Source organism: Kribbella albertanoniae, from assembly GCF_004348455.1.
Classification (GTDB): domain Bacteria; phylum Actinomycetota; class Actinomycetes; order Propionibacteriales; family Kribbellaceae; genus Kribbella; species Kribbella albertanoniae.
Genome location: NZ_SMKA01000042.1, coordinates 1 through 41,718 on the forward strand (window position 1 = coordinate 1; position 41,718 = coordinate 41,718).

Annotated in this window: 32 protein-coding genes and 2 pseudogenes; 21 read left to right on the plus strand and 13 right to left on the minus strand. The window is 67.8% G+C overall.

From position 1 onward, the window contains the following. From E1261_RS12695 to E1261_RS12710, 4 genes and pseudogenes are all read right to left on the minus strand, one after another. A pseudogene (locus E1261_RS12695) lies at positions 1 to 506 on the minus strand (hypothetical protein); the annotation flags it as partial. Next, a complete protein-coding gene (locus tag E1261_RS12700) occupies positions 499 to 1,320 on the minus strand; it encodes a hypothetical protein (RefSeq protein ID WP_132406116.1) in 822 nt (273 codons plus the stop codon). The gene E1261_RS12700 and the pseudogene E1261_RS12695, both read right to left, overlap by 8 nt. After that, complete coding sequence (locus E1261_RS12705) at positions 1,320 to 3,614, minus strand: glycosyltransferase family 2 protein (RefSeq protein WP_165952476.1); 2,295 nt, start codon at positions 3,612 to 3,614, stop codon at positions 1,320 to 1,322. The genes E1261_RS12700 and E1261_RS12705 overlap by 1 nt, the downstream gene beginning before the upstream one ends. A 212-nt stretch (positions 3,615 to 3,826) precedes the next feature. Then, positions 3,827 to 4,579 (minus strand): N-acetyltransferase, encoded by a 753-nt coding sequence (locus tag E1261_RS12710; RefSeq protein WP_132406120.1) that lies wholly within the window; start codon positions 4,577 to 4,579, stop codon positions 3,827 to 3,829. A gap of 105 nt (positions 4,580 to 4,684) precedes the next feature. Between E1261_RS12710 and E1261_RS12715 the strand changes: the two genes are divergently transcribed. Then, positions 4,685 to 6,919 (plus strand): hypothetical protein, encoded by a 2,235-nt coding sequence (locus E1261_RS12715; protein ID WP_238176171.1) that lies wholly within the window; start codon positions 4,685 to 4,687, stop codon positions 6,917 to 6,919. A gap of 38 nt (positions 6,920 to 6,957) precedes the next feature. After that, complete coding sequence (locus E1261_RS12720; protein WP_132406122.1) at positions 6,958 to 9,144, plus strand: hypothetical protein; 2,187 nt, start codon at positions 6,958 to 6,960, stop codon at positions 9,142 to 9,144. Here the strand turns inward: E1261_RS12720 and E1261_RS12725 are convergent. Further along, positions 9,129 to 10,136: a PseG/SpsG family protein gene (locus E1261_RS12725; RefSeq protein WP_238176172.1), complete on the minus strand. Its 1,008-nt coding sequence runs from the start codon at positions 10,134 to 10,136 to the stop codon at positions 9,129 to 9,131. The two genes, E1261_RS12720 and E1261_RS12725, sit on opposite strands and share 16 nt — an antisense overlap. Positions 10,137 to 10,235: 99 nt before the next feature. On the opposite strand from E1261_RS12725, the gene pseB reads away from it, so the two are divergent. The 6 genes from pseB to E1261_RS12755 are packed head-to-tail and all read left to right on the plus strand — an operon-like array spanning position 10,236 to position 16,100. After that, positions 10,236 to 11,216 (plus strand): UDP-N-acetylglucosamine 4,6-dehydratase (inverting), encoded by a 981-nt coding sequence (gene pseB, locus E1261_RS12730; RefSeq protein WP_132406124.1) that lies wholly within the window; start codon positions 10,236 to 10,238, stop codon positions 11,214 to 11,216. Next, complete coding sequence (locus E1261_RS12735) at positions 11,216 to 12,340, plus strand: DegT/DnrJ/EryC1/StrS family aminotransferase (RefSeq protein ID WP_132406126.1); 1,125 nt, start codon at positions 11,216 to 11,218, stop codon at positions 12,338 to 12,340. The genes pseB and E1261_RS12735 overlap by 1 nt, the downstream gene beginning before the upstream one ends. A 19-nt stretch (positions 12,341 to 12,359) precedes the next feature. After that, positions 12,360 to 13,706, plus strand: a complete 1,347-nt coding sequence (locus E1261_RS12740) for a hypothetical protein (RefSeq protein ID WP_238176173.1) — start codon at positions 12,360 to 12,362, stop codon at positions 13,704 to 13,706. Beyond that, a complete protein-coding gene (locus E1261_RS12745; protein ID WP_132406128.1) occupies positions 13,706 to 14,521 on the plus strand; it encodes a hypothetical protein in 816 nt (271 codons plus the stop codon). Before E1261_RS12740 ends, E1261_RS12745 begins: the two co-directional genes overlap by 1 nt. Next, on the plus strand, positions 14,509 to 15,246 hold the full coding sequence (locus E1261_RS12750) for a cytidylyltransferase domain-containing protein (protein ID WP_238176174.1): 738 nt from the start codon (positions 14,509 to 14,511) through the stop codon (positions 15,244 to 15,246). Before E1261_RS12745 ends, E1261_RS12750 begins: the two co-directional genes overlap by 13 nt. A 38-nt stretch (positions 15,247 to 15,284) precedes the next feature. Then, positions 15,285 to 16,100 carry a class I SAM-dependent methyltransferase gene (locus E1261_RS12755; protein WP_132406130.1) on the plus strand — a complete coding sequence of 272 codons (816 nt, stop codon included), beginning with the start codon at positions 15,285 to 15,287 and terminating at the stop codon, positions 16,098 to 16,100. A gap of 15 nt (positions 16,101 to 16,115) precedes the next feature. Here E1261_RS12755 and E1261_RS12760 read toward each other — a convergent pair whose 3' ends face one another. The 6 genes from E1261_RS12760 to E1261_RS12785 are packed head-to-tail and all read right to left on the minus strand — an operon-like array spanning position 16,116 to position 25,289. Beyond that, entirely contained in the window at positions 16,116 to 17,393 is a 1,278-nt protein-coding gene (locus tag E1261_RS12760) for an MFS transporter (RefSeq protein ID WP_132406132.1), read from the minus strand. After that, positions 17,394 to 18,665 carry an ATP-grasp domain-containing protein gene (locus E1261_RS12765; RefSeq protein WP_132406134.1) on the minus strand — a complete coding sequence of 424 codons (1,272 nt, stop codon included), beginning with the start codon at positions 18,663 to 18,665 and terminating at the stop codon, positions 17,394 to 17,396. Beyond that, complete coding sequence (locus E1261_RS12770) at positions 18,662 to 19,462, minus strand: hypothetical protein (protein ID WP_132406136.1); 801 nt, start codon at positions 19,460 to 19,462, stop codon at positions 18,662 to 18,664. Before E1261_RS12770 ends, E1261_RS12765 begins: the two co-directional genes overlap by 4 nt. A 2-nt stretch (positions 19,463 to 19,464) precedes the next feature. Further along, entirely contained in the window at positions 19,465 to 22,431 is a 2,967-nt protein-coding gene (locus E1261_RS12775) for a type I polyketide synthase (protein ID WP_132406138.1), read from the minus strand. Then, positions 22,428 to 24,320 (minus strand): amino acid adenylation domain-containing protein, encoded by a 1,893-nt coding sequence (locus tag E1261_RS12780; protein WP_132406140.1) that lies wholly within the window; start codon positions 24,318 to 24,320, stop codon positions 22,428 to 22,430. Before E1261_RS12780 ends, E1261_RS12775 begins: the two co-directional genes overlap by 4 nt. A 33-nt stretch (positions 24,321 to 24,353) precedes the next feature. Beyond that, a complete protein-coding gene (locus E1261_RS12785; RefSeq protein WP_132406142.1) occupies positions 24,354 to 25,289 on the minus strand; it encodes a thioesterase II family protein in 936 nt (311 codons plus the stop codon). A gap of 98 nt (positions 25,290 to 25,387) precedes the next feature. Here E1261_RS12785 and E1261_RS12790 point away from each other — a divergent pair, with 98 nt between their 5' ends. The 8 genes from E1261_RS12790 to E1261_RS12825 are packed head-to-tail and all read left to right on the plus strand — an operon-like array spanning position 25,388 to position 32,779. Further along, positions 25,388 to 26,395, plus strand: a complete 1,008-nt coding sequence (locus E1261_RS12790) for an NAD-dependent epimerase/dehydratase family protein (RefSeq protein ID WP_165952478.1) — start codon at positions 25,388 to 25,390, stop codon at positions 26,393 to 26,395. Continuing rightward, positions 26,392 to 27,627 carry an aminotransferase class III-fold pyridoxal phosphate-dependent enzyme gene (locus E1261_RS12795; protein ID WP_132406146.1) on the plus strand — a complete coding sequence of 412 codons (1,236 nt, stop codon included), beginning with the start codon at positions 26,392 to 26,394 and terminating at the stop codon, positions 27,625 to 27,627. Before E1261_RS12790 ends, E1261_RS12795 begins: the two co-directional genes overlap by 4 nt. After that, entirely contained in the window at positions 27,624 to 28,385 is a 762-nt protein-coding gene (locus E1261_RS12800; RefSeq protein ID WP_132406148.1) for an MBL fold metallo-hydrolase, read from the plus strand. The genes E1261_RS12795 and E1261_RS12800 overlap by 4 nt, the downstream gene beginning before the upstream one ends. Then, a complete protein-coding gene (locus E1261_RS12805; protein ID WP_132406150.1) occupies positions 28,372 to 29,256 on the plus strand; it encodes an ROK family protein in 885 nt (294 codons plus the stop codon). Before E1261_RS12800 ends, E1261_RS12805 begins: the two co-directional genes overlap by 14 nt. Beyond that, on the plus strand, positions 29,253 to 29,777 hold the full coding sequence (locus E1261_RS12810) for a flavin reductase family protein (protein ID WP_132406152.1): 525 nt from the start codon (positions 29,253 to 29,255) through the stop codon (positions 29,775 to 29,777). Before E1261_RS12805 ends, E1261_RS12810 begins: the two co-directional genes overlap by 4 nt. Beyond that, positions 29,777 to 30,961 (plus strand): acyl-CoA dehydrogenase family protein, encoded by a 1,185-nt coding sequence (locus E1261_RS12815; RefSeq protein WP_132406154.1) that lies wholly within the window; start codon positions 29,777 to 29,779, stop codon positions 30,959 to 30,961. The genes E1261_RS12810 and E1261_RS12815 overlap by 1 nt, the downstream gene beginning before the upstream one ends. After that, positions 30,951 to 31,766: an inositol monophosphatase family protein gene (locus E1261_RS12820; RefSeq protein WP_132406156.1), complete on the plus strand. Its 816-nt coding sequence runs from the start codon at positions 30,951 to 30,953 to the stop codon at positions 31,764 to 31,766. Before E1261_RS12815 ends, E1261_RS12820 begins: the two co-directional genes overlap by 11 nt. Next, complete coding sequence (locus tag E1261_RS12825; RefSeq protein ID WP_132406158.1) at positions 31,745 to 32,779, plus strand: nucleotidyltransferase family protein; 1,035 nt, start codon at positions 31,745 to 31,747, stop codon at positions 32,777 to 32,779. Before E1261_RS12820 ends, E1261_RS12825 begins: the two co-directional genes overlap by 22 nt. A 20-nt stretch (positions 32,780 to 32,799) precedes the next feature. On the opposite strand, the gene E1261_RS12830 is transcribed toward E1261_RS12825, so the two are convergent. After that, positions 32,800 to 33,381 (minus strand): NUDIX domain-containing protein, encoded by a 582-nt coding sequence (locus tag E1261_RS12830; RefSeq protein WP_202874653.1) that lies wholly within the window; start codon positions 33,379 to 33,381, stop codon positions 32,800 to 32,802. A gap of 95 nt (positions 33,382 to 33,476) precedes the next feature. Here E1261_RS12830 and E1261_RS12835 point away from each other — a divergent pair, with 95 nt between their 5' ends. From E1261_RS12835 to E1261_RS12855, 5 genes are all read left to right on the plus strand, one after another. Further along, a complete protein-coding gene (locus E1261_RS12835) occupies positions 33,477 to 34,919 on the plus strand; it encodes a condensation domain-containing protein (RefSeq protein WP_132406160.1) in 1,443 nt (480 codons plus the stop codon). Further along, positions 34,919 to 35,596 carry a hypothetical protein gene (locus E1261_RS12840; RefSeq protein WP_132406162.1) on the plus strand — a complete coding sequence of 226 codons (678 nt, stop codon included), beginning with the start codon at positions 34,919 to 34,921 and terminating at the stop codon, positions 35,594 to 35,596. Before E1261_RS12835 ends, E1261_RS12840 begins: the two co-directional genes overlap by 1 nt. 78 nt (positions 35,597 to 35,674) lie before the next feature. Then, positions 35,675 to 36,016 carry a DUF485 domain-containing protein gene (locus E1261_RS12845; protein WP_132406164.1) on the plus strand — a complete coding sequence of 114 codons (342 nt, stop codon included), beginning with the start codon at positions 35,675 to 35,677 and terminating at the stop codon, positions 36,014 to 36,016. A 17-nt stretch (positions 36,017 to 36,033) separates the two neighbouring features. After that, positions 36,034 to 37,674, plus strand: coding sequence for a solute symporter family protein (locus tag E1261_RS12850; RefSeq protein ID WP_132406178.1), 1,641 nt, complete (start codon positions 36,034 to 36,036; stop codon positions 37,672 to 37,674). A gap of 190 nt (positions 37,675 to 37,864) precedes the next feature. Then, positions 37,865 to 41,440: a discoidin domain-containing protein gene (locus E1261_RS12855; RefSeq protein ID WP_132406166.1), complete on the plus strand. Its 3,576-nt coding sequence runs from the start codon at positions 37,865 to 37,867 to the stop codon at positions 41,438 to 41,440. A 52-nt stretch (positions 41,441 to 41,492) separates the two neighbouring features. Here E1261_RS12855 and E1261_RS12860 read toward each other — a convergent pair. Next, positions 41,493 to 41,718, minus strand: a pseudogene (locus E1261_RS12860) (ArsR family transcriptional regulator); the annotation flags it as partial.

The following is a 41,718-nucleotide window of genomic DNA, read 5'->3' on the forward strand; positions in this document are numbered from 1 at the left end:
GGTGGGCGGCGGTCCAGGAGGTTCAGCAGGCCGAACTCGTTGCGTAGGCCCAGTACGACGACGGCGTCCGGTGCTGTGAGTGCGTGCAGCGCAGCCAGGCGCTCGGTCCAGTTCAGGTGCTCGCTGTCGTAGCCGAGGACGCGGTCCAAGCCGTCTGCCGCGATCACTACCTCAAAAGGCGCCACACCGTCAGTCGCTACCTCGAACAGAGTGGGCTGGGCAGCAGCGACAGTCCGCAGACCGTCCAGCGCACCGGCGACCACATGCAGGCAAGGGCCGAACGTTTCGGTCAGTTGCTCAGCGTCGGAGACGGAGCGGACCAGAATGGTGACGTCGGCCGAGTGGGCGAGCACGGACTCGATCAGCAGTGGAGAGTGCGGCCCGAGAATCAGCGTCCGGCGGTTGGCCGGGATCACGTCGGTCAGGAGCGCAGCGAGCACCGGCTGACGCGTCGTGTGATCGGTCCAGGGCTGCATCTCACCACGGACCACCAGAACCTCAGACACGCTCTCTCCAATCGAACAGCATCCGCAGTTCCGCGGCCGGCATCATCCAGTCCTTGCCGAGCTCCAGGTCGGTGGTCGCTCGGGCCGCCTCCAGGTCGATCGACGTACCGAGCATCTCCGGCCACAGTCGCTCGATCCGGCTCTGCCCACCGAACAGTGGGTTCTCACCGTCCATCTCCATCGGGTCGCCGTACACGGCTGGTTCGCAGCCGGCGGCGACGCCGTAGAAGATGGCGGTGGAGAGCCGGTTGGCCGCAACGCGCTTGTGTTTGCGCAGCTCGGCCAGCTGCTTGTAGAGGAACTGCTTGTCGGTGCCCTCGTAGGAGAACCCACGCCGCCCGAACGACACCACCCGGAAGCCGGCGTCCTCGTAGTACTGGCGTACTTCGGGCCGCTCGTACTCCGTGTAGTACAGGCTGAACGTCACCGGACCGGGCTCGGTCTCGCGGATCTCGTCGATCAGCCGCTGGTGGTCGCCGTGGATCTTGCCGCCCTCCCAGCCATGGAAGAGGAACCACAGCGTGCCCTCACGCTCGACCTCAACAGGAGGAGGCACCAGGTCGAGCAGGTACAGGAACGGCGCACCAATGCTGTGGTAGTTCCGCCGGCCGAGCGCATGGCCGCGCCGCCGCGGCGCATCGCTCCAGGTGAACCGCCACGCGCCGTCGTAGAACTCGTGCACCGGATTCCAGCCACAGCCGATGTTCCAGCCGTGCTGCAGGTATCCACGCAGCCGCGGCGGCTGGTCGTACTCCAGGCCGGCATAGCGCGCCAGGATGTGCGCCTGCCCGTAGTAGTGGTTGTGGTGATGCATCAGCGCACCTCCACGTGCAGAGTGCCCGCATGCGGCCGTACGGCGAGCGAGTGCGTGCCACTGCGGACCACCAGCGGCAGCCGGCTGCACAGGAAGGGCTCGCACTGTACGGCGTGGGCCGAGCCGTCATGTGTAACCGCGAACAGGATCCAGTCGGCCAGCGAGGCAGTCGGGTCGACCGACACTCGTCGCTCAACCGTCGGGTCGACAACCGGGACCAGCGCGTCCAGATCGACCACGGCCGACCAGCCGTCGTCCGAGAAACTCCGCCGCGCCGGCACTTCCACATAGTCGTCGCTGCCCGGCAGGAAGCGCCGCCAGGCGAACGACACCTCGCCCCAGTCCGGTCCTCGCGCGACCAACATGTTGCCCGCAGCAACTACAGCCGTCGCGGCGAAGCGGATCGGTGACTCGTGCAGGTTGACGTACCCGCCGGTCGAGCGGGTCATCGTGACGACCCGACCGCGCTCGGCGTGCGACATCGCGCGCTCGCCGGCCGTCCACAGCAGCAGCTTCTCCTCACCGGCCGGACCGCGAAGCCGGAAGGCGCGCGTGGTCCGCTGGCTGAACGGATCGTCCGGATTGGTCTCCGCCAGGATCGGTCCGATCGGCAGCCAGGCAGTGAAGTCGCGCCCGTCCACCTTGATCGGTACCTGCTCCTCACCACCCGACACCGGTCGGGTGACGAACAACGAGGGCTCATCGAACGACGACCGCCCGTGCAGCACGAGCGCGTCCGGCGTGTGCTCGATCGACGTCAACCGGCAGGGGTCGGACAGCCGCCGTACGGCGAAGCACCCGTCCTTGCCGGGACCGGGCTGAACCCAGCTGGTCGGGGAGATCCACGCACCGGGCGGCCAGCCCGGACTGCCCGCAGCCTGGCCGCGGAGCTTGTCCCGGCGCCGCAACCGCCCCAACTTCAGCTGTACGTCGAAATGCGCCGGACCGGCCGTGCATCGGGCCAGCAGGTCCTCATCGAGCACCACCTCGAACCCGACCCGACTGGTATCCCCGTGCAGGTCAGTGGCGTCGTACCGGCGGACCTGCAGCGGATACGGCAGTCCCGCGATCACCAGGTCGATGCGCAGGCTGGACGACTCGCAGATCGCCAGATGCTTGATCTCAGCAGTGCCCTTGACGGATAGCTTGCCGTTGACCCAGCTGACCTCGCGGACGCTCGTTGCCAGCGTCAGGTCCTGCTCGGCCACCCGGTACAGCTCGGGCGACACGGCGCCGTCGTACAGGCCTGGGTAGTTGTAGACGTACTGCTTGCGCTTCCGCGGGCGCGGGAGGACGCGGGCACCGCCGCGCAGTCCGCCCTCTTCGCGGAAGATGGCGAGCCGCCGGAGCAGGTCGACGTCTCCGGCGCGCAGTGCGGCGTGCTGGATCCGGTCGTAACGGTGTGCACGCTCCAGCGCGGCCGGGTCCAGCCGACCGAGCAGACTACCGGCCAGGTCGACCAGGGCCTGCTCCTCGCCTTCCGGAACTGCACCGAACGCCATCATCAGCGTCAGCAGGTCGATCTGGGTGAAGTGTGCGTGCAGCTTGCTCCGGATCGCCGGCAGTGCGTTGTCGGCCAGGTCCATCACCAGTCCGGCCGAGGTGACCCGGTCCTGGAGGTTGCCGAGCTGGAACTTCTGCTGGGTGATCGACTCACCGGACTCCCGCTCGCGCCAGTAGTAGACCGGTGCGGCGATGGTGTCGACGGTGACGGCGTCCAGGTGCGCCTGCAGGGTGACCGGGTAGTCCTCGTACCGGATGGCGGGGAACTCGTAGCCGTGCTCGTCCCAGAAGGACCGTCGGTAGACCTTGTTCCAGACCATCCGGTCCAGGACCAGGTCGGGCACCTCGGAGACGTGGGTGGCGAACCGGTCCCGCATGAACGGCTGGCGGTGCAGCCAGGACGGCCGGACGCCGGAGCTGTTGTTGAACCGCCGCGCGTTACCGCCGGCGAAGTCGGAGCCGGTCCGGTCGAGCGCGCGGACGAGCTTCTGGAAGCCGTGCCGGGTGACCAGGTCGTCGCTGTCGACGAAGGTCAGATACTCCCCCTGCGCGTGCCGGACGCCGGTGTTCCGCGCCGGTCCGAGACCCGCGTTGTCCTGCTGCACGATCCGGAACCGCGAGTCCCGGGTGCAGAAGTCCTTCGCGATCACCGCACTGTCGTCGGGAGACCCGTCGTCGACCAGGATCGCCTCGAAATCGGTCCAGGTCTGCCGGGCGATCGAGTCCAGACAGTCGCCGATGTACTCCCCGACGTTGTAGAAGGGCACCACCACGCTCAGCCGAGGCGTCACGAGTGGCCTGCAAGGAATGTAGGTCGAACGATAGCGGTGTCCAGGTGCGTGCATCGTGATGCTTGGTCAGTGGCCTCGATGCGGAGCATCGTGGGCGCTGGGCAAGTGGCGCGAGGTGCGTGCCTGGGCGCCGATAGCGTCGAGCTACATTCCTTGCAGGCCACTGGTGGCAGTACTCCCCTCGCCCGAGGGGTGCGCCCTGGCCGCGCACCCTACGTAGCGGCAACGAGGTGGACTGTGAGGAGGTTATGCACTGGTTCGAAGCCGTAACGTGCCCAGATGCGCTGGATTCCGGTCTGGTGCGCTTGGGTGGAGACCACCAGGCGGCGCGTCGTGGCCGCATCCTCGATGGCTGACAGCAGGTGCCCGTACCGGCCGCGGCCCTGCTCAGCCGGTACGACGCCGGCCAGCTGGATCTCGGTCCAGGAGCGCTGCTCGTCGATGGAAGCCAGCGCGAGCACTCGCCGGTCCGGACCGCGCAGGATGACCGCCCCGGCCTCCCTGATCCGCCGCCGCGCCCACTCCTGCCGCCCGGCCAGTGCGACCGCCCGGTCGAACATCGGGTTCGCGCAGTAGTGGTTCCCGGAGTCACCGAAGATGTCGGCGACCACGTCATCGACCAGTACGTCGTCCGCCGCCGGCTCGAGTTTGGCCGTGAAACCGGCCAGTGGCGCCGGCCGTCGACCCTTGCCGGCCGGGAGCGACCAGTACACGACAGTGTCGGCCAGCAGCGCGTCCCGCGGCCCGTCGGACAGTGCGGCGAACCACGTGGTCTCCCGCGCCGGATACCGCAGTACGACGACATCGGCCGTCGACCGCTCGACGGCAGCAAGCACCTCGGCGAGTGGCGTCCCGGCCGAGGCAGACACCGACATGCGGTCGATCGAAACACCGAACCGCTTGGCCGCGTCCACCGATGGGCGGATGCTCAGCTCACCGGACTCGAGCGCTTCGTACCAACTCATAGGAGTTGGCAGCTTAGCGAATGAGTGCCTAGGGTGGCGCGCGTGCCGACCCTCACAGTGGGCACGTCGGCACGTCCGACCGCCCGCCCCGGTAGGCGGACCGCCGTGAACCAACTCGCAAAAGCATCAGCCGGTGCCGCTCTGGCCGTGCTGGTGATCTGGCTGATGGCCGGAGCCACTTCCGCCGACAGCGTCTTCGCCATGGTGCGTTTCTGGCTGCTCGGAATCACCCTGCCCGGTCTGGTGCTGTGGCGGCTCGGGAGTCCGTTCCGGCACAACCTGGTCGAGGACCTGGCGGCCGGCTCGCTGGTCGGTGTCTCCGCACTGCTGCTCATCTACATGGCTGTCTCACCACTCGGTCTGCAGCGGTGGGCCTGGCTGTGGGCACTCCCGGTCGTGGTGGCAGCGTTCGCCGTACCGGGTTGGCGCCGTCGGGTGCTGAGTCGGGTCGAGCGCCCAGTGAGCCCGCTGACTGCCTGGTTGCTCGCCACCGCCTGCGCGCTACCGGTGTACGCGATCGCACGGCCGCGGAACGTCGCACCAGCGCCGTACACGGATCCGGCGTACAACAACCCGGACATGGCGTACCAGCAGGCTCTGGCGGCCAGTGCGAAGTACGACTTCCCACTGCAGGCGTCGTACGTGCACGGCGAGCAGATGGACTACCACTACTTCTTCCACCAGTTCACTGCAGCCGTGAACTGGGCTACCGGCGTCGACCTGACCGATCTGATCTACACGATCGGCTGGATCCCTCTGACGCTCGCAGCGTGCGCACTGGTCTTCGTACTGACCGACCGCTTCGCACCGGGCTCACGCTGGGCCGGTCCGCTCGCCGTCGCGGTCGCCGCGATCGGTGGCACCGTGAACGTGTACCCCGGCTTCACCCTGCCGCAGGAGAGCCTGACCGCCTACCTCTGGGGCAGTCCGACGCAGAACCTCGGTAGTGGGCTGACCGTGCTGCTGGCGATCGTGATCGTCGACATCCTGCGCGGCCGCAACAGCCGCGGTACCTGGTTGATCGGTCTGCTCGTCGCAGCGGCCGCCTCCGGCTCCAAGGCGACGATCCTGCCGCTGGTCCTCTGCGGTCTCGGGCTGGTCGTGGCCGTCCGCCTCTGCCAGCGCCGGATCGCTCGGCGTGCGGTGGTGATGGCGGTAGCGGTGACCAGCGTGATCCTGACCGCGATCGTGGTGGTCTTCGGCAACCACTCGACCGGACTGTCACTCCGGCCGTGGGTCACCTTCGCCAAGATCGGCGTCTACCCGTTCATCGCCTGGCAGCGCGAGTGGGACACCGGCGACTACGACCACAGCTCGATGTGGATCAGTGCGATCGTCACCTGCCTGGCCTGGCTGCTCGGTAGCGCCGGACTGGTCGTTCTGGCCGGTACGGCGAAGCGCTGGCTGCGTGACGCCGGGATGATCTTCCTGATCGGGATATCGGTCGCGGGCTTCTGCGGAATGGCTCTGACCGACCAGTCCGGTTCCAGCCAGATGTACTTCCACCGAACCGCCGTACCGATCATCGCCGTGCTTGCTGCGGTCGGTGCGCACATGCTGGTGTTCACTGTCCGCCGAGCCAGGTGGCTGGTGCTCGGGTCAGTCCTGGGTGGCATGGCGGCGGCTGTGGTCGCACGGCGGATCGTCCGGGCACTACCGAGTGACGCGGTGCTGTTCCGCCGCGAGGACGGCACACTGACCGGACTGGTCTTGCCATGGGTCCTGACGATCGCACTGCTCGCACTGGTCGGCGTCGCCGCTGCGCTCTGGCAGCGGACTGCTCGAGTGGCGCTGGCAGGGTTCGTGCTGGCGGCTATGGGTGCAGGTCTTTACTTACCACTGCGCGCGCTGCCCAGCATGGACAACCCGAAGCCGCTGGCAGCAGTTGCCGAGGACACGCTGTTGGGACCGTCGGCCACCCAACTGGCCGCAGCGCGGTGGCTACGCGACCACACCACCCCCGACGAATTGATTGCCACCAACGCTCATTGCGCCCGCAAGAGCGCGCTGGGCTGTGACGCCCGGCACTTCTGGATCGCCGGACTCAGCGAACGGCACGTCCTGGTCGAAGGCTGGGCCTACACGAACACCATCAACGACCAGGTCGTCAGCACTGCCCTGAACCCGAACATCCTCCCGTTCTGGGACCAGGACAAGCTCGCCGAGAACGACCGTGTCTTCGTCGCACCGACCCGCGACAACCTGCAGGAACTGCGCACCAAGTACGGCGTCCGCTGGCTGTACGCCGACCCTGCGCAGACCGCCGTGTCACCGGAGCTGGAGGCCCTGGCAACGGTCCGGTACCAGGCTCCGGATGCGGTTGTCTACGAACTCGGATGACCCTGTGTAAACGCGCCGTTTCACTCTAGGGTGTGCCCATGCGCGCACGGGCACGGCGGCGGGGGCCGCGAACGGCGGGGCCGTCCCTGACGGGATTGCTGGCAGGTGTTGCTGTCGGCATCCTCGGGATCGGGTTGTTGCTGCAGCACTCCACTTTCTTCGAGGTCGGCCGGTTCGTCCTGTTCACCTCGCTCGGCGTCGCACTGCCCGGCTTCGCGCTGTGGCGGCTGGTCGGCAACTACAGCCGCAACCTGGTCGAGGACCTGGCCGGCGGCTTCGCAGTCGGCACTGCGGGACAGATCGTGGTCTATCTGGCCGCTGCGTCGATCGGACTGCAGGCGTGGTCCTGGGTGTGGGGCCCGATCGTGCTAGTGCTCTCGTTCATCGACAGTGACGTCCGGGCGCGGGTCTGGCGCCGGGTTGCGCAACCACTCCGGCCGTTGCAGGCGTGGCTGTTCGCACTGTCGACCACCGTCGTCGTTCTGATCGTCTACCGGCGCGGTCCGGGCCAGTTCCTGCCTGCCTATACCGATCCGCTCCGCTCGTACCCCGATCTGGCGTTCCAGCAGGCCGTGGCCGCCAGCGCGAAGTACGACGTACCGGTGTCGACGCTGTGGCTTGGCGGCGAGCCGATGAAGTACCACTCCTTCTACCACCAGTCGACGGCTGCGACTGCGTGGGCGACGCGGATCGACCTGACCGACCTCATCCACTCCCTCACTTGGTTGCCGTTGTTCCTGGCCGGGTGCGGGCTGGTCTTTGCACTGACAAGCCGGTTTGCACGGACGGCCGAGACCGGCGCCACGTGGGCCGGGCCGCTGGCCGTACTGATCGCCGGACTGGGCGGTGCGATGCAGCCGCTTGCGCATGCTGGTTTCGGTGGCGTGTCCACGGCAGTGGCGGCCTACCTGAGTCCCACCCAGAACCTGGGCGTCATGATCGCTCTGGCGCTCTGTGTGGTGGCGGTCGATCTGCTGCGGGCTGAGCCACCGCGGAGTCGGTGGGTATTGCTGGTCCTGCTCGTGTTGGTTGCTTCAGGCTCGAAGTCGACCATCCTGCCGCTGGCAGGGCTGGGGTTCGCGTTCGCGTTCGTGCAGGCAGGGATGGCGCGGAAGAGCAATCGGACCGCACTGCTCGGTGGTCTGCTGTCGTTCGTCGTGTTCCTCGCTGCGGTGTTGACCATCTTCGGCGGGACCACCTGGGGCACAGAGATCAAACCGTTCAAAGTCTTCAGCCAGCTGTCGTCATCACCACTCGCGACTCTGACGAGTTGGGGGCTTGCGGTGTGTGGGATGTGGTTCCTCGGGCGGAAGTGGCGTGATGCCGGTACTGCGTTCCTGATGGGGTTTGCGGTGGCTGGACTGATCGGCACGCTGATGACCGCGCAGTCCGGGATCAGCCAGCTCTACTTCCTCCGTACGGCGTTCCCGGCGATCGCGGTGCTTGCCTGTGTCGGACTGGCCAATCTGGTGAGCCAACTGGGTGACCGGCGTGGTGTGGCGCTGGTGGGGGTCGCTGGGGCGCTCAGCCTGGCCGGGCTCGCGGTTGCGCGTTCCAAGGCCGCCGGTATGGCAGGTGTCAAAGGTCCGTGGCTGTGGACGCTGGCTGTGCTTCTGATCGTCGGAGTGGTCGTCGGGCTTGGCTGGAAGGTGTTCCGGCGACCGGGGAACGTGGGAGTCGCAATCGTGGCCGCTTCGGTGGCTGCGTGCATGATCGGCGCAGTGCTGGTGCCACTGCAGGCGTTTGTCTCGGACAGCGCGTCGAACCTGGTCTACGCCAAGGTCTCGCGTGGTGGAGCGACAGCGGCCGAGGCAGGAGCTGCACGCTGGTTGCGGCGGAACACCCAGCCAGGCGAGCTGATCGCGACCAACGCGCACTGCATCATCCAGCGCGGCAACGTGTGCGACAGCCGGCATTTCTGGCTCGCCGCCCTGTCCGAGCGACCGGTCCTGGTCGAAGGCTGGTCGTATTCGAACCAGGCGAACCGGATCGCTCTCGAGACCAACTCGAACCCGAGCCTGATCCCGTACTGGGACAGCGGCAAGCTGGCCACCAACGACACCGCGTTCAAGTCACCGTCGGCCGACGTCATCCAGCGGCTGCGCAACGCCGGGGTGCGTTACCTGTTCGCCGACCGCCGGGCCGGTGCGGTGTCACCGAAGCTCGGGGAGTTTGTCAGCATCCGGCACGCGACCCTCGATGTGACGATCTACGAGATCAAGTGAAGCAGTGCGTCGGCCACTCGGACGCGCCCCTGACCGTCGACCATTCGCCATCCCGCGGCCGCTAGTCGCGCTCGCTCGGCCGCATCGGTCAGGAGCCGCTTCAGTACGGCGGACGCGGCGGTCGGGTCGGCCCTCAGCTCTGAGAGCACTCCGACACCAGCCGCCGTACCGGTGCCGATCGCTCGCTCGTAGCCCATCACCTGGTTGTCCACGACACACACCAAGCCTGCGGTCGCGCCAAGGCACAGCAGCTCCCAGGTCGACGTACCAGACGCACTGATGGTCACGTCCGCTTCCCGCACCGCTTTGGCGAGCTGATCGGTCGGACCGATCACCTTCACCCGCTCTGACACCGCAGCGATCTGTGCGGCGAGTTCAGGCGTCGGAGCAACCACAGTGGCGTCAAAAGGTACGCCGGTCGCGACCAGTGCTCGGGTCACCGCCGGCCCAGCACCAAAAGCATCCGTCCCACCGAAGAACGCAAACACCTTCGGTACGGCGACCTCCCGCGGCGCAGGTGGTTCGGACGGGCGCAGCGCGCGGATCTCGTCCCGGATCAGCACGTAGTCGAGTCCCGCGAGCCGCACCGTCCCTGGCGGCAACACAGGCCGGTCCAACTCGGCCGCCAGGTTCTGGTCAACCAGCACGTCCGCCACAGCACCCCGGAAGTCCCCGTCGACGATCGCCAGCGTCGGCACCCCAGCAGCCCGCACCGCCGGATAGACGTCCACCGCCAGGTCATACGAGTCGAACACCACAGCGTCGTACCGGCTGAGCACCTCCACATGCTCCGCAGCAGTCCACACCGCCGGCCGCACAGCGATCCCTCGAGCCGCGATCTGTGCAGCCGCCCACGGCACCGTGTGAACGTCACAGACAAACTCCACGGTGAGCCCGCGGCGCTGCAGCTCTTCGGCAAGAGCGAGGCAGCGCATCACGTGACCGACACCCCGGGCCGGTCCCACATCACACCGCACTCCGACATGTCTCACGTACAGACCGTATCCAAGTGGATTGAAAGGGTTCTTAACCGGGCAGCTATTGTTTCGGAGCGGCAACCGCTACCGTCCGTCAGAAGGAGCCTGCTCGACGTGTCCATCCTCACCGGCTCCGACATTCTCGTCACCGGCGGCACCGGGTCGTTCGGCCGGGCGTTCGTGCAGCACGCGCTGGACCGGTTGAATCCGCGCCGGATCATCGTTTTCAGCCGCGACGAGCTGAAGCAGTGGGAGGTCCGCCAGCTGTTCGGCGACGACTCGCGGCTGCGGTTCTTCCTCGGTGACGTTCGCGACCGGGCGCGGCTACTGCGGGCGATGCACCGGGTCGACTACGTCGTGCATGCGGCTGCGCTGAAGCAGGTGGACAGCGGTGAGTACAACCCGTGGGAGTTCGTCCAGACGAACGTGATCGGCTCACAGAACGTGATCGAGGCGTCGATCGACTCCGGGGTCAAGCGGGTCGTGGCGCTGTCCACCGACAAGGCGTCCAGCCCGATCAACCTGTACGGCGCGACCAAGCTGACCGCGGACAAGCTGTTCATCAACGGCAACCACTACGCGGCGGCGTACGACACCAGGTTCGCGGTGGTGCGGTACGGGAACGTGATGGGCAGCCGCGGGTCGATCATCCCGAAGTTCCGTGCGCTGCACGCGGCCGGGCAGTCGCTGCCGATCACCGATCTGCGGTGTACGCGGTTCCTGATCACGCTGCCGCAGGCGGTCGAGTTCGTGGTCGACTCGTTCGAGCTGATGACCGGTGGCGAGCTGTACGTGCCGCGGATCCCGTCGATGAAGGTCACCGACCTGGCCGAGGCGATCGCGCCCGGAGCCAAGATGCACGACGTCGGGCTGCGGCCGGGCGAGAAGCTGCACGAGGAAATGATCAGCCCGGAGGAGGGCCGGCGGGCGCTGACGGTCGGCAACCGCTTCGTGCTGCAGCCCGACCTGGCGACCTGGGGCTACCTCGCGCCCGAGGGCGGCGTACCGGTCTCGGAGGGTTTCCACTACTCGTCGAACACCAACGACCAGTGGTATTCCATCGAGGAGATCCAGAAGATTCTCGAGGTTGACTAGTGCTCCCGTACGGACGGCAGTCGATCTCGGCCGAGGACATCGCGGCAGTGACTGCCGTGCTGCAAGGGGACTGGTTGACGACCGGGCCCGCGGTCGGTGCGTTCGAGGAGGCGGTGTCGCAGCTGTCCGGTGGGCATCGGGCAGTCAGCTGTACGTCGGGGACCGCGGCACTGCACATCGCGTACGCCGCGCTCGGAGTCGGGCCTGGTGATGAGGTGGTGACGACTCCGATGACGTTCGTCGCGACTGCGTCCTGCGCGGCTCTCCTGGGTGCTCGCGTTGTTTTCGCAGACGTGGACCCAGACACCGCGCTCATTGATCCGGCAGCGGTTGAGGCGGTGACGACTGAGCGGACCAAGGCGATCGCTGCGGTCGACTACGCCGGCCAGGCTGCGGACTATGCCGCGCTGCAGCCGCTGGCTGACGCGGTCGGTGCGCGGACGGTGGCGGACGCGGCGCACTCGATCGGCGGGAGCGCCGGTGGGCGGCCGGTCGGCGATCTCGCTGACGTGACGACGATGTCGTTCTTCCCGACCAAGAATCTGACCACCGGTGAGGGTGGCGCGGTGGTCTGCAAGGACCCGGCGGTGGGTCAGCGGGCGCACGAGTTCCACTTCATCGGGCTGGTCCGGGATCCGTCGCGGTTCGAGATGGTCGACGAGGGTCCGTGGCACCAGGAGGTGCACGAGTACGGCGTGAACTACCGGCTGACCGACCTCGGCGCGGCGCTGGGGCTCTCTCAGCTCTCAAGATTGACCGCCTTCAAACAGAGGCGGGCGGAGATCACTGCGCGCTACAACGAGGCGCTCGGCGGCGTGGACGGACTGCGTACGCCGGTGCAGCGAGCGGGGGTCGATCCCGCCTGGCACCTGTACCCGGTGCGGGTGCTGGACGGGCGCCGGCGCGAGATCTTCGAGGGAATGCGGGCCGCCGGCATCGGTGTCCAGGTGAACTACATCCCCGTCTACTGGCATCCTGTCTTTGCACGGCAGGGATATTCCCGCGGCCTGTGCCCGAACGCGGAGGCCTTCTACGCCGAGGAGCTCTCCCTCCCGCTCTACCCGGACCTCACCGACAACGACGTCGACCGGGTGATCGAGACCCTCACAGGACTGGTTGGCTAGGGGCCCTAAAGTGACTGAAGTGACCCGATCGAATCTGGTCGGTGGAGAGATGCTCAACTGGTCGGATCTCCATCCGGCCGACAGCCGTCCCGCTGTCTCCGGACCGGCTGCCAGCACCCTGCTCGCCGCCGCCCTCAGACCCGGCGACACCGTGCTGATCGCCGGCCCGCACAGCCACAGCCTGTACGCCGACGTCGCAGCGCAGGCCGAGTCGATCGACATCCTGGTCCGATCGGCACCCGATGCCGAGGAGCTCGCCGAATCGCTCACCCACGCGAAGACCCAGGTCTACTGCGGTTCGCTGGACCGGTTCTCGACGGATGAGACCTACGACCTGATCGTCGCCCTGGACGGGTTGGAGCGCTTGGTCGGCCCGGACACTGCATCACTGCCGTGGACGGAGGGCCTGAACAAACTCGTCGCCCGGCTCGCTCCCAACGGGCGGCTGTTGCTTGGCGCAACCAATAGCTTCAGCGTCAACCGAATGATCCAGCCCGACATCACGGCGGCGCTCCCCCGAGACGAAGACTGGGGACGCGCAGTGGGCGACACCGCACCGGCAGGATTGAAGGCACTCCGGGCGGAGTTCCAGAACGTACAGACTTTCGGCGTGTATCCGTCGTTGGTTGCGGCCGAGGTTTTGGTTGCTGACGACCACCAGTTGACTGCGGCAACAGCAGCGAGAGTCGTTGCTGAGTGCAACAGTGGGCCTACGTTGATGGATCCGTATCGGGTGGTGATGGATGCGGCGCGGGCCAGGCTGCTGGTGGAGTTGGCGCCCGCTTGGTATGTCGTGGCGGGGGATGTGGAGGTGCCGGTCGCGACCAACTCCGGGGAGTTGGTGGAGGAGCGGTTGCTGGCGGCCCTGCGGGTGGATGACCAGCTGGCGTTGCGGCGGGAGGTCGCGGCTTACGTCGAGTGGTTGCGGACGGCAACCGAGTCGGGTGCTGCGGATAACGTGATCGTGGACGGGACGTCGTACCGGCTGTTTGGCAAGGCGGATGGCGGGACGGTTGAGGAGTACATGGCGCGGTTTGCTCGGCGGGCGTTGGAAAGTGGCTCGCGGCAACCTTGGCCTGCTGGAGGTAGTGCCCACGACCTGACCGCGAGGCTGGCTTCGATGGTTGGGATCACGCTGGCACCAACGACCAGTCCGGAGATGATCAGGCCGCTGGGGAGTGCTGAGCAGCTCGTCACGGTTGCGCGGTTGGCGGATGAGTTGGCGCATGCGAGTGCGCGGGCGGTCCTGTTCGAGGGGACCGTGAGTGGGATCCGGCGGTCGGTGCCGTATCGGCTCGGGCACGCGATGCTGAATCCGGCGCGGGTGGTCCGGCGCCGATTGAAGCGCCTAGTGCGGAGGCGCTGATGCATCACGCGAACCACTTCTACGGGCACGCCGACGTGATGGCGACATACGCCGGTCTGCGCAAACCGCCGCGGATCTGGGGCTACCTGCAGCACGGGTGGAACATCCTGGACGGCTTCGCCCACGGCACCAACTTCGCGCCGGGGATGCCGAAGTTTGTCTGGACCGACAGCGTGAGAAGGCGCGGTCAGTCGATGGGACTGCGCAACTACTCCGTGATCGGCTCGGTCTGGCTTTACCTGCTCAAAAACCATCCGAACCTCGCGACCCCAGCCAAGAAGGCAAAGGGCACACTCTTCTACCCCTTCCACGGCTGGGAAGGCCAGAACGTGCTCGGCGACCACGGCCGGATCGTTGCCTCGATCAACGAGCACGAGACCGGCCCGGTGACCGTCTGCCTGTACTGGAACGAATACCAGCAGCCCGCCATCCGCAAGGTCTACGCCGACGCCGGCTTCCGCGTCATCACCCACGGCTACCGCGGTCTGCACTGGCGCAAGACCGACGCCGACTTCCTGCTCAAACAACTGCGCGAGCTCCGCGGCCACACCCGCGTCGCCTCCAACCGGCTCAGCTCCGCCGTCCTGTACGGCGCTTCGATCGGCCTGCAGCCCGGCGTGTACGGCGACCCGATGGTGCTGGAGAACGAGCACCCGTCGTTCGGCGGGCAGGCGCGAATCAAACGCCTCTGGCCCGAACTCGACCAGCCGTTCGTCCCGGCGGCGGTCGCCAAGGAGTTCACCGACACCGAACTGGGCGTCGACCATGTCGTCTGCCCAGCGGAGATCCGGGAGCTGTTCCGATGGAACGACTGAAGATCGGCATCGTCACCCAGGTTCGCGTGACGAGCTCGCGACTGCCGGCCAAGGTGCTGCTCACCGCCGGTGGGCAGTCCTTCCTCGAGCATCACCTGGATCGGCTGGGTCAGACCGGTCTCCCGGTGGTCGTGGCCACGACCACGAACTACCACGACGACGTCATCCTCGAGGTGGCCAAGCACGCGGGCGTTCCGGTCTACCGGGGCTCGGAGGACGACGTACTGAGCCGGTTCGCCGGTGCGGCCCGCGAGCATGAGCTGGACGGGTTGGTCCGGGTCACGTCCGACTGCCCCCTGATCGACCCGGCGATCATCTCCGCCGCCGTCGACCGCTGGCGGTCCGAGAAGGACCTCGACCTCTATATCTCGAACTGCCTGGAGCGCACCTACCCGCGTGGCATGGACTACGAGGTCTTCTCCGCGAAACGCCTGTACGACGCGGAGGCCCACGCGACTCTGCCCGCCGACCGCGAGCACGTCACCCCGTACCTGCACCAGAACCGCTCCGGCGAGATCCGGCTGCTGAACCTCCCGTGGGCCGGCGGCGGAGCGTCGTACCGGCTCTGCTTGGACACCCCGGACGACTGGAAGTTGCTCGACGCCCTCTTCGAGGAACACGACGCGACCAGCCTGAACTGTGCCGAACTGGTCGAGATTCTGGACACCCACCCCGAGCTGGCCACGCTCAACGCCCACATCGAGCAGAAGAAGCTCGGCGAGTAGCCGCGTGCAATTGGTCGGCTACGGCATGATTTACCGTGATGAGCACCGATGATCCAGCACCCGGCCCCTCCGACGCGGCACGCGCCACGTCGTTCGGGGCCGTCGCGGCCGCGTACGACGCGGGCCGGCCGACCTTTCCGGTCGACGCGCTGACCTGGGTCCTCGGCCCGGGACGCGGGCTGCAGGTGCTCGACCTCGGCGCCGGCACCGGGAAGCTGGCCGCGGTCGCGGCCTCACTCGGGCACGATGTGGTCGCCGTCGACCCCTCCGAGGAGATGCTGTCGGTCTGCCGGAAGCGGCCCGGGATCGACACCATGGTCGGGGCGGCCGAGTCCATCCCGCTCGCGCATGCCTCGGTGGACGCGGTCATCGTCGGGCAGGCCTTCCACTGGTTCGACCACGCGCGGGCGCTGCCGGAGATCGCTCGGATCCTGCGACCGAACGGCGTACTGGGTCTGCTCTGGAACAACGCGGACGTCGTGGTTCCGTGGGTGCGCCGGATGATGCAGGCGATCCAGGGGCCGGACAGCCACGGGACCGACAAGTTCGACCCGGTGCCGACCCTGCTGCAGTCGGACATGTTCGACGGGGTGGAAACCGCCCGGTTCCGGCACTGGCAGGATCTGGATCGACACAACCTGAAGCAGCTTGCGGAGTCGCACTCCCGGATCGCGATGCTGACCGGCTCCCGCCGCGAGACGGTGCTGGAGCAGGTCGACGCGATCTACGACGCCAGCGCGCGACCGCCCGAGCCGCTCCGGATGCCGTACTTCACCGAGTGCTACCGGACCCGGCCGAGCGACCTGGCCAACTACCGCCGGACCCTCGACGCGCCGGTCGCCCCACATCTGTAGGGCGCGGGGCTCACCTCACGCGGCATCCGGCGCTCCGTCGGGCAGCAGATCATCGGTGTCCCGGTCCGGCACCGGCAGCCGGGTCAGACGGCGGGTGGCCGGGTCGAGCAGGCTGACAAAGGTGGCGACCACGATCACCGCCGCGCTGACGATCAGGGTGACCTCGGTCCCCGCAGCGGCCGCTATCGCCGCTGCCAGCGCCAAGCCGACCGGACGCAGGACCAGAGAACCGGTGAAGTCGAAGGACGAAACCCTCGACAGCGACTCCTCCGGCACCTGCTCCTGCAGCGCCGTGTCCCACAAGGTGTCCGGGAAACTGATCGCGATCCCGGCCAGGGCACTGGCGACCACCAGCAGGATCAGGCTGGAGTCCGCGGCCAGCAGCAAGAGCACCGGGCAGGCGAGCAGCAGCACGAACCGGCCGATCAGAAGCAGTTTCGCCGGCCTTAGCCACACCGTCAGTGCGTTGCCCATGACCTGACCGACGCTCAGGCCGGCGATGATCGCTCCCCAGCGCAGCCCGCCGTCGTGCTGATCGACCAGAGCCGCGGGACCGAGCACCTGGAAGGCCGAGAACATCAGGTTGAAGACCATGAAGTAGAGGATCGACGTCCAGATCCAGCTACGGCGCGTCACCTCGTGCCAGCCTGCTCGGAGTTCCTTCCAGAACCCGACCTGCGCGGCCGCGGTCCGGACGCGTTCCGGCAGCACCAAGCGAGCCAGGAAGATCATGCTGACCACGAAGGTCAGGCCGTCGATCACCAGGGCCCACCCCGCGCCACTGGTGATCACCAGTGTGCCGGCCACCATCGGTCCGACGGTGCCAATCAGGTTACGGGTCAACGAGATCAGCCCGTTCGCTTCCTGGACCAGACCGGGCGGAGCGGTGAGCGCGACCAGGCCGACGGACGCCGGCAGGAAGAACGCGGTGGCCGCGCCACACACCAACTGGAGCAGGATCATCAACGGAACCGTGGCCTCGCCGGTCAGCAGCAGGACACCGAAGCCCACCTGCGTGATCACGCGCAGGCCGTCAGCCAGCATCATCAGCCGCTGCCTCGGCACCCGGTCGGCCCAGACCCCGCCGATCAGCATGAAGACGACCTGCGACACCGAATAGGCGGTCAGGACATAGCCGAGGTCGGCCACGGAACCGGTGGCCTCGAGCACACCGAAGGTGAGCGCCACCGGCGTGATCGCGCTGCCGATCATGGAGGTCGAGCTGGCCAGATACTGGTTCCTGAACGGCGCATGCCGCAGCAGCCTCAGGGAGGAGTCCCAGTGCACCCGCATTCAGTGATCACCTTCTCGTGTGAGCATTTCGGCAGCGTTGAGCCAGACATCTCCGGCCGGAGTGGCGAACGAGCAGCGCAGCGGCAGCAAGGCGGAGGACGGGATCGACGACAGCTCGGAATGCTGACCGACCTCTCCGCAGATCAGATCGAGATCGAACGAGCGGCTGTCGGCAGGTAGCCGCGATCCCGGCCGCACGAGCTGACGGCGGCCCGAGATCCCGGCCTGCCGCAGCACGTCTCGCGCGCCCTCCACCGCCAGCAGCCTCGTCGCCGTCAGCGGTGGTTGGCAGTAGAACTGGAAGTACACCCGCTCCGCGACGGTCGGCGCGACCACCACGGCCTCTCCGAGGGCGACCCGGGCCGCGAGCTCGACCATGTCCAGCGCACTCGCACGGCGGTACAACTCGTTGAGATGACCGCCGAGCCGGCCGTTGACCTCGATGATCCGTGGGCCGTCGGCCGTCAGCTTGACCTCAGTGTGGGTGATCCCGTCCCGAACCCCCAGCGCGTCCAGAGCCCGACCGACCAGGTCGACGATCTCGGCCTGCAGCTCCGGAGCGACGGTGGCGGGCACAAACTGACCGGTCTCGCGGAACGGCGGCAGCTGCGGGAGTTTCCCGGTCAGCCCGATCAGGTCGTGGCGGGCGCCCTGCGACAGGTACTCGACGGAGATGTAGTCACCGAACGGCGCGGATTCGACACCCACCAGGTATTCCTCGACCACCATCGTCGGCGCGTCGGTCCCCCCGGCCAGCAGATCCGCCAGGATCTCCTCGCCGGCTTCGCAGGAGTGCACCAGATGGGTGTCCCGGCTCCCTTCGCCGCGGATTGGCTTCACAACGAGCGGCAGACCAAGCTCGGCGACCACGCCCGGCCATTGCGATGCTGCCCCGATCGTCCGGGATCGCACCTCGTCCACCCCGTGCTTGGCCAGCAGTGCACGCTGCTCGGCCTTGTCGGTCAGCGCGGTCACCACGTCGGGGCGATGGAAGACCAGACCGAGCTCGTCGGCGAGCCTCGCCGTACCGGCCAGGGCCCGCTCGCTGAAGGTCAGGATTCCGGTCGGCGCGAAGGTCCGGAGCCGCGCGAGATCGGCCGCCTCGTCGCCGGACAGAGGCACGACCGGCCCCGCTGCCTCGAGCACAGCAACGAGCTCCGCGGCCTGGTGATCCGCCGGCAGCACGAAGGCGACGTGCTCGTGGAACGCCACCCCGACGACCAGGTCGCCCGAGGTGACCGCACCGTGGTCCACAACGACCAGCAGCGTCATGACTCCGCCTGGACCAGCTGCTGCAGGACGGTCAGGAACTCCGGGCTTGCCGTGAGCTCACGCTGCGGGACGAGAATCGTGATCGTGGCCCGGCGCTCGGCCCAGCCTGCGACGACCGGTCCGGCCAGATCAGCGCTGAGGACCAGGCGGGTGCCGGCCGCCGGTTCCGCCGGTTCCGCGGCCGACGCGGCGATCAGGTAGGACAACCAGGCGGCACAGCGGTCTCCGTACTCACCGGTCAGGATTTCTGCCTCAACCTCCGACAAGCCGTGGGCCTCGGCCATCGCGGCCAGGCCGGTCGCGAGCACGCGGCGGATCTCGACATCGGCCGCCGGGACGGAATCCGGCAGGGCGGCCGGCATCAGGTCCGGCGAACCGAACTCGTTCAGCATCTCGGCCAGTTCGGTCCGGACCTGAACGCGGTCCGGGATCGACGGTGAGACCAGGAGCTGCCGCTCGACCCGGACTCCCCGATCGAGAAGTCCCTGGACCAGAGCGATCGTGAGTGGCGCCGCGCTGCAGTACCCGATCACGTCGAGCGACCCGCCGACAACGGTGCCGGCAAGTTGTTCGGCGTACCGGTCGGCGAGCCCGGACAAGGTCAGCACCTCACCCGAGCGAGCGAGGTCCGCGACCGGATCGATCCGCACGACGCGACGCCCGGGAACGGCTCCGGCCACGGCGTCGCCGATACTCTCGCCGGCCGCGAACTGCACGAAGTCCACCACGACCACCAGCCGCTCGCCGGCGAGCCGCTGGCCTTCGAACTCGGCAACGGTTCCGTACTCAGCTGTCATCTTTACCCCACCTGTTGGGACTGCAGTTGCCGGACCAGCGCTGCCACTGACTCCAAGGTCGGCCGGGCCGCCACGGCCTGGAGGGAGACGGTCACGCCCAGACTCTCGCGCAGCCTGGCGATCATCCGGACGAGCAAGAGCGACTGACCGCCGGCGGCAAAGAAGTCGGTACGGCGGTCGATCTCGGCGACACCGAGCAGATCCCGCCAGATCGCGGCGATCGCGAGCTCGAGCCCGTCGTCGGTGCTGTCGTCACTGGTCGGCGGGACTTCGGCCGGCTGGCGCCGTACCGGTGGATCGCGCTCCACCGCCGACTGGGTCGCCGAAGCGACCGCCGCACTGTCGAGCCAGTACCGACGCCGATCGAACGGGTACGTCGGGAGCGGTATTCGACGGCCTCGCCCGTCCGGCCACAACGCGTTCCAGTCGATCGGGGCTCCGGCGCACCAGGCATCCGCGACCGCTTCGAGAGCGACTCTCTCCGCCGGCCGGTCGTCGCGCGCACCCGGGAACGCAGCGGCGACGGCCAAGGGGCGTCCTGCGGCGACCTGTTGAGCAAGTTGGGTCAAAACCCGGCCCGGCCCGACCTCGATCAGCAACGGATCGCGGTACGTCGTGAGCACCTGGTCGACAGCCTGCCGGAACCGAACGGGCCGACGCAGATGCTCTGCCCAGTGCTCCGCGCCGACCGCCCCCGGGTCCAGCTCGGAACCCGTGCGCGTCGACACCAGCGGAATCGTCAAGGAGCGATACGAGAACTCCCCGGCGACCGATCGGAACTGCGGCACCAACGGGTCCAAAGCCGCCGAGTGCATGGCCACGGGCGCCGGCAGCAACCGGAACTCGATGTGGCCAGCCTCGAGCACGGCCTGCAGTTCGGCAATCGCCTGCACCGAGCCAGCAGCGACCACGGCTCGCGGGGCGTTGTCGACCGCGATCGTGACACCGGCCGGCAGCAACCGCTGTACCTCGTCGGCAGACGCCATCACGGCCAGCATCCGCCCGCTCTCGGCCGCGGCCATCACCTTGCCCCGCCGAGCCACCAGCACGGCCGCGTCCGCCAGATCCATCGCCCCGGCGACGCACGCGGCGACGTACTCACCGAGGCTGTGACCAACGACGAAGTCCGGGCAGACACCCCACGATCGGAGCAGCATGGTCATGGCGTACTCGACGGCGAACAGTGCCGGCTGCCCCAGCTGCATACTGTTCAGCTCGGCGGTCGCGGCCGGATCGTCCTTCGATCCCTCGCAGATCAGCCAGCGCAGGTCCAGACCGAGCTCCGGCTCCAGGATCTCGGCGCATCGGTCGATCGCGGCCTGGAAGACTTCGAACTGCTCGTACAGCCCCGAAGCCATCCCCGGGTACTGCGAGCCTTGGCCGGTGAAGAGAAAACCCACCGGCCGGGTACTCCCCGATCGCACCGCAACTCGCTCGGCCAGGGCCGCGGGAAGGTCCTTCAGGTTCGACACCACGACAGCGGATCGATACTCGTGTTCCTGCCTGCCGAGCTGCAACGTCGTCGCGACGTCGGCCAGCGTGGCATCCGGTTCAGCACTCAGCCAGGTCGTCAGATTCGCGGTCAGACGGTCCACGCCGGCAACCTCGCGGGCGGACACCGGCACCACCAGGGAGCGATTGGCGGTGGCCTGCCGCGAACCCTCGGGGGGTGCTTGTTCGAGGACCAGGTGCGCATTCGTCCCACCGAGGCCGAACGAACTGACACCAGCTCGTCGAGGTCCTGCCCCTGGCCAGCCGCGGCCCTCCGAACCCACGTCGAACCCGTTCTCGGCGAGCCGCAGTTCGGGGTCCGGGGTTTCGCAGTTGATCGACGGCGGGATGAACCCGTGCCAGACCGCCAGTGCCGCCTTGATCAGGCCGGCGACACCCGCGGCCGCGTCGACGTGCCCGATATTGGGTTTCACCGAACCGATCGTGCACAGGGGTGCTCCGGCGACCGGCGGGCCGAATGCCTCGGCCAGGGCCGCGATCTCGATCGCGTCACCGACTTCCGTGCCGGTTCCATGTGTCTCGACGTACTGGATCGAGTCCGCCCGGACGCCGGCCGCCCGATGCGCGGCGCGAATCACCTCGGCCTGGCCAGTCACACTCGGCGCGGTGTACCCGACCTTTCGGCCACCGTCGTTGTTGATCGCGCTGCCCAGCACCACGGCATAGATGCGCTGCCCCGCGGCAACGGCATCACTCAACCGTCGCAACACCACGACGCCGGCGCCGTTGCCGGGAACCGTCCCGGCCGCCTGGTCCGAGAACGCCCGGCAATGCCCGTCCGGCGCCATGATGTCGTGCGGCCGGTACAGGTAGCCCGAACGTTGCGGAAGGCTGATCGAGACGCCCCCGGCGAGCATCACGTCGGCTTCACCGCGCAACAAGCTCTGGACCGCGAAGTGCACTGCGACCAGCGAGGTCGAGCAGGACGTCTGAATCGTCACGGCGGGTCCGGTCAGGCCCAGCCGATTCGCCGTCCTGGTCGCCAGATGATCCTTCTCGTTCGCGACCAGCATCGCCATCTCGCCGACATCACGCACGACGTCGGGGTGACCGAGAACATGGTTGAACAGATACATGTTCTCGCCGGAACCGGCGAAGACACCGATCCGCTCGTCGCCCGCCGACGGATTCTGACCCGCCTGTTCCAGCGCCTCGTAGGCACATTCGAGGAAGACCCGCTGCTGCGGATCGGTCAGCTCGGCCTCCCGCGGCGCGAACCCGAAGAACTCCGCGGCGAACTCCTCCACCCCGTCGACCGCGCCCCGCACCGGAACGTAGTCGGGATGGGCCAGCAGCTCCGCCGGAACCGAACCGGCCAGGTCCGCTGGGGCGAACCTGGTGGCCGACTCCCGCGCTCCAACCAGGTTCGACCAGTACTGTTCCGCGGTCCGCGCTCCGGGCAGCCGCAGGCCGAACCCGACGATCGCGACGGCCTCGGCGCGGTCCGGCGCGGTCATCGAACGCCCGCCGTGAGCAGGTGGTCGGTCAGCGCGGCGACGCTCGGGTAGCGGAAGATGTCGACGATCCGGACGCCGTGCTCCGGGAGCAGTTCGGTCAACCGGGTGTGCAACTGGGCAGCCATCAGGGAGTCACCACCAACATCGAAGAAGCCGTCCCGCCGGCCGAAGTCACTGAACCCGAGCACGTCCGTCCAGGCCTGGACGATCAGCGCCTCGACCTTCGCGCGACCCCGCGCGCCGGCCACGGCGTCCACGACCGGCCCGGTCGCCAGACCTGACTCGGCCGTCGCTGCCTCGGCCGAGCCTCGCGCGTCGTCGGCAGTGGACGGAGCGTGTGTGTCTGCCGCGGCGACCAACGCGTCGGCATCAACCTTTCCGTTGGCCGTCAAAGGGATCCGGTCCAGGACCGTCCACAGCTGCGGCAGCATGGACGGCGGCAGCACCTGAGCGAGCAGCTGGCGCAGTTCGGCGATCGGGGCATCAGCTGGATCTGCGATGACCGCACACAGAATCCGCAGATTTCCCGGCCGGCCGGCGGCCACGACCGCCACGTCGCGGATCAGCCCGGTCGCCCGCACGTGCTGCTCGATCTCCTCGAGCTCGACCCGATGTCCGCGGATCTTCACCTGGCGATCCCGGCGGCCGACGTACTGCAGCTCACCGTCGCACCAGCGGACCAGATCTCCGGTTCGGTACGCCGGCCGGTCGTCGCCAGGCAGCGGCCGGAAGGCGGCCGCGGTCTGCTCCGGCGCGCCGAGGTAGCCACGGGCCAGGCCCTGCCCGAGCAGAACCAGCTCTCCGGTCCGGCCGATCGGAAGCGGGACATCGTGCTCGTCGACGACCCGGACCGTTGTTCCCGGCACCGGCCGGCCGATCGGCACCGACGCTTCTCCGCCGGACGCGACAACGGTGTGCACGGTGCTGAACGTCGTGTTCTCGGTCGGCCCGTAGCCGTTCACCACGGTGATCCGGGGGAACCTGTGCAGCAGCCGGCGGGCATGGTCGGCCGAGACGACGTCACCTCCGGTGACGACGGCGGTGAGCGCCGCGAAACCGTCAACCGCTTCGTCGATCATGATGCGGAACAACCCCGCGGTCAGCCAGGCAACCGTGATCTCCCGGTCGAGGAGAAATCCGGAGAGCCCCGGAGGAGCGACCGGACCAGCGGGCATCGCCTCGACGGTGGCGCCGGTCAGCAGTGGCAGGAAGATCTCGAGTGTCGAGGCGTCGAACGCCAGCGGGGCGAGCCGGAGGAATCGCTGCCCGGGGCCGGACGGCAGGTAACCGGCGCCTCGCACCAGCCGGACCACTCCGCGGTGCGGAATCCGCACCGCCTTCGGAACGCCCGACGTCCCCGACGTGAAGGCGATGTACGCGATCGCCTCCGGGTTGGTGGCCGCATCGTCGGCGGGCGTGCGAGGCACCTCCGAGCCTGCGCTCCCCGGGCGGAGCGGGCGGCAACGACCGGCGCTTGCCCGCGCGACCCGCCGGGCACGATCGAAAGGCCCGAGCACGGCCACCGGTGCGGCCAGCTCGAGCATTGCCGCGAGGCGGTCGTCAGGTGCCGCCTCGTCGAGCGCGAGATAGGTCGCCCGGGCAGCCAGCACTCCCAGGACCGCGGCCAGCTCGTCACGACCGCGCGGGTGCGCGATCACCACGACGTCGCCCGGGCCGACACCGGCTGCCAGCAGACCGGCGGCCTGTTCCCGGGCGAGCCGGTCGAGCTCGTGGTAGGTCACCGTCTCGCCGGCTGCGTCCCGCACCGCGACACGCTCCGGGTAGCTCTGGACGACCTCGGTCCACAGCTGCCAGATCGACGCGTCGGAGTCGACCGAATCGCCTTCCTCCCAGACAGGTGGAGGCAGGGCCGATGATGCGGCGGACATGCGATGCTCCTCGAAGTGGCGGGGTGACGATGATCAGAAGGACTGTGCGACGAGACCGAGCAGCCGGGCGACGTTTTCCTGGTCACGCAGGTAGAAGTGACCGCCGGAGAACGTGGTGGTGACTCCGGCCACCCGGACATGGTTGCCCCAGGCAAGCAACTCCTCCGGATCGACGGTGTCGTCGGCGGCGGCCAGCAGGTGGACGGCGCAGTCCGGCACCGGGTCCCGCTGGAAGCGGTACCCCGCGAGCATGCGGTAGTCGGAGCGCAGTTGCCCGGCCACCATGGCCGTCAGTTCGGGATACTCGAAGACCTCTTCCGGGATCGCCCCGAAGTCGGCATTCAGGCTCCGCAGCAGCTCCTGGTCGGACAGCAGGTGTACATCCTGATCGGCGTACGGGTAGCGATCCGGACTCGGGAACGCGGACAGCCACAGGCACACCGGCGCCGGCCGCCCCGCGGCCTGCAGGGCCCTGACCACCTCGTAGGCCAGCAAGGCACCGAAGCTGTGCCCGAACAAGGCGTAGGGAGCCGCCACGTCGAGCTCGGCAGCGATCTGTTCGGCCAGGGCGAGGAGGTCGTCGCCGGCCGGTTCGCCGAGCCGGAGACCGCGGCCGGGGAGATGCACGGGGACGATCCCGAACCCCCGGCCCTCCGGCGCCCATCCCGAGAATTCACTGGCTGACCCACCGGCATGCGGAAAGCAATACAATTGCGGCAGCGTGCGACCAGCTTTCACAATGGCGCTGATCACCACCTTTTCGCCATTTCCGCCACGCCTTTCACTTTCCACTCCGGCCGTCGGCCGATTCGGCGCCGACCGCCCGATCAGCGCCGACGAAGCCCAACAGCCACGAGAGCCTAGGCGCAGCCCGGGCGGAAGGTCAACGGCTGGCGGGTGATGTACATCACCCGCCAAGCGATCCGGGTCCGACTCCTTGCAGCAACGTGCAATTTGCTTGACGGCCATCTCAAAGATTCCCTACAGTGCCGTCTCGTTGCGCCTCGGGAAACACCCATCACTTCGCGCCACAGCGCAACGGAAATCGTCGACAAAGAGGATATCAAGTGCAAAGAATCGCAATTGTCGGTGGCGCCGGATTCGTCGGGACAAATCTCGCCCTGGAGGCCCGCCGACGCGGCTTCGACATCGTGGTGGTGGATTCCGCCGACCGGCTGTCGAGACTGCGGCACAGCGGACTCGCCGACGTCGCCGATTGCGATCTGCTCGACCTCGCCGCACCGGGCGCGGTCCTGGAGACCAAGGCGGACGTGTACGTCCATCTGGCCGCCCTGCCGCAGGTGGACTACTCGCTGTTCTATCCGGAGTCGGCAGTGGTGAACAACATCGCCTCGCTGACGACGACACTTGCCGCCGCCCGCCAGACCGGTACGCCAGTCCTGTTCACCTCGTCGATCGAGGTGTACGGCGGCAACGACGGCGCCGTCTTCCGTGAAGACGATCCGGTGCTCGCGCTGTCGCCGTACGCGGCGTCGAAGATCGGCTGCGAACACATCGTCGATTCGTACCGGGTGAACTTCGGTCTGGTGGCCACCACGGTGCGCCTCACCAACCTCTACGGCCCGTGGCAGGCTCCGGACAGAATCATTCCCCGGATCGTTCTGCAGACCCTGCTCGGCATCCCGTCGGAGGCGGTGACCGGAAGACTCCGCGACTTCCTGTACGTCGAGGACGCGGTGGATGCCCTGCTCGGCCTGCTGGAGGGCGGTCATTGGGGTCAGCGGCTCAACGTGGCCGCCGGCCACGGGGTGGCGCTGGAGGACGTTGCCTCCTCGATCCTGCGCACTGTCGGCGCCGGCGAACTGACCACCGTCGATGCTCCGCCACGCGACGGACGAGGACCGTCCTTGGTCGCGTCGCCAGATCGGCTCGAGGCCGTCACCGGCTGGACCCCTCGGACCGCCTGGACCGAAGGTCTGCAGCGCACGGTGGACTGGTACCGGGAGAACCAGTCGTGGTGGCAGCAGTTCGACCACATCGTCTCGGCCGACCGCAATGATCCGGCCTTCCTGGTGGACCACGCGTTGCCGTTGACGGCACAGCCGGTCCGATGACCGGAGTCCGTCCGGCCAGCTCACCGAGAACCGGTTTCGGTGAGTCGTCGGCCCGCGCTCTTCCCGTCGCACTGGTGTCCGGCCAAGGCAGCACCGTGTTCGGTGCCGACGGCCGCCGCTACCTCGATCTCTTCGCCGGGGCAGGCCGGTGCCTGCTCGGGCACGGAGACCCTTCGTTCACGGAGGCAATCGCGACACAGACGGGCCGGCTGGTGGCCAGCCGGCACAATCTGCCGAGCCGGGACGAGTACGACGCCGCGCTCGTGGAGTTGCTGCCGTCCGGACTCGACTGTTTGTCCTGGTTCTCCACCGGCAGCGAGGCAGTCGACACGGCCGTCCGGCTCGCGAAGGCCGCCACCGGTCGCAGCGATGTCGTCGTGTTCGACGGGGCGTTCCACGGACGGACGAGTGGCGTCGTGGATCTGACCGACCCTCACTGGAACCCGACCAGCCAAGCGCATCCCGGCGTGATCAGGTGCGCCTACCCGACCGAGACGTCCACTCCGGCCGAGGTCGATCAGGCGCGGCAACAGGTCCGAACGGCGCTGACCTCCAACCCGGCACCGGCAGCGGTGCTGATCGAGCCCGCGCAGGCCACCGGCGGAAACCGGTTCGTCGCCAGGCAGTTCCTGGCCTGGTTGTCGGCGGTCTGCCGGCAGACCGGCGTCGTACTGATCCTGGACGAGGTCTTCACCGGCTTCGGCCGGACTGGCCAGCTCCTGCTCGGACAGGCCGCCGACGTCCAGCCCGGCATCGTTGTCCTCGGCAAGGGGATGGCCAACGGCGTCCCGATCGGTGCCGTGGCGGCGACCAGCGCCATCGCGGCCGCACCTCCGCTGTCACTGCCAGGTGGGATGTCGAGCACGTTCGGCGGCAATCCGCTGTCGGCAGCAGCCGCCGCGGCCACGCTGGCCGCATTGCGACGCGACGATCTGATCCCATGGGCAGCGACCATCGGCGCCGAATGGCTCGAACTGCTCGCACAGACAGTGGGCAACCATCCAGCGGTCGCCGCAATCTCCGGCCGTGGGCTGATGATCGGTATCCAGCTCCGGCACGCGTGCTCCGCGGCCGAGGCGATCCTGCTGGACGCCGGTCTGGTCGTCGGCGTCAGCGGACGCACGCTCCGGATCAATCCTCCGTTGCGCATCGATCGGGCCGAGATCGGGACCGCGACCGACCGGCTCGGCAGCGCCCTCGACCGGATCCTCACCACGTCGGAGACACGATGAGCCTGAGCCTGCAGATCCTGGGCGCCAGCTGCGCTGTTCCCAACCCTGGCGCGGCCACCTCCTGCTACCTGCTGCGGACGGCGACGACGACGGTCCTGCTCGAATGCGGGCACGGCGCGATCGGGAAGCTGGCCGGACAGGCCGACCCGGGTGACCTCGATGCGGTGGTGATCACGCACATGCACCCCGATCACTGCATGGATCTTGTTGCTCTGCGCAACTACTGGTTCGTGCACCGGTCCGACCGGCTGCCCCTGCACCTGCCGTCGAACGGCCCGTCGGTACTGCGCGGAATCGCGGTCGCGCTCGAACTGCCGGCGGACTACTTCGACCGGGTTTTCGACATCCGGAGCTACGGCCCGGAGCAACCGTTGACGATCGGGCAGCTGCGCTTCGAGAGCCTGCGCACCAGGCACAACACGGTCGCCAACGCCGTCCGGGTCTCCGATCCGGACGGCCGCAACCTGGTCTTCAGCAGTGACACCGGGTGGTTCGCCGAGTTCGAGGACTTCGCGCGCGGTACCGACCTGCTGCTCCTCGAGCTCACCGACGCCCGGACACCCGACGGCCCGGACCGCTGGCACCTGTGTCCGCGCGACGGCGCGCGGATCATCAACGCTGCCCAGCCGTCGGAGGTCCTGCTCACCCACTACTTCGCGGCTTCCGCCGCGCAGATCCTGCAAGACGTCTCCGAGGCCTGCCCCGGAGTAGGGGTCGAGCTGGCTGTCGAGGGGGAGAGCCACCATGTCGGCCACTGATCCGGCAACGATCGGCATCGATGTCGGCGGTACCAGCGTCCGGGCCGCCCTCGTCGACGCCGGTGGGCGCCTTCGAGGCCCGCTCACCGATGTCCCCCGGGCCGGTGATCTGATCGGCCAGCTTCGGACGATCCGCGCCGAGCTCGACGGGAGCACCGGGTCCGTGGCGGGCATCGCCGTACCGGGGTCGATCGACCCGCGCAGCGGGCGGATCGGCTCGGCTCCGACCGCGCCGGCCCTGGTCGGACTCGGCGAGGACGACCTCGACTCCAGCCACCTGTGCAACGACGCGAACGCGGCACTCCTGGCCGAATGGCGCCACGGAGCCGCGGCAGGCGTCCAGAACGTCATCGGTCTCTTCTCCGGGACCGGAGTCGGCGGCGGCGTGATCGTCGACGGCTCCCTGCTGGTCGGAGCTCGTGGCCTCGGCGGCGAGCTTGGTCACCTGGTCCTCGATCCGGCCGGCCCGGTCTGCGGCTGCGGCGGGAACGGCTGCCTGGAACAGTTCGCCTCGGGAACCGCGATCGCCCGGTGGTACGCCGAACGGACCGGCAACCAACGGTCTACCGCCGAGGTGGCACGGGCTGCCCGGGCCGGTGACGCAGCGGCCGCGCAGGCGTTCGCCGTGGCCGGAGGATGGCTCGGCGTCGGAGCTGCCGGTCTGGCCAACATCTTCAACCCGGAGATGATCGTCGTCGGCGGTGGTGTCGCCGCCGCCTGGGACCTGGTCGAGGCCGCCTTCGGCCAAGCAGTGCGGGTCCACACCATGCCGATGATCCGGGACGGCCTGCAGGTCCGGGTCGGCGAACTCGGCCGAGCCGCCGGAGTGATCGGTGCCGCGGCCGCAGCACGCCACGGGACCACGCCATGACCGACGTCCTGCCGCTGTCCCGGGAGACCGCACGCACGGCCTTCGCTTCGCTGGCGACGGCGGTTGCCGTCGTGACCACCGTCGATCGCAACGGCCCGCAAGGCATGACCGTCAGCTCGCTGTGCACCTTGTCTCTCGATCCGCCAAGGCTTCTGCTGGCCTGCTCCTGTGCCTCCCGAACGCTCGCCGCGATCCTAGACAACGGCCGGTACGCCGTGAACGTGCTCACGTCCGGGCAGGCAGAGCTGGCGTCCCGGTTCGCTGCTCCTTTCGACCTCCCCAAGTTCGACTCCGTCGCCTGGTCCGCCCATGCCGGCCTTCCGGTCCTGGATGGGTGCGCCGTGGTCTACGGCGCGACGATCGACGAGGCCGTCACGACCGGCGACCACTCCGTCCTGATCGGCTCGGTGGACTGGCACCTGTCCGGACCGGGCGATCCGTTGCTCAGGTACCGGCACACCTACCGCAACCTGCCGGCCGCCGAACCGCCGGCCACCGAACCCCGAAGGAGTCATCCGTGATGACCGGACCGTCCGACCGCTCCGAACGAGCGCACACCCTCGATCTCCTGATCCAGGACGTGATCGCTCCGGCCGCGACCGATGTCGATGCCCAGGGCACCTTTCCCACCAAGAGCATCCTGGCCTTGAAGGAGGCCGGTTTCCTCGGCCTGACAGTTCCGCGGGCGCATGGTGGCTACGAGGCCTCGGCCGCCGAGGTGGCCGAGGTCGTCACCCGGATCGGCACCGCCTGCGCCTCGACGGCGATGGTCTACGTGATGCACCTGACGGCACTGAACTCCTTCCTGGCCCTGCCCGACGAGGCCGGGCGTGCCGCCTATCTCGACCAGATCATGACCGCGGGCTGGCTGGTCACCGAGGCCATCAGTGAGCCCGGTTCGGGATCGCAGTGGTGGTCGGTCGAGAGCACCGCAGAGGAGACGGCGAATGGCTATCGCATCGTCGCCGACAAGAGCTTCTCGACCTCGGCCGGACATGCCGACCTGTACGTCGTCTCGACCAGGACCCCGGGCGGTACCAGCGACCGCGACCACGCGGTCTTCGCCGTCCGGGCCGACCAGGGCGACATCAAGCACGGGACCTGGCGCGGCCTCGGCCTGGCCGGCAACAGCAGCACCTGGATCACCTTTCGTTCCGACGTCGACAAGTCGGCGTTGCTGTACTCGGGAGCCGGTGGCGCCGGCCTGCGTCAGTACAACGAGATCAACCAGCCGATCTACCACCTCGGCATCTCGGCCGCCTACCTCGGAATCGCCACCGCTGCCTACGAGGCGGCGCTGGGCAGGATCAGGTCCCGGCGCTACAGCGGGAACCCGAGCGGTCACGGTTCACAGCTCAGCCAGTACCCGATCGCCCGTCGGCACGTCGGCGAGATGGCGATCCGGATCGCTGCGCTGCGCTCACTGGTGGCCGACCTTGCGCGTCAGATCGACGACGGCAACACCCTGGACGAGCTCGCCGTCCTGATGACCGCCTGTAAGGTGGTGGGCGCCGAGACGGCTCCTGCCGTCGCGCACGAAGCCATGCTGGCCAGTGGCGGTGTCGCCTACGCCCGCGGACCGCTGCCGATCGAGCGGCACCTTCGGGACGCGCTCGCCGGTTCGCTGATGGGACCGAACGACGACTTCTGCAAGGAACTGGTCGGCCGGCTGGAGATCGACTCGGCTTCCTACCATGATCTCTGAGCGGGTTCGGATCGCTCGGACGATCGCCACGGCGGCGGCCGGGACCGCGGCGTCGTGGCAACACCGCGCCGGGCTGAAGTCCCGGTCGAAGGCCGACGGCTCAGTCGTCACCGACGCCGACCTCGCGACCGAGGAGCACGTGCGTAAACTCCTGGCCGAATACTGCCCGGGTGAGCACGTCGTCGGTGAGGAGTTTGGCGGCCGCTCCCAGGACTCGGCCGACTGCTGGATCGTCGATCCGATCGACGGGACCGAGAACTTCCGTCGTGGCTCGCCGTTCTGGGGCGTCCTGCTGGCTTGGCAGTCCACCGGCGCCGTCGCGGCGGCCGCAGTGGTCGCACCTGCCATGGGCCGCAACTGGTGGGCAGGCCGCGGCGAGGGCGCTTTCACCGACGGCGATCGCCGGCTCGAGGTGTCGACAATCGCCGAGCTGAACGAGTCCGCTTTCTGTTTCGGCGGGGCCCATGAATACGGGCATGTCGAAGTGCAGCGCCTGGCCGCGTTCGCCGCCGGGTGCCGTACGGCGTGGGGCATCGGCAACTTCGCCGGTCATCTGCAGGTTGCCGAGGGGATCTCCGATGGCGCCCTGTCGGTCGATGCCTCGATCTGGGACCTCGCGGCGCCGGCACTCATCGTCGCCGAAGCCGGTGGTCGCTGGAGCGATGTGGCAGGCAAATCTGATCTGCACACCGGATCACTGCTGTCGGCCAATCCGTCCATCCATCCTGCGCTACTGGCCGGCATCGGTACGGCGCTCCGCCCCACGACCGAGGAGGCGGCCCGATGCGGCCTGTCCGAGGACTGATCCTGGCGGCCGGCCTCGGGACCCGGCTCGCCCCCCTGACCACCGGTCTCCCGAAACCTTTGTTCCCGGTGCTGAATTACCCGATCATCGTTCATGTCATCGAGCGGATGCGGGCCCACGGAATTGTTGATCTGGCCATCAACATTCATCACCTCGGAGCGGAGATCGAGGAGTATCTGGGCTCCGGCGAACGACTCGGTGTGAATATCACGTGGTTCCGGGAGAAAGAGCTCCTGGGGACCGGGGGAATTCTGCGCAGGTCGGCAGAGTTCTGGCAGGATTCGACGCTGGTGGTCACCGCGGGCGACATGCTGTCGACGCTGGATCTCACCGACCTGGTCGCGTTCCATCGACGGCACGACGGTCTCGCTACGGTCGGCACCTTCCTGCACGGCTGGCCACTGGAGGAGTTCGGCGGCGATGTCGCCGTACCGCGTCCGGGGAGCACCGTCGTGTCCGAATACCAGCCGAAACCCGGGCGCGAGGCGCGGAGCCGGCATGCGGCCACCGGTGTCTGGGCCTTCGAGCCAGGAGTGGTCACGCATCTTCCGCAGGCCACGGTGTTCGATCTGAACAAGGATTTCCTGCCCCCGTTCGCGGCCACCGGGCTCCTGCACGCCTACACCGCCGACCACGAGTTCGACGACTTCGGTCAGGCCGAAGGGTACGTCGACGGCACGGCACTGGCACTCGAGGGCAAGCTCGGTGTCCGGCCGCGGGAGCCCGAAGTGGCTCCCGGTCTCTTCATATCTCCGACAGCCGTGATAGGCGCGGGGGTGACTCTGGAGGCGCCTGTCGTGATCGGGCCGGCGACCGTGGTCGAGGACGGGTCCCGGATCGAGGGCCCGACCGTGATCGGCGGCGGCTGTGTCGTCGAAGCCGGCGCGATCATCAGCAACTCGGTACTGCTACCCGGCGTCCGGGTCGCGCGCGGGCAACTGGTCGCCCGCGCACTGCTCGGCGATTCGTTTCGGACCGTCCCCGCGATCAGGGAACACCACCTGCCGTGCTGAACCGGCCACGGCGGGGGCGGTCACAGTCGGCCGGCCGCCTTGCGCTGCATGAACAGACCGAGCGCTGCCACCGACGGCGCGTCGCGGAACCGTCCGTCCGCGATCAGCTGCCAGACCTCCTCCTCGGAGAACCACCTGCTGATCAGGCCAGCCTCCTCGGCGTCGAGGTCCGTCGTGCCCTGGGTGAGGTCGGTGGCCAGGATGATGTGCACGCCCTGGTCGCAGTAGCCGTACGCCTCATAGAGATAGCCGAGCTCCACCATCGAGGCCGCGGACAGACCGGTCTCCTCCGCGAGCTCACCGGCCGCCAGGTCGAGCGGGTCGGCGTCCGGCCGCTCCTCCCAGGAACCCTGGGGGAATTCCCAGTACCGGCCCCGCACCGGGTAGCGGTACTGCTCGACGAGATGAAACCCGCCGGCGCCGTACGGCACCACCAACGCGAAATCCGGCTTCTCGACGACACCGAAGATGCCCCGGGCACCGTCGTGCCGCAGCGTCTGGTCCTCACGAACAGTCATCCAGCGGTTCTGGTAGACGATCGCGGAATCGGTCGCGACAATCTCATGGCCGGCCGGGGCCGGAGCGGCGGTTTCGTTCAGCATGCCCGGGACGGTAGCCCACTCCGGCGACAGATGACAAACACCCGAATTCCGCCCGAAACGCGGACCGATATTCCGGAAAGCAGCGAGATCAGGCCATGAACGACATTGACGAACGCCCCCTCGAGGCTCAGGTACTGGCCATTTGGTCGGCGGTGCTCGGTCATTCGGCGCTGGGTCTCGACGACGATCTGCTGGACCGTGGAATGACCTCGCTGGCCGCCATTCGCGGACTCGCCGCGCTCCGCCGGGAGCTGGGCTGCGGGCTGTCTCTCGACGACCTGTTGCAGCTCCGGACGCCGCGCCGGATCGCGGCGGCGCAGCACCACGCCGACCGGCCGATTGTGGCGAAGACGACGGACGCCGCCCGGAAACTGACCGACCAGCAGCAGGCCATGGTCCAGGTGATCGACGGTCGGCCCGACACGTCGTACCTACTGAGCGATCTCTTCGAACTCGTGGGACCCGTGGACGGGCCACGCCTGGCGGCCGCTCTGCTCACGTTGCCGGAGCGGCACGAGGCACTGCGATTGCGGGTCGTCAGCCCGACCCAAGGCGCCATCGCGCGACCCGACGACTCGGCGGTGCGGAACGCCGTCGAGTACGCGGGCGACAGCGCCGTCCGCGATCTGGACGAAATTCGCGCGCACCTGGGCCGGCCGTTCCGGCTGGACGCCGACATTCCGTTTCGTGCGATGCTTCTGCGCGCTCCGGACAGCTGGATCCTCGGACTGGCTACCCATCACATCGCGTCGGACGCCTGGAGCCACCACGTACTCCTGGAAGATCTTGCCATCGCGTATCACGGTCAGACGGAGGTTCCGCCGGCACCGAGTTACTGGAGTGCCCTGGCGGCCGACCCACAGCCATGGGCTCCCGATCTGTGGACCGACATCCTCGACCGCCCGTACGACGGAATGCGCGTCCTGGCCCCCGCCACCGGACGCGGACCGATCGGCACCGCGACCGCCCCGATCCCTGGTCACGTCGACAGCGCCCAGCGGCTCGACGCGAACCGGCTCTTGGTCGCCGCGACCTTGCGGGCCGTGTCTGCAACCATCGGCGACTCCGCGGCCCTGATCGGGATTCCGTTCGCCGGCCGGCTGACATCCGATGCCCTGCAAGCCGTCGGGTACTTCTCCAACACCATCTTCGTCGGCGTCGACCTGGCCGAGCACCGCACGGGTGCCGATCTGCTGGCCGAGGTTTCGCGCCAGATGCTGCTCGGGCGGACGAAGCTGTGTCGTGACTGGCGCCGGCTGATGCCGGCCGAGCGGCATGTTCTGTTCACGACTAGAGTGATCTGCGATGCGGTCGACGACGTCACCGGCCTTCCGGAACTGGATGGCATTACGTTGTCCCGCGTGGACGAGTCGGCCTCGGACACCGGCAACCGGCCGATCACCGTCCAGCTTCGCCGTACGGGTGCAGGCTTGGTGGTCTCCTGCCAGTTCCGCGTCGATGTCCTGTCCAGCGAGGTTGCCCAGGATTTCACCGCTCGGGTCGCCGGAGCGTTCGCCACCTTGTCCGCCGACGCCTGATGGATACAGCTGCGGGCACCTACGACCGTTTGCACGCGTCCGGCATTCCTGTTCTCAGCAAGGGGCAGTACGCCGGCGAGGTCCTGCCCGTCGACGGAGATCCGCGGTGGGGCCTGAGCGCAGTCCTCGTACCACCCCCGCGACTCGCCACCCGGCTGGCCGGAATCGCTACGTTATTGGTCGCGGACCGGACCGGTCGGCACATGCATTACCGGCCGCGCGACATCCACTTCACCGTCCGCAGTCTCGAGGCTTATCAGACGGATGTGGACCAGGCCACCGTCGAACGGCATGCGGCAACTCTCCATGACTGTCTCCGCGGCCTGACCTTCGAGGTCAGGATCCGCGGGATCGCTGTCACCGGGTCCGGGATCATTGCCTGTGGCTACCCCTCGGCGGCGTTCGGTATTCTCCGGGCCAGACTCCATCAGTCCGCGGCCACCCGGCCGGCGCTTCCACCCAGCGTCGACTCGGCCCGGATCCGGAACACCTGCCACGCTTCGTTACTGGTCATGCGTCCGCCCGCCGAACCGGAAGCAGAGTTGGCGGCTCGCGCGGACGCGCTGCGGCACCAGGAATTCGGGAGCTTTCTTCCCCATCGGATCCACCTGGTGCGCTACACCTTCGCGGAACAGCGGGTCCGTATGCATCGATTGACCAGCGTGGTCCTGCCGTGACTACATCCTCGGGCAACTTTTTGATTGCGGACACGCCCGATAAGTCACAAAACACCTACTTACGGCTAACGTGCACGCATGGACGAGGATGTCGTGCGCGAGCGGGATGCCCGCGCCTACGAGGCCGTGCACGACGCGGCCGACTTCACCGAGCTGAAGCGACGGTACAAGAACTTCGTGGTGCCGTGGACGATCGCCTTCATGGCGTGGTACCTGGCCTACGTTGCCTGTAACAACTGGGCCCGCGACTTCATGAAGACGCAGGTCATCGGCAACATCAACGTCGCGCTGGTCTTCGGCCTGCTGCAGTTCGTGTCGACGTTCGTGATCGCCGCCATCTACGGCCGGTTCGCGAACCGCAAGCTCGATCCGCTGGCCGCCGGCCTGAACGCCAAGTACAAGAGGGAGCGCCGCCGGTGAGCCTCGTCCCGCTGTTGATCCCACCGAGCTTGATTCCCTTGGCCGATGGCGAACCCGGCAACCGGGTGCTGACCATCTCGCTGTTCTCCGCGGTCGTTGCTGTGACGCTGTACATCACCTGGTGGGCGTCCCGGCAGAACAAGACGGCTGCCGACTACTACGCCGGCGGCCGCTCCTTCAGCGGCGCTCAGAACGGCCTCGCCGTCGCCGGTGACTACATGTCGGCGGCATCCTTCCTCGGCATCTCCGGCTCGATCGCCCTCTACGGGTACGACGGCTTCCTCTACTCGATCGGGTTCCTGGTGGCCTGGCTGGTGGCGCTGCTGCTGGTCGCCGAGCTGCTGCGGAACTCCGGCCGGTTCACGATGGCCGACCAGCTGGCCTTCCGGATGAAGCAGAAGCCGGTCCGGACCGCGGCCGCCACCTCCACGATCGTGGTCTCGATCTTCTATCTGCTGGCCCAGATGGTCGGCGCCGGTTCGCTGGTCGGACTGCTGCTCGGAGTGAAGAGCGAGGGCGTGAAGGCCGGCGTGATCATCCTGGTCGGCGCACTGATGATCGTCTACGTGACGATCGGCGGGATGAAGGGCACCACCTGGGTGCAGATCGTGAAGGCCGTGCTGCTGATGACCGGCACCGTGCTGATCACCTTCCTGGTGATGCTGAAGTTCGACTTCAACATCTCCAAGCTGCTCGGTGCGGCCGCGGCGAACTCGGGTAAGGGCGAAGCGTTCCTGCAGCCGGGTCTGCTCTACGGCAAGGACCTGGTCGGCCAGATCGACTTCCTGTCGCTCGGGCTCGCACTGGTCCTCGGTACGGCGGGGCTCCCGCACATCCTGATCCGTTTCTACACCGTGCCCGACTCGCGGTCGGCGCGTCGCTCGGTGCAGTGGGCGATCGGCCTGATCGGCGCGTTCTACCTGATGACGCTGGCCCTCGGCTTCGGCGCCGCGGCCCTGCTGAACACCGCCAAGGGTTCGCCCGTCGAGACTTCCAAGGGGAATGTCGCCTCGCCGCTGCTGGCCGAGTCGGTCGGTGGTGGCGCGGGGTCGGTCGGTGGGTCGATCCTGCTGGCGCTGATCGCGGCGGTCGCGTTCGCCACGATTCTCGCGGTGGTCGCGGGGCTGACGCTGACCTCGGCGTCGTCGTTCGCGCATGACCTGTATGCCAACGTGATCGCGAAGACCAAGCCGTCGGAGAAGAGCGAGCTGCGGGTCGCCCGGTTCGCGGCGATCGGGATCGGTGCGGTCGCGATCGCGCTGGCGATCCCGGCCCAGAAGCTGAACATCGCCTTCCTGGTCGCGCTCGCCTTCGCGGTGGCCGCCTCGGCGAACCTGCCGTCGCTGCTGTTCAACCTGTTCTGGAAGCGGTTCAACACCTCCGGCGCGGTCTGGAGCATCTACGGCGGCCTGATCTCCGCGGTCGTGCTGGTGGCCTTCTCGCCGGTCGTGTCGGGCAAGCCGACCTCGATGATCACCGGCGCGGACTTCGCCTGGTTCCCGCTGTCGAACCCGGGCATCGTGTCGATCCCGCTCGGCTTCCTGTTCGGTGTGCTCGGCACATACCTCGGCAAGGACCGGTCCTCCGAGGCCCGCTACACCGAGCTCTCCGTCCGCGCGCTCACCGGCGCCGGCGCGGAAGGTGTCACCAAGCACTGACCTCTCCCCCAAAGGCCCGGCTCGCAGCTGCGAGTCGGGCCTTTGGGTTTTTCTCGAACCGTTGACGCTTTCGTAGCACTGCCGTAACAATGAGCCAGCGCTACGCAAGAACTTGGCAAACTGACGAAACTTCCAGACTCTCGCGTGGCTGCTGCTCCGTTGCGTTCTCCACCGCCCATCAGGAGAGGCCATGCGAATTCCCCATTGGCGGATAGTTACCGCCTTGCTCGCCGCGACACTCGCGGCAGGTGCATTAGTCCCTCAGAGCCCTTCCGCGAGCGCCGCCGTACTGGCCGGTCCGAACCTTGCCGCCGGCAAGACTGCCGCGGCCGGCTCCGTCACCCAGAACTACGTCGCGTCGAACGTGACGGACGGCAACCAGGGCACCTACTGGGAGAGCGCCAACAACGCCTTCCCGCAGTGGGTCCAGGTCGACCTCGGCTCGTCGATCGCCACCAACCAGGTCGTGCTCAAACTCCCGACCGGCTGGGGCTCCCGCAACCAGACCCTCGCAGTCCAGGGCAGTACCGACGGACAGAACTTCAACGACCTGTCCGCGGCCGCCTCCCGGGCCTTCAACTCGCCGACCAACACGGTCACCGTCGACTACGGCAACGCGACCGTGCGGTTCGTCCGGATCCAGGTCACCGCGAACACCGGCTGGCCGGCCGGGCAGCTGTCCGAGCTCGAGGTCTACGGCCCGGACACCGGTGACACACAGGCACCCACCGCCCCGGGGAGTCTGTCCTTCACCGAGCCCGGCGCGGGCCAGATCCGGCTCGCCTGGGCCGCGTCCACCGACAACGTCGGAGTGACCGGGTACGACGTGTACGCCAACGGCCAACTGCGCACCAGCGTGGCCGGGAACGCACTGACTTACACGGACAACCAGCCGACAAGTACGACGATCTCGTACTTCGTCCGGGCAAAAGATGCCGCTGGCAACCAGTCTGGCAACAGCAACACGGTCACCCGGAACGGCAGTCAGGGTCCCGGCAGCAACCTCGCGCTCGGGAAGCCGATCACGGCCTCCGGGTTCGTGCACACGTTCGTCGCGACGAACGCGAACGACGACAACGTGACGACGTACTGGGAAGGCAACGCCAACCCGGCCACGCTCACCACTGAACTGGGCGCCAACGCCGACATCAGTTCGATCGTGATCCGGCTCAACCCGGATTCGGCGTGGGGTCCGCGGACGCAGACCTTCTCGATCCTCGGCCGCGAACAGAGCTCGACGACGTTCAGCACGATCGTCGCGAGTGCGTCGTACAGCTTCAATCCGTCGTCGGGGAACCTGGTGACCATCCCGGTCAGTGCCCGGGTGGCCGACGTACGGCTGAACTTCACCGCTAACACGGGCGCTCCAGCTGGTCAGGTCGCCGAGTTCCAGGTGATGGGCGCGCCGGCGCCGAACCCGGATCTCACGCTGGGTGGTTTGGCTTGGACGCCGACCTCGCCGGTCGAGACGGACACGATCACAGTGCGCGGGACGGTCAGCAACACGGGCTCGGCTGCGTCTGGTGCGACCGATGTGAACTTCTACCTCGGTACGACGAAGGTTGGTACGGCGGCCGTCGGGGCTATCGCGGCTGGTGGATCGACCACGGTCAGTGCGTCGATCGGTGCGCGGGACGCGGGTAGTTACACGCTGAGCGCGAAGGTCGACGAGGCCAACACCGTCATCGAGCAGAACGATGCGAACAACTCGGCCTCGGCGGCGACCGCGCTTGTGGTGACTCCGGTTGCCAGCTCGGACCTGATCGCGTCGGCGGTCAACTGGACGCCGAACAACCCGTCCGCGGGGAACAGTGTCGCCTTCTCGGTGGTGCTGAAGAACCAGGGCAGTATCGCCACTGCATCGGGGGCGCACGGGATCACGCTGACGTTGCTGAACGGGAGTTCGACGGTTGCCACGCTCACCGGTTCGTACAACGGTTCGCTGGCGGCGGGTGCTTCCACCACAGCCATTGCCCTGGGCAACTGGACCGCGGCGAACGGGCGGTACACCGCGCGCGTCGTACTGGCTGATGACGCGAACGAACTGCCGGTCAAGCGGACGAACAACACCAGCGAGCGGCCGTTCTTCGTGGGTCGCGGCGCGAACATGCCGTACGACCACCTCGAGGCTGAGGACGCCTCGGTCGGTGGTGGCGCTCAGGTCGTCGGGCCGAACCGGACCATCGGCGACCTTGCTGGTGAGGCTTCCGGGCGGCGTGCGGTCACGCTGAACGCGAACGGCTCGTTCGTCGAGTTCACCACCCGCGCGTCGACGAACACCCTCGTCACCCGGTTCTCCATCCCGGACTCGGCCGGTGGTGGCGGGATCAACTCGACGATCAACGTGTATGTGAACGGCACGTTCCACAAGGCGTTGCCGCTGACATCGAAGTACTCGTGGCTGTACGGGTCGGAGTCCGGACCGAGCAACTCACCGGGCGCGGGTCCGGCTCGGCACATCTACGACGAAGCGAGCATCATGCTCGACTCGACCGTGCCTGCTGGATCCAAGATCAAGCTGCAGAAGGATCCGGCGAACTCGACGACGTACTCGATCGACTTCGTCGACACGGAGCAGGTCGCGCCTATCGGCAACCCTGGTGCGGGATTCGTGACGCCGACTGGGTTCACTCAGCAGGATGTGCAGGCGGCGATCGACCGGGTGCGTCAGGACGCCACTCTGCAGGGTGTGTATCTGCCGGCTGGTGAGTACCCGACGTCGTCGAAGTTCAACGTGTACGGCAAGGCTGTGCGGATCGTCGGTGCGGGGCCGTGGTTCACGCGGTTCGTGGCACCGCAGACGCAGACGAACACGGACATCGGGTTCAGCTCGCAGTCGTCGGCGAACGGATCGACGTTCAGCGGGTTCTCGTACTTCGGGAACTACGACAGCCGCAACGACGGACCGGGCAAGGTCTTCGACTTCAACGGTACGGCGAACATGACGATCGACAACATCTGGGTCGAGCACCAGATGTGTCTCTACTGGGGGGCCAACACCGACACCTCGACGATCAAGAACTCCCGGATCCGGAACATCTTTGCCGACGGCATCAACATGACCAACGGCTCGGCCGGCAACACCGTCAGCAACAACGACGCCCGGTCCACCGGTGACGACAGTTTCGCCCTCTTCAACGCCATCGACGGTGGCGGCGGCGAGGTCCGGGACAACGTCTTCGAGAACCTGTCCGCAACGCTGACCTGGCGAGCCGCCGGCTTCGCGGTCTACGGCGGTACGAACAACATCTTCCGCAACCTGTACGCCGCGGACATGCTGACGTACCCCGGTGTCACGATCAGCTCGCTCGACTTCGGCATCCCGATGAACGGCTTCGGGGCCACCCCACCGACCCGCTTCGAGAACGTGTCACTGGTCCGCTCCGGCGGCCACTTCTGGGGCAACCAGGCCTTCCCGGCGCTCTGGATCTTCTCGGCCTCCAAGGTCTACCAGGGGATCCGCGTGACTGATCTGGACATCGTCGATCCGACCTACAGCGGCATCATGTTCCAGACCAACTACGTCGGCGGTCAGCCCCAGTTCCCGGTCGCCGACACCATCTTCACCAACACCACCATCACCGGCGCCCGCAAGTCCGGCGACGCCTTCGACGCCAAATCCGGCTTCGGCCTCTGGGCCAACGAACTCCCCGAACCCGGCCAGGGCCCCGCCGTCGGCAACGTCACCTTCAACAACCTCACCCTGTCCAACAACGCGGTAGACATCCGCAACACCACCACAACCTTCACCATCACCCGCAACTGACATCAGCCCTTCAGGAGCCGCCGGCGTACGCGTCGGCGGCTCCTGCCGTTGGTCAGCTGTTTTGTACGAGGAGGGTTTGGGCGGTGGGGGTTAGGGAGTGCAGGGAGGTGCCTTGGGAGCGGTGGGTGGTGAGGAGGGCGGCGGCTCGGAGGATTCGGGTGTGTTCGGAGGCTGAGGCCAGGGAGATGCGGACCCGGCGGGCTAGTTGGGTGGTGCTGGCGGGGGTGATGAGGGAGCGGAGTACGGCGGCTCGGGTGCGGCCGAGGAGGGCGGCGAGG

Coding starts and splice junctions, on each gene's coding strand:
- E1261_RS12770 (WP_132406136.1), bottom strand. CDS start 19,462: ATGACAGCTGAGTACGGAACCGTTGCCGAGTTCGAAGGCCAGCGGCTC.
- E1261_RS12720 (WP_132406122.1), top strand. CDS start 6,958: ATGCGCGCACGGGCACGGCGGCGGGGGCCGCGAACGGCGGGGCCGTCC.
- E1261_RS12700 (WP_132406116.1), bottom strand. CDS start 1,320: ATGCATCACCACAACCACTACTACGGGCAGGCGCACATCCTGGCGCGC.
- E1261_RS12745 (WP_132406128.1), top strand. CDS start 13,706: ATGCATCACGCGAACCACTTCTACGGGCACGCCGACGTGATGGCGACA.
- E1261_RS12795 (WP_132406146.1), top strand. CDS start 26,392: ATGACCGGAGTCCGTCCGGCCAGCTCACCGAGAACCGGTTTCGGTGAG.
- E1261_RS12775 (WP_132406138.1), bottom strand. CDS start 22,431: ATGACCGCGCCGGACCGCGCCGAGGCCGTCGCGATCGTCGGGTTCGGC.
- E1261_RS12820 (WP_132406156.1), top strand. CDS start 30,951: ATGATCTCTGAGCGGGTTCGGATCGCTCGGACGATCGCCACGGCGGCG.
- E1261_RS12710 (WP_132406120.1), bottom strand. CDS start 4,579: ATGAGTTGGTACGAAGCGCTCGAGTCCGGTGAGCTGAGCATCCGCCCA.
- E1261_RS12785 (WP_132406142.1), bottom strand. CDS start 25,289: ATGGCCGTCAAGCAAATTGCACGTTGCTGCAAGGAGTCGGACCCGGAT.
- E1261_RS12825 (WP_132406158.1), top strand. CDS start 31,745: ATGCGGCCTGTCCGAGGACTGATCCTGGCGGCCGGCCTCGGGACCCGG.
- E1261_RS12755 (WP_132406130.1), top strand. CDS start 15,285: ATGAGCACCGATGATCCAGCACCCGGCCCCTCCGACGCGGCACGCGCC.
- E1261_RS12750 (WP_238176174.1), top strand. CDS start 14,509: ATGGAACGACTGAAGATCGGCATCGTCACCCAGGTTCGCGTGACGAGC.
- E1261_RS12840 (WP_132406162.1), top strand. CDS start 34,919: ATGGATACAGCTGCGGGCACCTACGACCGTTTGCACGCGTCCGGCATT.
- E1261_RS12845 (WP_132406164.1), top strand. CDS start 35,675: ATGGACGAGGATGTCGTGCGCGAGCGGGATGCCCGCGCCTACGAGGCC.
- E1261_RS12760 (WP_132406132.1), bottom strand. CDS start 17,393: ATGCGGGTGCACTGGGACTCCTCCCTGAGGCTGCTGCGGCATGCGCCG.
- E1261_RS12810 (WP_132406152.1), top strand. CDS start 29,253: ATGACCGACGTCCTGCCGCTGTCCCGGGAGACCGCACGCACGGCCTTC.
- E1261_RS12765 (WP_132406134.1), bottom strand. CDS start 18,665: ATGACGCTGCTGGTCGTTGTGGACCACGGTGCGGTCACCTCGGGCGAC.
- E1261_RS12855 (WP_132406166.1), top strand. CDS start 37,865: ATGCGAATTCCCCATTGGCGGATAGTTACCGCCTTGCTCGCCGCGACA.
- E1261_RS12830 (WP_202874653.1), bottom strand. CDS start 33,381: ATGCTGAACGAAACCGCCGCTCCGGCCCCGGCCGGCCATGAGATTGTC.
- E1261_RS12815 (WP_132406154.1), top strand. CDS start 29,777: ATGACCGGACCGTCCGACCGCTCCGAACGAGCGCACACCCTCGATCTC.
- E1261_RS12800 (WP_132406148.1), top strand. CDS start 27,624: ATGAGCCTGAGCCTGCAGATCCTGGGCGCCAGCTGCGCTGTTCCCAAC.
- E1261_RS12780 (WP_132406140.1), bottom strand. CDS start 24,320: ATGTCCGCCGCATCATCGGCCCTGCCTCCACCTGTCTGGGAGGAAGGC.
- E1261_RS12835 (WP_132406160.1), top strand. CDS start 33,477: ATGAACGACATTGACGAACGCCCCCTCGAGGCTCAGGTACTGGCCATT.
- E1261_RS12805 (WP_132406150.1), top strand. CDS start 28,372: ATGTCGGCCACTGATCCGGCAACGATCGGCATCGATGTCGGCGGTACC.